At 68.1% G+C, this 57,671-nt stretch carries 53 protein-coding genes (3 of these 53 only partly in view); 27 read left to right on the top strand and 26 right to left on the bottom strand.

Going from position 1 to position 57,671, the window contains the following annotated elements; genetic code table 11:
• The 4 genes from EV645_RS34835 to EV645_RS34820 form a co-directional block, all read right to left on the bottom strand.
• Window positions 1-839, bottom strand: partial view of an ABC transporter permease gene (locus EV645_RS34835; RefSeq protein ID WP_130448318.1) — the 5' portion only. Its footprint begins 34 nt before the window's first position; only the first 839 of its 873 coding nucleotides appear in the window; the start codon lies at window positions 837-839; its stop codon lies beyond the left edge, outside the window.
• On the bottom strand, window positions 839-1,792 hold the full coding sequence (locus EV645_RS34830) for an ABC transporter permease (protein ID WP_130448317.1): 954 nt from the start codon (window positions 1,790-1,792) through the stop codon (window positions 839-841). Before EV645_RS34830 ends, EV645_RS34835 begins: the two co-directional genes overlap by 1 nt.
• Window positions 1,789-3,480, bottom strand: a complete 1,692-nt coding sequence (locus EV645_RS34825; RefSeq protein WP_242000847.1) for an ABC transporter substrate-binding protein — start codon at window positions 3,478-3,480, stop codon at window positions 1,789-1,791. Before EV645_RS34825 ends, EV645_RS34830 begins: the two co-directional genes overlap by 4 nt.
• 180 nt (window positions 3,481-3,660) lie before the next feature.
• Window positions 3,661-4,161: a GNAT family N-acetyltransferase gene (locus tag EV645_RS34820; RefSeq protein WP_242000846.1), complete on the bottom strand. Its 501-nt coding sequence runs from the start codon at window positions 4,159-4,161 to the stop codon at window positions 3,661-3,663.
• A 422-nt stretch (window positions 4,162-4,583) separates the two neighbouring features.
• Here EV645_RS34820 and EV645_RS34815 point away from each other — a divergent pair, with 422 nt between their 5' ends.
• Window positions 4,584-5,042: a DUF4232 domain-containing protein gene (locus EV645_RS34815; RefSeq protein ID WP_130448316.1), complete on the top strand. Its 459-nt coding sequence runs from the start codon at window positions 4,584-4,586 to the stop codon at window positions 5,040-5,042.
• A gap of 65 nt (window positions 5,043-5,107) precedes the next feature.
• Here the strand turns inward: EV645_RS34815 and EV645_RS34810 are convergent, their stop codons facing one another.
• The 3 genes from EV645_RS34810 to EV645_RS34800 all read right to left on the bottom strand — a co-directional run bounded on the left by EV645_RS34810 (window position 5,108) and on the right by EV645_RS34800 (window position 11,129).
• Window positions 5,108-6,283 (bottom strand): SWIM zinc finger family protein, encoded by a 1,176-nt coding sequence (locus EV645_RS34810; RefSeq protein WP_242000845.1) that lies wholly within the window; start codon window positions 6,281-6,283, stop codon window positions 5,108-5,110.
• Window positions 6,280-9,129, bottom strand: a complete 2,850-nt coding sequence (locus tag EV645_RS34805; protein WP_242000844.1) for a DEAD/DEAH box helicase — start codon at window positions 9,127-9,129, stop codon at window positions 6,280-6,282. The genes EV645_RS34810 and EV645_RS34805 overlap by 4 nt, the downstream gene beginning before the upstream one ends.
• Window positions 9,130-9,257: 128 nt before the next feature.
• Window positions 9,258-11,129, bottom strand: coding sequence for an ABC transporter ATP-binding protein (locus EV645_RS34800; RefSeq protein WP_198682085.1), 1,872 nt, complete (start codon window positions 11,127-11,129; stop codon window positions 9,258-9,260).
• Window positions 11,130-11,294: 165 nt separating this feature from the next.
• Here EV645_RS34800 and EV645_RS34795 point away from each other — a divergent pair, with 165 nt between their 5' ends.
• The 4 genes from EV645_RS34795 to EV645_RS34780 are packed head-to-tail and all read left to right on the top strand — an operon-like array spanning window position 11,295 to window position 16,658.
• A complete protein-coding gene (locus tag EV645_RS34795; RefSeq protein ID WP_130448313.1) occupies window positions 11,295-12,065 on the top strand; it encodes a TetR/AcrR family transcriptional regulator in 771 nt (256 codons plus the stop codon).
• Between the two features lie 41 nt (window positions 12,066-12,106).
• Window positions 12,107-12,778 (top strand): TetR/AcrR family transcriptional regulator, encoded by a 672-nt coding sequence (locus tag EV645_RS34790; RefSeq protein ID WP_242000843.1) that lies wholly within the window; start codon window positions 12,107-12,109, stop codon window positions 12,776-12,778.
• A complete protein-coding gene (locus EV645_RS34785; RefSeq protein ID WP_130448312.1) occupies window positions 12,778-14,511 on the top strand; it encodes an ABC transporter ATP-binding protein in 1,734 nt (577 codons plus the stop codon). The genes EV645_RS34790 and EV645_RS34785 overlap by 1 nt, the downstream gene beginning before the upstream one ends.
• Entirely contained in the window at window positions 14,508-16,658 is a 2,151-nt protein-coding gene (locus tag EV645_RS34780; RefSeq protein ID WP_422386662.1) for an ABC transporter ATP-binding protein, read from the top strand. The genes EV645_RS34785 and EV645_RS34780 overlap by 4 nt, the downstream gene beginning before the upstream one ends.
• A gap of 144 nt (window positions 16,659-16,802) precedes the next feature.
• Here EV645_RS34780 and EV645_RS34775 read toward each other — a convergent pair whose 3' ends face one another.
• A complete protein-coding gene (locus EV645_RS34775; protein ID WP_130448311.1) occupies window positions 16,803-17,045 on the bottom strand; it encodes a hypothetical protein in 243 nt (80 codons plus the stop codon).
• 251 nt (window positions 17,046-17,296) lie between these two features.
• Here EV645_RS34775 and EV645_RS34770 point away from each other — a divergent pair, with 251 nt between their 5' ends.
• Both EV645_RS34770 and EV645_RS34765 read left to right on the top strand, forming a co-directional pair.
• The gene (locus EV645_RS34770; RefSeq protein WP_130448310.1) at window positions 17,297-17,857 is read left to right on the top strand and encodes a hypothetical protein; all 561 of its coding nucleotides are present in this window, start codon (window positions 17,297-17,299) and stop codon (window positions 17,855-17,857) included.
• The gene (locus EV645_RS34765) at window positions 17,790-18,779 is read left to right on the top strand and encodes a nucleoside hydrolase (protein ID WP_198682058.1); all 990 of its coding nucleotides are present in this window, start codon (window positions 17,790-17,792) and stop codon (window positions 18,777-18,779) included. The genes EV645_RS34770 and EV645_RS34765 overlap by 68 nt, the downstream gene beginning before the upstream one ends.
• Here EV645_RS34765 and EV645_RS34760 read toward each other — a convergent pair.
• Genes EV645_RS34760 through EV645_RS34745 form a run of 4 tightly spaced genes read right to left on the bottom strand, consistent with a single transcriptional unit; the run spans window position 18,748 to window position 22,265 of the window.
• On the bottom strand, window positions 18,748-19,575 hold the full coding sequence (locus EV645_RS34760; RefSeq protein ID WP_130448308.1) for an alpha/beta fold hydrolase: 828 nt from the start codon (window positions 19,573-19,575) through the stop codon (window positions 18,748-18,750). The genes EV645_RS34765 and EV645_RS34760 overlap by 32 nt on opposite strands.
• A gap of 49 nt (window positions 19,576-19,624) precedes the next feature.
• On the bottom strand, window positions 19,625-20,152 hold the full coding sequence (locus EV645_RS34755) for a hypothetical protein (protein WP_130448307.1): 528 nt from the start codon (window positions 20,150-20,152) through the stop codon (window positions 19,625-19,627).
• Window positions 20,149-21,348 (bottom strand): M20 metallopeptidase family protein, encoded by a 1,200-nt coding sequence (locus EV645_RS34750; protein WP_130448306.1) that lies wholly within the window; start codon window positions 21,346-21,348, stop codon window positions 20,149-20,151. The genes EV645_RS34755 and EV645_RS34750 overlap by 4 nt, the downstream gene beginning before the upstream one ends.
• Window positions 21,345-22,265, bottom strand: coding sequence for a 5'-3' exonuclease (locus EV645_RS34745; RefSeq protein WP_198682084.1), 921 nt, complete (start codon window positions 22,263-22,265; stop codon window positions 21,345-21,347). The genes EV645_RS34750 and EV645_RS34745 overlap by 4 nt, the downstream gene beginning before the upstream one ends.
• Window positions 22,266-22,348: 83 nt before the next feature.
• On the opposite strand from EV645_RS34745, the gene EV645_RS34740 reads away from it, so the two are divergent.
• On the top strand, window positions 22,349-22,789 hold the full coding sequence (locus EV645_RS34740) for an Lrp/AsnC family transcriptional regulator (protein WP_130448304.1): 441 nt from the start codon (window positions 22,349-22,351) through the stop codon (window positions 22,787-22,789).
• On the top strand, window positions 22,786-23,451 hold the full coding sequence (locus EV645_RS34735; protein WP_130448303.1) for an HAD family hydrolase: 666 nt from the start codon (window positions 22,786-22,788) through the stop codon (window positions 23,449-23,451). Before EV645_RS34740 ends, EV645_RS34735 begins: the two co-directional genes overlap by 4 nt.
• 262 nt (window positions 23,452-23,713) lie before the next feature.
• Here EV645_RS34735 and EV645_RS34730 read toward each other — a convergent pair whose 3' ends face one another.
• Entirely contained in the window at window positions 23,714-25,177 is a 1,464-nt protein-coding gene (locus tag EV645_RS34730) for a KamA family radical SAM protein (RefSeq protein ID WP_130448302.1), read from the bottom strand.
• 145 nt (window positions 25,178-25,322) lie between these two features.
• Here EV645_RS34730 and kdd point away from each other — a divergent pair, with 145 nt between their 5' ends.
• From kdd to EV645_RS34695, 7 genes are all read left to right on the top strand, one after another.
• Window positions 25,323-26,366 (top strand): L-erythro-3,5-diaminohexanoate dehydrogenase, encoded by a 1,044-nt coding sequence (gene kdd, locus EV645_RS34725; protein WP_130448301.1) that lies wholly within the window; start codon window positions 25,323-25,325, stop codon window positions 26,364-26,366.
• Between the two features lie 3 nt (window positions 26,367-26,369).
• A complete protein-coding gene (locus EV645_RS34720; RefSeq protein WP_130448300.1) occupies window positions 26,370-27,953 on the top strand; it encodes an amidohydrolase in 1,584 nt (527 codons plus the stop codon).
• On the top strand, window positions 27,950-29,509 hold the full coding sequence (gene kamD / locus EV645_RS34715; RefSeq protein WP_130448299.1) for a lysine 5,6-aminomutase subunit alpha: 1,560 nt from the start codon (window positions 27,950-27,952) through the stop codon (window positions 29,507-29,509). Before EV645_RS34720 ends, kamD begins: the two co-directional genes overlap by 4 nt.
• Window positions 29,506-30,258 (top strand): lysine 5,6-aminomutase subunit beta, encoded by a 753-nt coding sequence (gene kamE, locus EV645_RS34710; protein WP_130448298.1) that lies wholly within the window; start codon window positions 29,506-29,508, stop codon window positions 30,256-30,258. The genes kamD and kamE overlap by 4 nt, the downstream gene beginning before the upstream one ends.
• Window positions 30,259-30,648, top strand: coding sequence for a 3-aminobutyryl-CoA ammonia lyase (kal, locus tag EV645_RS34705; protein ID WP_130448297.1), 390 nt, complete (start codon window positions 30,259-30,261; stop codon window positions 30,646-30,648).
• A 542-nt stretch (window positions 30,649-31,190) separates the two neighbouring features.
• A complete protein-coding gene (gene lnt, locus EV645_RS34700; RefSeq protein ID WP_130448296.1) occupies window positions 31,191-32,762 on the top strand; it encodes an apolipoprotein N-acyltransferase in 1,572 nt (523 codons plus the stop codon).
• Window positions 32,763-32,827: 65 nt separating this feature from the next.
• Window positions 32,828-33,316 (top strand): FxsA family protein, encoded by a 489-nt coding sequence (locus EV645_RS34695; protein WP_130448295.1) that lies wholly within the window; start codon window positions 32,828-32,830, stop codon window positions 33,314-33,316.
• 43 nt (window positions 33,317-33,359) lie between these two features.
• Here the strand turns inward: EV645_RS34695 and EV645_RS34690 are convergent, their stop codons facing one another.
• Window positions 33,360-33,926, bottom strand: a complete 567-nt coding sequence (locus tag EV645_RS34690; protein WP_130448294.1) for a Uma2 family endonuclease — start codon at window positions 33,924-33,926, stop codon at window positions 33,360-33,362.
• A 125-nt stretch (window positions 33,927-34,051) separates the two neighbouring features.
• Between EV645_RS34690 and EV645_RS34685 the strand changes: the two genes are divergently transcribed.
• A complete protein-coding gene (locus EV645_RS34685) occupies window positions 34,052-36,298 on the top strand; it encodes an FUSC family protein (RefSeq protein ID WP_130448498.1) in 2,247 nt (748 codons plus the stop codon).
• On the opposite strand, the gene EV645_RS34680 is transcribed toward EV645_RS34685, so the two are convergent.
• The gene (locus EV645_RS34680; RefSeq protein WP_198682056.1) at window positions 36,288-36,932 is read right to left on the bottom strand and encodes a TetR/AcrR family transcriptional regulator; all 645 of its coding nucleotides are present in this window, start codon (window positions 36,930-36,932) and stop codon (window positions 36,288-36,290) included. The two genes, EV645_RS34685 and EV645_RS34680, sit on opposite strands and share 11 nt — an antisense overlap.
• A gap of 79 nt (window positions 36,933-37,011) precedes the next feature.
• Here EV645_RS34680 and EV645_RS34675 point away from each other — a divergent pair, with 79 nt between their 5' ends.
• The gene (locus tag EV645_RS34675) at window positions 37,012-38,037 is read left to right on the top strand and encodes an alpha/beta fold hydrolase (protein WP_198682055.1); all 1,026 of its coding nucleotides are present in this window, start codon (window positions 37,012-37,014) and stop codon (window positions 38,035-38,037) included.
• Window positions 38,038-38,059: 22 nt separating this feature from the next.
• The gene (locus EV645_RS34670) at window positions 38,060-38,881 is read left to right on the top strand and encodes a class I SAM-dependent methyltransferase (protein WP_130448293.1); all 822 of its coding nucleotides are present in this window, start codon (window positions 38,060-38,062) and stop codon (window positions 38,879-38,881) included.
• Window positions 38,882-38,887: 6 nt separating this feature from the next.
• Here the strand turns inward: EV645_RS34670 and EV645_RS34665 are convergent, their stop codons facing one another.
• From EV645_RS34665 to EV645_RS34655, 3 genes are all read right to left on the bottom strand, one after another.
• Window positions 38,888-40,036 carry a GDSL-type esterase/lipase family protein gene (locus EV645_RS34665; protein WP_130448292.1) on the bottom strand — a complete coding sequence of 383 codons (1,149 nt, stop codon included), beginning with the start codon at window positions 40,034-40,036 and terminating at the stop codon, window positions 38,888-38,890.
• A gap of 2 nt (window positions 40,037-40,038) precedes the next feature.
• Window positions 40,039-40,605, bottom strand: a complete 567-nt coding sequence (locus tag EV645_RS34660) for a TetR/AcrR family transcriptional regulator (RefSeq protein ID WP_130448291.1) — start codon at window positions 40,603-40,605, stop codon at window positions 40,039-40,041.
• A 91-nt stretch (window positions 40,606-40,696) separates the two neighbouring features.
• A complete protein-coding gene (locus tag EV645_RS34655; protein ID WP_130448290.1) occupies window positions 40,697-41,068 on the bottom strand; it encodes an RNA polymerase-binding protein RbpA in 372 nt (123 codons plus the stop codon).
• 256 nt (window positions 41,069-41,324) lie between these two features.
• On the opposite strand from EV645_RS34655, the gene EV645_RS34650 reads away from it, so the two are divergent.
• Genes EV645_RS34650 through EV645_RS34635 form a run of 4 tightly spaced genes read left to right on the top strand, consistent with a single transcriptional unit; the run spans window position 41,325 to window position 45,203 of the window.
• Window positions 41,325-42,704 (top strand): efflux RND transporter periplasmic adaptor subunit, encoded by a 1,380-nt coding sequence (locus EV645_RS34650; RefSeq protein WP_130448289.1) that lies wholly within the window; start codon window positions 41,325-41,327, stop codon window positions 42,702-42,704.
• A complete protein-coding gene (locus tag EV645_RS34645) occupies window positions 42,694-43,386 on the top strand; it encodes an ABC transporter ATP-binding protein (protein WP_130448288.1) in 693 nt (230 codons plus the stop codon). The genes EV645_RS34650 and EV645_RS34645 overlap by 11 nt, the downstream gene beginning before the upstream one ends.
• Window positions 43,386-44,618, top strand: a complete 1,233-nt coding sequence (locus EV645_RS34640) for an ABC transporter permease (protein WP_130448287.1) — start codon at window positions 43,386-43,388, stop codon at window positions 44,616-44,618. The genes EV645_RS34645 and EV645_RS34640 overlap by 1 nt, the downstream gene beginning before the upstream one ends.
• Window positions 44,619-44,627: 9 nt before the next feature.
• Complete coding sequence (locus EV645_RS34635) at window positions 44,628-45,203, top strand: hypothetical protein (protein ID WP_130448286.1); 576 nt, start codon at window positions 44,628-44,630, stop codon at window positions 45,201-45,203.
• A 49-nt stretch (window positions 45,204-45,252) separates the two neighbouring features.
• Here EV645_RS34635 and EV645_RS34630 read toward each other — a convergent pair whose 3' ends face one another.
• On the bottom strand, window positions 45,253-46,074 hold the full coding sequence (locus tag EV645_RS34630; RefSeq protein ID WP_130448285.1) for a class I SAM-dependent methyltransferase: 822 nt from the start codon (window positions 46,072-46,074) through the stop codon (window positions 45,253-45,255).
• A gap of 47 nt (window positions 46,075-46,121) precedes the next feature.
• On the opposite strand from EV645_RS34630, the gene EV645_RS34625 reads away from it, so the two are divergent.
• Window positions 46,122-46,694, top strand: a complete 573-nt coding sequence (locus tag EV645_RS34625; RefSeq protein ID WP_130448284.1) for a TetR/AcrR family transcriptional regulator — start codon at window positions 46,122-46,124, stop codon at window positions 46,692-46,694.
• On the opposite strand, the gene EV645_RS34620 is transcribed toward EV645_RS34625, so the two are convergent.
• Together EV645_RS34620 and EV645_RS34615 are read right to left on the bottom strand one after the other, a co-directional pair.
• Entirely contained in the window at window positions 46,691-48,064 is a 1,374-nt protein-coding gene (locus EV645_RS34620; RefSeq protein WP_130448283.1) for an MFS transporter, read from the bottom strand. The genes EV645_RS34625 and EV645_RS34620 overlap by 4 nt on opposite strands.
• A gap of 64 nt (window positions 48,065-48,128) precedes the next feature.
• Window positions 48,129-48,881, bottom strand: coding sequence for a glycerophosphodiester phosphodiesterase family protein (locus tag EV645_RS34615; protein ID WP_198682054.1), 753 nt, complete (start codon window positions 48,879-48,881; stop codon window positions 48,129-48,131).
• 26 nt (window positions 48,882-48,907) lie between these two features.
• Here EV645_RS34615 and EV645_RS34610 point away from each other — a divergent pair, with 26 nt between their 5' ends.
• The gene (locus EV645_RS34610; protein WP_242000842.1) at window positions 48,908-50,041 is read left to right on the top strand and encodes an aminotransferase class V-fold PLP-dependent enzyme; all 1,134 of its coding nucleotides are present in this window, start codon (window positions 48,908-48,910) and stop codon (window positions 50,039-50,041) included.
• Complete coding sequence (locus EV645_RS34605) at window positions 50,038-50,667, top strand: class I SAM-dependent methyltransferase (protein ID WP_130448281.1); 630 nt, start codon at window positions 50,038-50,040, stop codon at window positions 50,665-50,667. Before EV645_RS34610 ends, EV645_RS34605 begins: the two co-directional genes overlap by 4 nt.
• Here EV645_RS34605 and EV645_RS34600 read toward each other — a convergent pair.
• The 4 genes from EV645_RS34600 to EV645_RS34585 are packed head-to-tail and all read right to left on the bottom strand — an operon-like array spanning window position 50,657 to window position 56,600.
• Window positions 50,657-51,508 carry a carbohydrate ABC transporter permease gene (locus tag EV645_RS34600; RefSeq protein WP_130448280.1) on the bottom strand — a complete coding sequence of 284 codons (852 nt, stop codon included), beginning with the start codon at window positions 51,506-51,508 and terminating at the stop codon, window positions 50,657-50,659. The genes EV645_RS34605 and EV645_RS34600 overlap by 11 nt on opposite strands.
• Entirely contained in the window at window positions 51,505-52,431 is a 927-nt protein-coding gene (locus tag EV645_RS34595) for a carbohydrate ABC transporter permease (protein WP_242000841.1), read from the bottom strand. Before EV645_RS34595 ends, EV645_RS34600 begins: the two co-directional genes overlap by 4 nt.
• Before the next feature lie 5 nt (window positions 52,432-52,436).
• The gene (locus tag EV645_RS34590) at window positions 52,437-53,768 is read right to left on the bottom strand and encodes an ABC transporter substrate-binding protein (RefSeq protein WP_130448278.1); all 1,332 of its coding nucleotides are present in this window, start codon (window positions 53,766-53,768) and stop codon (window positions 52,437-52,439) included.
• Window positions 53,769-53,825: 57 nt separating this feature from the next.
• Window positions 53,826-56,600: an alpha-L-rhamnosidase gene (locus EV645_RS34585; RefSeq protein WP_130448277.1), complete on the bottom strand. Its 2,775-nt coding sequence runs from the start codon at window positions 56,598-56,600 to the stop codon at window positions 53,826-53,828.
• A gap of 182 nt (window positions 56,601-56,782) precedes the next feature.
• On the opposite strand from EV645_RS34585, the gene EV645_RS34580 reads away from it, so the two are divergent.
• Window positions 56,783-57,671 carry the 5' portion of an AraC family transcriptional regulator gene (locus tag EV645_RS34580; RefSeq protein ID WP_130448276.1) on the top strand. 17 nt of this gene lie beyond the right edge of the window, so only the first 889 of its 906 coding nucleotides appear in the window; it begins with the start codon at window positions 56,783-56,785; its stop codon lies off the right edge, out of view.
• Window positions 57,663-57,671 carry the final stretch of a TetR/AcrR family transcriptional regulator gene (locus EV645_RS34575; RefSeq protein WP_130448275.1) on the bottom strand. It continues 687 nt past the right edge of the window, so 9 of the gene's 696 nt are visible here — the last part of the coding sequence; its start codon lies beyond the right edge, outside the window — the gene reads right to left on this strand; the stop codon is at window positions 57,663-57,665. The genes EV645_RS34580 and EV645_RS34575 overlap by 26 nt on opposite strands.

Genomic DNA, 57,671 nt, shown 5'->3' with positions numbered 1-57,671 from the left:
CGGAGGCTGTCGCCGACAATGTTGAACGCCAGCGTCAGCAGCATGATCGCGACGCCGGGCATCACGGCGGCCCAGGGTGCCTTGGAGGCGAACTGCTGGGCGTCGGCCAGCATCGTGCCGAGGCTCGGCGCCGGCGGCTGGATGCCGAGGCCGAGGAAGGACAGCACGGCCTCGCCCAGAATCGCGGCCGGGATGCCGACCGTGGCCTGGACGATCACCGCCGAGCCGGCGTTCGGCAGGATGTGGCGGCCGAGGACCCACGCATCACTGGCGCCCTCGACCACCGCGGCGGCGACGAAGTCGAGCGACTTCAGCCGCAGCGTCTCCGAGCGGACGATCCGGATCATGCCGGGGATCTGCGCGATCCCGATCGCGATCGCCGCGTTACCGAGGCTCGCGCCGCGGATCGCGGCCAGGCCGACCGCGAGGATCAGGAACGGGAACGCCAGGACCAGGTCGGTGAGCCGCGAGATCAGCGCGTCGACCGTCCGGAAGTACCCCGCGATCAGCCCGAGCGGTACGCCGATCACCAGCGAGAACGCGACCGCGAGGATACCGACATGCAGCGACGCACGCAGGCCGAACATGATGCGCGACAACACATCCCGGCCGAGGTCGTCGGTGCCCAGCAGATACCCCGCCGTGCCCGGCGGGGCGAATGCGTTGCCGAGGTTCGTCTGGGTCGGTTCGTGCGGTGCCAGCCAGTTCGCGAACACCGCGAGGATGACGGCGATCGCGAGTACTGCGAGTCCGGTCAGCGCGAGCGGGTTGCGGAACACCCGGCGTACCACTCGGCGGCTGTTGCTCCGCGGAGGGGCTATCGCCTCGGCGACTGCCATCACGCCTCACCTCGCACACGGATCCGCGGGTCGATGACGGAGTACAGGAGATCGACGAGCAGGTTGATCACGATGTACGCCGTCGCTGTGACGAGCACGACCGCCTGGATGACCGGGTAGTCACGCTGGAAGACGGCGTCGACGGTGAGCTTGCCGAATCCGGGGAGCGCGAAGATCCGTTCGGTGACGACGGCACCGGAGATCAGCGCTCCGAGTTGGAGTCCGACGATGGTGACGACGACGATCAGACTGTTGCGTAGGGCATGCTTTCCGATCACTGCCTTGGGCGGAAGGCCCTTGGCTTCCGCCGTCCGGATGTAGTCGGCGCTCAGCGCGTCGAGCATCGACGATCTGGTCTGGCGCATGATGACGGCGGCCAGGCCGGTGCCGAGGATCAGCGCGGGCAGGATCAGATGGTGGAGGTTGTCCACCGGGTTGGTGAAGAACGGGACGAAGCCGGAGGCAGGAAAGAGGCCGAGGGCAACGGACAGGTACAGGATCGCCATCAGCCCGAGCCAGAAATGCGGCACCGACAACCCCAGGAGTGCAAGGGCGTTCGCGGCCCACTCGGCCGGCCCACCACGTCGTACTGCGGCCACGACTCCCGCGCCGACGCCGATGACGCCGGCGATCAGGATCGCGAGCACCGACAATTCGATGGTCACCGGCAACGCGCTGAAGATCATCGACCGCACGGGAGTGCCCGTCCGGATCGACTCGCCGAGATCGCCGCGGGCAGCGTGACTGATGAACTGCCAGAACTGCACCAGCCACGACTGATCCAGCCCGTACTGCTGCCGGATCGCCCGCAGCGACTCGGGGTCGCGATCCTCCCCGGCCAGGGCCAGCGCCGGATCGCCCGGCAACGCTCGTACTCCGACGAACACCACGATCGTCGCGAGCACGAGCGTCACCACGCTCTGCCACAGCCGGTTGAGGAGGTACCGCCTCACTTCGCGAATCCCGCGAAGGCTGTGCGGATCACGCCGTCCGGATAGACCTGGATGCCTAGCAGCTTCTTGGAGACACCGGTCAGGTTGCGCTGGCGGTACATGTAGATGATCGGGTCGTCCTGCTGCAGCTTGGTGACCACGTCGCCGTACAGCTTGACGCGCTGCGCCTGGTCGGTGGACTGACGCGCGTCGGTGAGGAGCTTGTCGAGGTCCGGGCTGCTGTAGCCGGAGACGTTCTGGCTGCCGGTGGTGCCGACGAAGTTGAAGATGTTGGCGTCGGGGTCGACCCGGCCGGACCATCCGAGCTGCAACAGTTCGAAGTCACCACGGTCCTGCTGATCGAGCAGCGCGGCGTATTCGACCGGCTTGATCACCAGGTCGAATCCGCCCTCCTTCACCATCCCCTGCAACGCCTGGGCGAGCCGCAAGCTGTCCGGGTTGTTCGACGTCACCATCTCGACCTTGTACGGCGTGGTCACGCCCGCATCGGCGAGCAGCTGCTTGGCCTTCGCCGGATCGTGCGCCGGGCAGACCTGCGCGGCGTCCGAGGTGAACTCGCTCTTCGGGGAAACCGGGGAGCAGGCAACGGTGTTGAGTCCGCCGAAGAGCGACTTCACCAACGCGTCGCGGTCGATCGACAACGCCAGCGCCTGCCGCACCCGCGGGTCCTTGGCGATCGGCGTACCGAGCGACTTGAGCGGGTTCCCGATGCCGTTCGCGTTGCCGATGTTGATCGTCAGGCCCTGGTACCCGAGCGACTGCGACTGCAGCACGCTCACACTGTCGTCCTTCTGCAGGGCAGGGGTGTCCTGCGTCGACAACGAGTCGGCCACCTGCGCGTCGCCGGACTTCAGGTTCGCCGAGCGGATGCTCGAGTCGGTGATGATCCGGTACTCGATCGCGTCGAGGTGCACCTTCGCGGCGTCGTAGTACATCGGGTCCTTGACGACCTTGATCGAGTTCTGCGCGACGCGGCTGGCGAACTTGAAGGGGCCGACGCAGACCGGTGCGTTGGAGAAGTTCGCACCGAGCTTCGCGACCGCGGCCGGGCTGAGCACCATACCCGCCCGGTCGGCCAGCGCGGCGGTCAGCGGCGCGAACGGCTTCGACAGCTTGATGACGACCGTCTTCGCGTCCGGTGTCTCGATCGAGGTGATCGGGCCGAGCTCGCTCTTACGGGCGGAGCCGGCGAGCGTGAGGTCGCGGTTCAGCGAGATCTTCACTGCGTTCGAGTCGAACGTGCCGCCGTCGGCGAACTTCACGCCCTGCTTCAACGGGATCGTCAGGCTGAGGCCGTCGGCCGAGATCGTCGGGAGCGCGGTGGCGAGCTGCGGCACGACCTTCGCGTCGGAGCCGAGGTCGTAGAGCTTCTCGCACATCGTGTGGAAGACGTACCGCGAGTAAAGGCTGCGCGACAGCGCCGGGTCGAGCTTGTCCGGGTCGGCGGACAACGCAACGGTCAGCGTCCCGCCCTGCTTGACCTGCGCGGCGTCGGCCGGCTCTCCGAACACATCCTGTCCGGTCGGTGCCTGCGTGCCGCTGCTGCTGTCGTTTCCGGCAGGCTCGACGGGGGAGCAAGCTGTGCCGACCAGGGCCAGCGCGATGACGGCGGCGCCGATCCCGGCCATCTTCGGGCGGCGGTTACTCAAGGTGAAACGGTTCAGCGAGAGCGGAAGTCGACGAGTCATCGCGGGCTCCTGAGTAGGCGGTTCCGTCGACTGTTTCATGTATACAAGGTGGGTGCGCAAGTGATTCGGCGAGTTTGGCTGAACCTTTTACGACCGCTCGCCGTACTCGCAGTGGAACGTTCAGTGCCGACGACCGCACGGGTCGCCGGAGGCTGGAGCACGGCCTCCGGCGACCCGGTCTCAGACGGTGACGGGGTACGTGAGGTCCCCGGCCGGTACGGCGTACCCGTCGAACGCGAGCGCCATCAGATGCGGCCCGTCGTACTGCGGGTGATGGACACCGAACTCCGTCGCCTGCCGGAATCCGAATCGTGGGTAGTAGGTGTCGTGTCCGAGCACGACAACCGTCCCTTCGCTACGATCACGCGCCGTGGCCAGCGCGGCCCGCACGGCCGCACCGCCGGCACCCTGTTTCTGGTACTGCGGAAGCACGGCGACCGGCCCGAGTGAGAGGACCGGGCTGTCGCCGATGTGGCAGCGGGTGAGGAGGGCGTACGCGACCGGCTCGTCGGCCGGGGTGGTTGCGACGATCAGCAGGCCGGGGATCCAGGCGACCGGGTCGGCGCGGTGCGCGTCGAGGAAGTCGACCTCGAATTGCTTACCGAACGCCAGCCGGGTGATGTCACGGACGGTTTCGATATCGGACGGCGTCTCGACACGGGTGTTCCAGGTGATGGACAACGTGGTCCCTTCGAAGATCAGTTGATGAGTTGAGTGACCGTGTGGGCTGCCGGGCGTGCAACAGCCCGAGATGGCGCGGTCATCAACTCACCTCCTCCTTCGAAGTCGCGATCAACTTTAGCTGGGTGTGAGGCGTCAATCATCCTGAATTCGTCAGCTGAACAAGGGGAACTTCAGTGAACGTTGTCTGCGGGAACCGTAAGAGTCGGGGCAGCTGGAGAAGATATGCCCTCGGGGCCGGCGCGGTCGCCGCACTCCTGACAACCGCCGCGTGCGGGTCAGCGAATGCGTCGGACGGGAGCAAACCCACGGACCAGCAGAGTGCCACGACCTCGGCGAGCGCAACGACCTCACCGACGGCACCGACGGCTACGAGCCCGGCGTCGACGCGCCCGGCGAAATCGACTGTGAAGCCCTCGAAGATGCCCACCGACGACGCCGGCGTCGACCTGTGCACGATGGCGGACCTGACCTTCACCGTCACGAACTACGACGCGCCAGGCGACGACGTGCGCCACCTCATGCTGGTGGCCATGAACAAGGGGGCCAAGAAGTGTGATGTCCAGGGCTATCCCGAGATCACGCTGGGCGACGCCAAGAGTTACGCCCCGGTCAAGGAGGCGACCAACTCCGGCGAGGCAGTGACCCTCGCTCCCGGCGAGAAGGCCTACGCAGGTGTGCTCGCCACCGGCGGCCAGATGGACACCTATACGGTGAAGCTCATCACCGTCGGACTCGGCAGCCCCGGCGGCGAGGCGGAGCCGGAAAAGGCGGTCAAGGTGAAGATGCCTGTCACCTCCTTCGAGGCGGACGACGGCCAGCGCGTCACGTACTGGGCAGGCACCGAGGGCCTCGCCATGCGCCCGGTCACCCAGTCCTGACCGACGACTTGGGCCACACCGGCCGCACCACTGTCACCACCCGATGACCAGCGGCCGCGCCGGGCTCACCACTCGATGACCAGCGGATCCTTGGACGGCGTGCCGGCCGGGATCCAGGTCGCGTCGACGAGCCGGTACGGGTGCCAGCGGCCGTCGTGGTCGAGGCGGAGCTGGGTGTCTGCGCCGATCGTCAGCTGGTTGAGGGCTGTGGTGACGGCCAGGTCGTCGTCTGCTGCGAGCAGCTCGGTCCGGGCCCGGTTGAGCTCGGCCGGGTCGGGTGTCCAGGTGTGCTCGAGTACGTCGAGTCCGGGCCCGCCACCGTACCGCCAGGCTTGGATGCCGAGGGCAAGGTCTCGTCCCGTTCCCTCGGTCAGCGGTGCGGTGAGCTCGGGGAAGTCGGCGGCCAGGCGGACGGCGTCCTGCCATTCGTCGAGCAGTTGTGGTTCGCGCGTCCCGCGGAGGAGCGCGTTGAGGATGGCTCGTGCCCGGCGGGCGGCGTCGAGGACGAGAAGCTGGAGGACCGCCGGCCCGAAGCCCTCCGGCGGCTCGATGCCCGTGACCGCGAGCTCGTCGCCGCTGACCTTCGCGGGCAGCTCCGGCACGTCGGGCAGCTCGGCGGGTGTGCTGGCGAGAACGTCGGCCACCGAAACGCCGGCCTCGGTCGGACGGGTCGCCGACAGCTGAAGCTCGTCAAGGAGCGCGTCGCGAGTGCGACCGCGAAGCAGGAGCAGGACGAACGGGTCGGCGTCGAGAAGCCACGCGACCTGATAGCACAGGGCGGCCGCGTGCTGGCAGGGCAGCTCCCATGCGTCGCAGGTGCAGCTCGGGTCGAGGTCGCCGATGCCCGGCAGGAGCGTGACTCCTGCGTCGGCCGCGGCCTCGACCAGGTCGTGCGGCATCTCGCCGTCCAGCAATGCGGCGATGTGGCCGGCCCGCGCCGCGACCTGCCCACTGAACCGGTGCCAGTCGTCGGAACTCAACTCGTCGACACGGACGACGGACTCGTAGGTGTCCTCGGGGGAGTACACCGTGGCCGCGGTCCGGCCCGGGCTGATCGTGATGGTCCCGACCTGCCCCGAGTTCGCGTACCTGCGGCCCTTGCGCAGTTGGTCGGAGTCGAGCGACGTGTCCTCCATCGCCTGCACCCAAGCCCGCGCCCACCACGACCGCCCCCGCGTACTCCGCTGCTGCCGCGCGAACGCCGGGAATCCTTGGGCGTCGTTCATCTGCGCGTCGTTCATCGCAGACCTCCCCGCAGCTCGACGAGATCGGCGAGCTCCGTGTCGGACAGCTCGGTCAACGCAGCCTCGCCACCACTGAGCACGGCTTCGGCCAGCTCGCGTTTGGCGGCGAGCATCGCGGCGATCCGGTCCTCAATGGTGCCTTCGGCAATCAATCGGTGAACCTGCACCGGACGGGTCTGCCCGATCCGGTACGCACGGTCGGTCGCCTGATCCTCGACGGCCGGATTCCACCAGCGGTCGTAGTGCACAACGTGATCGGCGCGGGTCAGGTTGAGACCGGTGCCGGCGGCCTTGAGCGAGAGGAGGAAGACGGTGACCTCGCCCGCCTGGAACCGGTCGACCATCGCCTCGCGCTGCGCGACGGGCGTGCCGCCGTGGAGGAGTTGGGTCTGGATGCCGCGTTCGTCGAGGTGGCGCTCGAGCAGGCGCGCCATGGCGACGTACTGGGTGAAGACGAGGACGGCGCCGTCCTCGGCGACGATGGTCTCGAGGAGCTCGTCGAGGAGTTCGAGCTTGCCGGAGCGACCGCTGAGGCGGGCCTTGTCGCTCTCCTTCAGGTACTGCGCCGGGTGGTTGCAGATCTGCTTGAGGCCGGTGAGCAGCTTCACGATCAGGCCGCGTCGCGCCATCTGGTTGCTGGCGCGGACCTCAGCCATCAGCTCGCGGACAGTTGCCTCGTACAACACGACCTGCTCGCGCGTGAGCGAGACGGGCTGATCGGTCTCGGTCTTCGGCGGTAGCTCCGGCGCGATGCCCGGGTCGGACTTCTTGCGTCTGAGCAGGAACGGGCGGACCAGCTTCGCGAGCCGTGCGGCGACCTCCTCGTCCTTGTCTGCCTCGATCGGCGCGGCCCACTGGTTGCGGAACGTGCCGAGTCGTCCGAGCAGCCCGGGCGTCGTCCAGTCGAGGATCGCCCACAACTCGGACAGATTGTTCTCGACTGGTGTGCCGGTCAGGGCGACCCGCGCTTGTCCCGGCACGGTGCGCAGCGCCTTCGCCGTACCGGATGAGGGGTTCTTCACGTGTTGCGCCTCGTCGGCGACCACCAGGCCCCATCGGTGATCGGCCAGCCGTGCGGCGTCGCGGCGCAAGGTCCCGTACGTCGTCAGGACGAAACCGTCCTGGGCGTCGTCGAGTGAGCGTGCGGTGCCGTGGAATCGTCGTACCGGCGTGCCGGGGGCGAATCGTCGGACTTCGCGCTCCCAGTTGCCGAGGAGCGACGCGGGGCAGACGACGAGGGTCGGGCCGGCGGTGTCCGTGGACTCCTGGCGGTGGAGATGGAGTGAGATGAGCGTGATCGTCTTGCCGAGACCCATGTCGTCGGCGAGGCAGGCGCCGAGGCCGAGCGAGGTCATCCGTGCGAGCCAACGCAGGCCGCGCAGTTGGTAGTCACGCAGTGTCGCCTGGAGTCCGGCGGGTGCTTCGATGGGCTCATCGGCGCGGTCGGGGTCGGCGATGCGAGCGCGGAGATCGTCCAGCCACTTGGCCGGGGTGACGGCGATCTGGCGGCCGTCGATCTCGGTGGTGCCGGTGAGTGCGGCGCCGAGGGCGTCGATCGGGGTGACTGGTTTGAGGATGCGTTCGCGGGCTTTGCGGGCGAGCTCGGGATCGATCAGCATCCACTGGTCGCGCAAGCGAACCACCGGGCGGGTGGCTTCGGCGAGCTGGTCGAGCTCGGCCTCGGTCAGCGGGTCGTCGCCGACGGCGACCTGCCAGCTGAAGTCGAGCGTCTTGTCGCCGCCGAAGAATCCGGGGAGGCTGCTCGGCGGTCCGTCCGCGGAGGTGATCGCGGCGCGGGCGGTGAGCTGACGCCCGAGACTCCGCGGCCAATGCAGATCCACCCCGGCCGCCGTCAACCGCTGCGCCGATCCCGCGAGCAGGTCGGCGACCTCTTCGTCCGACAGTTCCATACGGTTTGGTATGGCGGAGTCCAGCAAGCGCTGGAGCGCAGGCCAGACCCGCGCGGCACGACGGATCGCGAGCGTCGCGTCAATCCGAGCTCGCGGCCCGAACCCGGCCACGTCCTCGGCCCACACGTCGTCTGCGTCCCGCACGAGCGTCGGGTCCTTCAGGCTGTGCAGTTGAACGACGGCGCTGAACGCCAGCGAGTCCGCCAACTCGATCCGCAACGAGATCCGCACCCCGCTGTCGAGCCCCGCAGAAACCTCATCCGCCCACCCCCGCAACCGCTCCACCCGCTGCGGCGCCCGCGTGGTGAACAGATTCGTCTGATGCGCCCTCCCCGCCGCCGGAGACCGAGGCATCCCATCCGCAACCGCGTCCAGAAACTCCCGCAACAAATCCTCCGCAACCGCCACCCGCACCTCCCCGGACGAGAGCGCGGACGCGGACCCGGCGCGGACCTCGGTCGAGCCGGGCGTGGCTCCGGCCTCGGGGGAGCTGGAGGTGGTTGGGAGGGGGAGGGCTCGGGCTGACGGTGGCATGCCCTCGGCGAGGGTGAGGATTCGGGTGATGTCGTCGGTGTCGAGGGGGCCGACCCGCCAGGCGTCGTACCCGTCGGGGGAGACGCCCGGAAGAAGCTTGCCCCGAGCAATCAGCTGGAGTGCCAACAGTGAAGCCCCACCCCAGAACGCCGCCGACGGATGAGCACCTGCCGCCCGCCGCATCCGTCCCAACACCGCAACCGCGTCGCCGACCGGCCACTCGATCGCCCGCACCGACTGCAGCCGGGAATCGACAACCAACTGCAGCTCGACCTGCTCGCCGACTCCTAGAGGCAGTTCACCGCCGGAAGGGTCCCAGAAGGCAACTCGCCCTGTGCGCGGTGGATCCGCCGGCCGGAAGACCACCGCGTATCCAGCCAGCTCCTGCCTCGTGCCCACCAACCCGACAACCTCCTGTCCAACCGTCAGTACCAATGACGCCATCCCGCTGGCGGGATATTTGACTGCTGACCTGCTATCTCCGGCTACCCGTCACACAACCCGCTACGGGTGCCCAAGGCAACCATCTACACCGGGACAGCATCGGCACCGGGCTGGTCGAACTGCGTGCGGTACAGCTCTTCGTACCGCCCGCCGGCCGCCAGCAACTCCGCATGCCGACCGCGCTCCACGATCCGCCCAGCCTCGATCACGAGGATCTGGTCCGCGGCACGGATCGTCGACAGCCGGTGCGCGATCACCACCGCCGTACGACCAGCAAGCGCCTCCGTCAACGCCGCCTGCACCGCAGCCTCATTCGTCGAGTCCAACGCGGCAGTCGCCTCGTCGAGGATCACGACCCGCGGCTGCGCGAGCAGCAACCGCGCGATCGTCAACCGCTGCCGCTCACCACCCGACAGCCGATACCCGCGCTCACCGACGACCGTGTCGAGCTGATCAGGCAACGACCGGATCAGCTCGCCCAACCGAGCCCGCTCCAACGAATCCCACAGGTCCTCCTCGGACGCCTCGGGACGCGCGAGCAGCAGGTTCTCCCGGATCGAATCGTGGAAGAGATGACCGTCCTGCGTCACCATCCCGAGCGTCGCCCGCAACGACTCCGCGGACACATCCCGCACGTCGGCGCCGGCCAGCTTCACCGACCCTGCGTCCACGTCGTACAACCGCGGAATCAGCTGAGCGATCGTCGACTTCCCCGCACCGGACGACCCGACGAGCGCCACCATCTGCCCCGGCTCAGCGCGGAACGAGACGTCATGCAACACCTCGACCCCGCCCCGAGTGTCCAGCTTCGCGACCTCCTCAAGCGAAGCCAGCGAGACCTTGTCCGCCGACGGATACGCGAAGCTCACATCCGCGAACTCCACCGCCACCGGCCCCTCAGGAACCCGCTGAGCGTCCGGCTTGTCCTTGATGAGCGGCTCCAGATCCAGTACTTCGAAGACCCGCTCGAAGCTCACCAGCGCCGTCATCACCTCGAGCCGCGCACTCGCCAGCGCGGTCAGCGGCGCGTACAACCGCGTCAGCAGCAGCGCCATCGACACGACCGCACCCGCATCGAGCTGATCCCGCAGCGCGTAGAACCCGCCGAGTCCGTAGACAACTGCGAGCGCCAGCGCCGACACCAGCGTCAACGCCGTCACGAAGATCCACTGCACCATCGCCGTCCGTACGCCGATGTCCCGCACGCGTCGCGCACGGATCGCGAACTCGAGCGACTCCCGCTTCGGCCGCCCGAACAGCTTCACCAACGTCGCCCCCGGCGCCGAGAACCGCTCGGTCATCTGCGTGCTCATTGTGGCGTTGTAGTTGGCCGCCTCCCGCTCGAGCGACGCCAACCGGCGCCCGACCCGCCGCGCCGGAATGACGAAGACCGGCAGGATCACCAGCGCGAGCAGAGTGATCTGCCACGACTCCCGCAGCATCACCACAAGCGTCAGCACGAGCATCACCAGGTTGCCGACCACACCGGACAACGTGTCGCTGAACGCGCGCTGCGCACCGATCACGTCGTTGTTCAGCCGGGAGACCAGCGCGCCGGTCCGCGTCCGGGTGAAGAACGCGATCGGCATCCGCTGGATGTGGTCGAACACCGCCGTCCGCAGATCCAGGATCAGTCCCTCACCGATCTGCGCCGACAACCACCGCGTCAGCATGCTCAGCCCGGCCTCCGCGATCGCGATGACCGCGATCAGCACCGCGAACCGCAGTACGACGCTGAACGCCTTCCCGCCGACGATCGCGTTGACCACCTCGCCGGCCAGCACCGGAGTCGCCACCGCGAGGACGGCGGCGCCGACGCTCATCACGAGGAACCAGATCAGCTGGGTGCGGTGCGGGCGCGCGAACGCGAGGATCCGCTGCAAGGTCGCCTTCGAGAAGGGACGTTTGTCGTCCTGCGCGTGCATCGCGTGGTACAGCGAGTTCCACGCGGTCATTTCCATACTCACAGCTGTGTCTCCAGGCTCCGCTGAACCGATCGATCGTGGACCGTCGATGATTCCGTGCCCCACCGACAAAACCCGACGCTAGAACCTCGACAATGATTGAGGTCAACTGCGTACACTGTACGAAGTATAACCGATCCGGGAAGAACGACGCCGATGAATCAGGAGTACAGCGGCAGCGGCGACCCCGCGAAGAGCCTCGAGCTGCTCTGGCGGCGCCGTCCGCAACCGACCCGCGGACCGAAGCCGGCGCTGACCGTCGACCAGATCGTCACGGCCGCGCTGAAGGTCGCGGACACCGATGGCCTCGCCGCGATGTCGATGCGCCGGCTCGCCGACGAGCTCGGCGTCGGCGCGATGACGCTGTACCGCTACTTCCCCGGCAAGGGTGAGCTGCTCGACGTCATGCTCGACACCGTGTACGGCGAGCTGCCGCGCCGCGACGTACCGGGGGAGTGGCGGGCGAAGCTCGACGAGGTCGCCCGCGAGAACCGTGAGCTGTATCTCCGGCACCCGTGGATGCTCCAGGTCGCGATCAGCCGCCCGCCGCTCGGTCCCAACGTGATGGCGAAGTACGAGTGGGAGCTGAGTGCGGTCGAGGGGATCGGGCTCAGCGATGTGGAGATGGACTCGACCGTCGCGCTCGTCAACGGTTACGTGCACGGCGCAGTACGAACGGCGGTCGAAGCGCGGCAGGTGATCCTCCGATCCGGTATGACGGACAAGGAGTGGTGGCTGGCGCATGTCCCGCACCTGGATCAGATCAGTGACCTGGCGAAGTTCCCGCTGTCGGCACGGGTCGGTACCGCGGTCGGGAGTGAGTTCGACGCGCCTTATGATGTCGATCATGCGTTCGAATATGGTCTGGAACGCCTCCTGGACGGCGTTTCCGCGCTGGTGGTGAACCGGTCTGCACCGGAGGGGTAAATGTAGTTGTGAGTGAGTACTCACTCAGTTACCTTTGATCCGTGACACCACGAGCGACCCCACTGCCTCCCGAGGAGCGACGCGCGGCCATTGTCCAGGCCGCGCTGCCGTTGCTGGAGGAGTTCGGGGCCGACGTCAGCACCAAGCAGATCGCCGAGGCGGCCGGGATCGCCGAGGGGACGATCTTCCGGGCGTTCGGCAGCAAGGACGCGCTGATCGAGGCCGCGATGGCGACCGTGTTCGACACCTCGGACCTGGTCCGGGCGATCGAGCGGGTCGACCCCTCACTGCCGCTGCGGGAGCGGACCATCGCCGCGGTCGAGATCGGCCAGAAGCGGCTGCGCGGCGTGTTCAAGCTGATGTTCGCGCTACGGATCCGCCGGCCACCGGAGTTCCGGCACGCGACCCCGATGGACGAGGCGCGCCGTCAGCGCCACTCGGACCTGGCGAACCTCGCGTTCGCGGACCTGCTCCGCCCGGACGCGGACCAGTTGCGGCTGCCGCCCGAGGACGTGGTCCGGCATCTCGGACTACTCACCTTCTCCGCCACCCACCCACTGATTTCCGGCGGCCATGTGCTGACCGCCGAGGAGATCGTCGACTTCGCGTTCGACGGCCTCCGCAAGCACCACACCGGTCAGCCACCGGCCACCGAGGACATCGTCGAGTTCGCGCTCGGCGGTGCCCGCCATCACGACCCTGGGGATGATTGATGTTGATTCGCGTCTTGCGTACGCATTTGCGTCCGTACGCGGGAAACCTGTCCTTGGTGGTGGTCCTGCAGCTGGTCGGGACGATCGCCTCCCTCTACCTGCCCACTCTCAACGCCGACATCATCGACAACGGCGTGGCGAAGGGCGACACCGGCTACATCGTGAGCACCGGGGGCTGGATGCTCGCGGTCAGCCTGGTGCAGATCATCTGCACGATCACCGCGGTGTACTTCGGCGCGAAAACGGCTGCCCTGTTCGGCCGCGATGTGCGCGCGGCCGTCTTCCACCGGGTCGGCGAGTTCTCCGCCCGCGAGGTGAACCAGTTCGGTGCGCCGACGCTCATCTCCCGCAGCACCAACGACGTACAGCAGATCCAGATGCTCGTCGTGATGACCACGACGATGCTGGTCGCGGCGCCGATCACGATGATCGGCGGCGTGATCATGGCAGTCCGCCTGGACGTCGGCCTGTCCTGGCTCGTGGCGGTCGCCGTACCGCTGCTGGCCGCCTGCGTCGGGTTCATCGCGAGCCGGATGGTCCCGCAGTTCCGGAAGATGCAGAAGAACATCGACGGGGTGAACCGGGTACTGCGCGAGCAGATCACCGGGATCCGGGTGGTCCGGGCGTTCGTCCGCGAACCGCACGAGGTCGAGCGCTTCGGTGAGGCCAACAAGAACCTGACCGACACCGCTATCAAGGCCGGCCGGTTGATGGCGCTGATCTTCCCGACCGTGATGCTGATCCTGAACCTGTCGAGCGTCGCGGTGCTGTGGTTCGGTGCCTCCCGGATCGAGGACGGGACGCTGGAGGTCGGGGCGCTGACCGCGTTCCTGAGCTACCTGATCCAGATCCTGTTCTCGGTGATGATGGGCGTGTTCGTGATGATCATGGTGCCGCGCGCTTCGGTCTGCGCGGACCGGATCTCCGAAGTACTCGACACGGATTCGTCGGTGCGGCCGCCGGTCACGCCGATCAAGACCTTCACCGGTCGCGGGCAGCTCGTGTTCGAGCACGCCGCCTTCAAGTACCCGGGAGCGGCCGAGCCGGTGCTGCACGACATCAACCTCGTCGCCTCGCCGGGGCAGACGACCGCGATCATCGGCAGTACGGGCGCCGGCAAGACGACGTTGCTCTCGCTGGTGCCGCGGTTGTTCGACGCGACCGAAGGCCGCGTGCTGGTCGACGGCATCGACGTACGCGAGATCGAGCCCGAGGCGCTCTGGGAGCGGATCGGCCTGGTGCCGCAGCGTCCGTACCTGTTCTCCGGGACGGTCGCCAGCAACCTGCGGTACGGCAACCCGGACGCGACCGACGAAGAGCTCTGGGAGGCCCTGGAGATTGCCCAGGGCAAGGACTTCGTCGAGGCGATGGCCGAAGGGCTGGAAGCGCCGATCGCGCAGGGCGGCACGAACGTGTCCGGCGGTCAGCGGCAGCGGCTCGCGATCGCGCGGGCGCTGGTCCGCAAGCCGGAGATCTACCTGTTCGACGACTCGTTCTCGGCGCTCGACCTGTCGACCGACGCCCGGTTGCGGGCAGCGTTGCGGCCGGTGACCCGGGAGGCCTGCATGGTGATCGTCGCGCAGCGCGTGTCGACGATCATCGACGCCGACCAGATCGTCGTGCTCGAGGACGGCGCGATCGTCGGCAAGGGCACACATGACGAGTTGCTCGAGACGTGTCCGACGTACGTCGAGATCGTCGAGTCCCAGCGTTCCGCGGAGGAGGCGGCATGAGCAAGGAACAGAAGCCGTCCCCGAACGGACAGGCACCGAACGGACAGGGACCGAACGCACAGGCACCGAACGGACAGGCACCTAACGGCCAGGCACCTAACGGTCAGGCTCCGGCCGGCCAGGTGCAGGACGCCGCCAAGACGGTGAAGGCGACCGAGCGGCCGACCACCGGTCGTGGGTTCGGCCCGCCCGGAGGCATTCCCGGCGACAAGTCGATGAACTTCCTGCCGTCGGCGAAGCGGCTGCTCGCGCGGTTACGCCCGCATCGGCTGCAGGTGTCCGGCGTCGTCCTGCTGGCAATCTGCAGCGTCGGCCTGTCCGTGCTCGGCCCGAAGATTCTCGGTCGCGCGACCGACATCATCTTCGCCGGTGCCATCGGCAAGCATCTTCCGAGCGGTCTGACCAAGGCACAGGTGATCGAGCAGACCCGGGCCTCCGGCAACGGCCGGCTCGCGGACCTGCTGCAAGGGATCGACCTGGTCCCGGGCGTAGGCATCGACTTCGATGCCCTACGCAACATTCTGCTGCTGGTCCTGGCGCTGTACGTCGGTGCCTTCTTCCTCTCCTGGGCGCAGGGCTACATCCTGAACGGCGTCGTGCAGCGGACGATCCTGTCACTGCGCGAGGACGTCGAGGCGAAGCTGAACCGGCTGCCGCTGAGCTACTTCGACGGTGCACCGCGCGGTGAGCTGCTCAGCCGGGTGACGAACGACATCGACAACATCTCGACCAGTCTGCAGCAGACGCTGAGCCAGCTGCTCACGTCACTGCTGACGGTGATCGGCGTGATCACGCTGATGTTCGTGATCTCTCCGGTGCTGGCGCTGATCGCGCTCGTCACGATCCCGATCACGATGATCCTGACCGCGACGATCGCCAAGCGGTCGCAGGTTCGGTTCATCGCCCAATGGCGTCACACCGGCGCGCTGAACGGGCAGATCGAGGAGGCGTTCACCGGGCACGAGCTGGTGAAGGTGTTCGGCCGGCAGAAGGAGATCGAGGCCGACTTCGCGAAGAAGAACGACGAGCTGTTCCAGGCGGCGTTCGGCGCGCAGTTCATCTCCGGGCTGATCATGCCGGTGATGATGTTCGTCGGGAACCTGAACTACGTCGTCATCGCGGTCCTCGGCGGTCTGCGGGTCGCGTCCGGCACGATGTCGCTGGGCGACGTGCAGGCGTTCATCCAGTACTCGCGGCAGTTCACCCAGCCGCTGACACAGGTCGCCTCGATGGCGAACCTGCTGCAGTCGGGTGTGGCGTCCGCGGAGCGCGTGTTCGAAGTACTGGACGCGGAGGAGCAGATCCCGGACGACGCGACACCGGAGAAGGTCACCGACTCGCGCGGACGGGTCGAGTTCGAGCACGTATCGTTCTCGTACGACCCGGACAAGCCGCTCATCACCGACCTGAGCCTGGTCGCCGAGCCGGGGCAGACGGTCGCGATCGTGGGCCCGACGGGTGCCGGCAAGACGACGCTGGTCAACCTGATCATGCGGTTCTACGAGCTGAACAGCGGCAAGATCACGCTCGACGGTGTCGACATCACCGAGCTGACGAGGCACGACCTGCGCTCGCGGATCGGCATGGTGCTGCAGGACACCTGGCTGTTCGGCGGCACGATCCGCGACAACCTCCTCTACGGCAACCTGAAGGCCACCGAGGAGGACATGCTCGCCGCCGCGAAGGCGACGTACGTCGACCGCTTCGTGCACAGCCTGCCGGACGGGTACGACACGGTGATCGACGAGGAAGGCAGCAACGTCAGCGCCGGTGAGAAGCAGCTGCTCACCATCGCGCGGGCGTTCCTGGCCGACCCGCAGTTGCTCATCCTCGACGAGGCCACCAGCTCGGTCGACACCCGCACGGAGGTCCTGGTCCAACGCGCCATGGCCGCCCTGCGCTCCGACCGCACCAGCTTCGTCATCGCCCACCGCCTCTCCACCATCCGCGACGCCGACCTCATCCTGGTCATGGAGAACGGCGCCATCGTCGAACAGGGCAACCACAACGAACTCCTGGCCCTCGACGCCGCCTACGCCCGCCTCTACAACGCCCAGTTCAGCGGCGCCGTAGTAGACATCGACGAAGAAGCCGCCGCCATGGCAGCACCGGTAGCAACCCCAGCCGGCCGGCCCATGGCCCGCTGACCAACCGGACGGGGACGCCGACCAGGCGTCCCCGTCCGTCATCATGCCTGTGGATAACTTCCGCGGCGCCACCGCGAACTATGCGGTACTTGAAGCATGCCCAACCACGCGGACTTCGTACGGGAACGCAGTACTCGAACTGCGCTACGAGTTGCAGCGAAGCTGAATGTCTCTGAGCCCGCGGACAAGATGACGCTGCGGGACGCGTATCTCGTCGCGTACGAGTTCCCTGCACCGCTGATGGTCAGGGTTGCCGACGACATGCTCGCCGATCTGCGTGCCGACGTGGCCGAGGGAAGAGCCGACCGGATCGTTGCGCTCGGCCGCGACGGACATCACCTGGCGCTGGCGATGACGCGGCTCGACGGACAGTTCTTCCGGCGGCACGGATCGAACCTGGTCCTGTCACGTGCGCTCGTCGAGAACGCGTTGCAGGATCTCGAGCCACCGGGCGCTATGCGTTTCTCGGTGAATCGCCGTACGACCCGCATCCCGGGAGCAAGAAGGGATACGAGGTCCACCTGTCTGCCTCGGAGTCTCGGGAGGGACGGCCGTTCTACGAGCTGCCTGCCGACGAGTCGAAGACGTTCGCGCATCAGCTTGCCCTCAACAGCATCGAGGAGTTGCTCGACGGTCCGATGTCGAGTCCGGTGCGGATCGGTGCTCGCGGTCCCGAGCAGTCCGGCCAACACCGCCATCCGATGCTCCTGGAAGGCCTGAGCAGGGGACGGGTCTCGCCGCGGTTACGGGACCTGCGGGTCCGCGAGGGCGTGAAGGTGGTGAACCTGATGGCGGTCGCGGACCTGGCCCGGGATGTCGCCGGACTGCGTGATGCCGGCGGCAACTATCGGTCCTGGCTGGACGACTGGTCCACCCGGTTCCGGAGCGAGATCCGCGCTTGGATCGGCGACCGTTCGCCGGACCCGCGGCTTGCGGAGTTCCTCGACTCGTTCGTGCACCGAGGCGACAAACAGCAGGCTGATGCGCTGCAGAAGACGCTGGATCGCGGCCAGGTACCGGAGCGGGACCGGGAGGCGATCTGGACCGCGTACGAGCGGTGCGGGAACGACGGCGACAAACGGGTGTTCGTAGACAATGTGTTCAATTCCATGCGAATCAGCGGAGGTGGCGATGGGCGGCGGGGAGGCGGATTCCGGGGGCGAGTGGGAGGCACTGGCCGGGACGAGCGCGAGCTTTGAGGAGTTCGAGGAGCTTGCCGATCCGCTCATTCGGGGTGGGCCGCCGCCGGGTGTCGGTGTGCCGGCGATTGCGCGGGCGCCGATGATCATTGACACGGATATCGGTGGGGATCCGGATGACACCGTGGCGCTGGTGGTCGCTGCTCGGTTGGTGCCTGAGTTGCGGTTGGTGGTTACCAGTGATGAGTACGGCGGGGAGCGGGCTCGGTTTGCGCGGTACTTGCTGGATCTGGTGGGGCGGACGGACGTTCGGGTGGTGGCGGGGTCCGACCTGGGGAACAGCCGGATGTGGGTGGTTGACGGGTTGTGTCCGGTGGACGTGCCACGGCAGGGGACCGATGTCGTTGGGGCCGTGAGTGAGGTTTGTGCGGCGACGGACGGGCGCGTGAGGTGGGTGGGGATGGGGCCGTTGTCCAGCCTCGCGATGCTGCAGACCGAGCAGCCTGCACTGGTGTCGCAATTGGTCGTGACGCAGATGGGTGGTGCGATCAACTACCGGGATCCGGCCCGGGCGGAGCACAACTTCCGGGTGGACCCGGAGGCGGCGATTCGAATGGTGCCGGCGCTGGAGCGGTGGCTGCCGACGTTCGTGGTGTCCGACGTGACGTTCAACCCGGCGATCGAGATCACCAAGGACTCGCCGCTCTACCAACGATGGGCTCAGCCGGACGTGCTCCCGTTCGAGCGCGTCCTCCGCGAACACTGCGATCGCTGGATGGCGAAGTACCCGGGCACCATGCAGCACGACGCACTGACGCTGGCGGCCGCGATGCTCTGGCCCGGCGTGCGGTTCGTCCGCGAGCGGGTCGTGCTCGACGAGATCGCGCGCATGAGCCAGAGCGACGGCGGCACCGAGATCGTCATGTCGGTGTCGGCGGACTATGGCGCGTTCATGTCTTGGCTGGAGCGGGCGCTGGGCTAGTGCTGGTGAGGGCGTTGAGGAGGAAGGTTCGGAAGGCGTCGGGTGCCGAGAGCATTGGCATGTGGTCGGCGTTGGGGAGGACGGTCAGCGTGGTGTCGGGGGCTTCGGATGCGAGGCGGTAGGCCCAGAGTTGGGTGCCTTGGAAGTCGTGCTCGCCGACGAGCACGGAGACCGGTACTGCGAGTTCGGCGAAGCGGTGCTTGATCGGGGGATCGAGCTCGCGGGCGTTGTCCTCGGGCATCAGCATGATGCGCGAATTGGCGATCGCGAGGCCGACCAGGAAACGATGAGCGTCGAGGTCGACCGCGGGGCACCAGGCGGTGATGTCGTTGGCCGCGGCGGTCGGGATGTCGCCCGTCTCGAGGATCTTGGCCTGCTGGGCGAAGTGCGCTCGCATCACCACCCGCGCCCCCGCCTCGGCCGGCGTCGGCGACGGGAACTCCCCGAACGAACCGGCGACCGCACAGACCCGAGCCACCCGCGACGGATACCGATGGGCGAACGCCAGTGCCTGCCGCGCTCCGTCGGACACCCCGAGCAGGATCGCCCGCGAGACCCCGGCGGCGTCGAGAACCGCAGCCAGGTCGCCGAGTTCGTCGTACTCCGACGACGACACCGAGGACAGACCGCGGTCCCGGCAGTCCCACACCGTCACGCGAGCTACGTCCGCCAGCCACGCGACCGTCGAGCTCCACATTCGCGTGTCGGTCAGACCGCCGTTCAGCAGGACGACATCCGGGCCGGTTCCGTGCTGTTCGTAGTACAGGTATCCGCCGGGCACATCGACAAAGGGCATGACTGCGATTCTGCTGGCCCGCGACCGGGCGCGACATCGGGAATTCTCCCTAGTCGAACGACTCCAGGATCAGGTCGGCGTCCTCCTGGCGGTCCGGGTCCGGGTCTGTCTGCGCGACGTCGACCAGGCGATCGTGATACTGCGGGTACGCCGAGTACGCCGTCGCGTACAGCGCCGCCTCGCGAACCGCCGTGTCCGGGTCCTTCATCGCGGCGCTGATGCAGGCGAAGAAGCGTTCGTCGTACTCGTCCGGTGCCCCCACGCCAGCTCGGGCGACCGCCACCGACCGCTCCGGGCTGTCCGACACGTCGGCGAGCAGCTCGTCCAGAGTCCAGACCGGCGCCTTGGCCGCGACGATCTGGGTCACCTCCTCGACGGCGGACTGCTCGCTGCCCGATACCACGGCGTACTCGACGAGCGTCAGCGGGTCGACGATGTAGTGCAGCGACACGCCAGGGCCGGCTGCCCAGGCAAGCTCGCCGGGACCGGAGGCCGTCCAGCCGCATTGATCGGCGAACGCCCGGACCGCTGTCTCGTTGCCCTTCACCACCATCCGGCGCGACCGGAAGTCCGTCATAGGCCGCGTGCCAACCGGCGTACCGCCAGTTCGGCCAGCAGGGCCGCTCCGTCGGGGAGGATCGAGTCGTCGAAGTCTGCCAAGGGGGAGTGGTTGTCGGGGGCGGCGTCCGGGTCGGTGGAGCGGCAGGCGCTGAGGTTGAGGTAGACGCCGGGGATCTCCTCGAGGACGTACGAGAAGTCCTCGGCGCCGCAGCGCGGGTTGGAGCGCTCGCGGAAGCGGTCGGCGCCGAACGCGTCGACGATCGTGTCACGGGCGAACTCGAACTCGGCGGTGTTGTTGACCGTCACCGGATAGCCGATCGTGTACTCGACCTCGGCCTTCAACCCGTGCGCCGCGGCCATCGACTCAACTAGTTGCGTTGACACTAGTTGCACTTTCGCGCGCGTCTCCGCGGAGAACGTTCGGACCGTCGCGTCGAACAGCGCGTCGTCCGGGATGATGTTCTCCTTGGTCCCGCCCGCGATCCGTCCGACCGTGAGCACGACCGGGTCGAACACGTCGAACTGCCGCGTGATCATCGTCTGCAACGCCCCGACGATCTCGCACAGCACCGGGATCGGGTCCTTCCCGCGGTACGGCGTCGAGCCGTGCGTCCCCGCGCCGATCACCCGCACATGCAGCTGATCCGCCGCGGCCATGAACGACCCCGGCTTACTGCTCCACATCCCCAACGGCTGCGACGCCGACCCGACATGCAGCCCGTACGCCGCATCCGCCCGCCGGCCCGCCGCGTCGAGGACCCCTTCGCGGATCATGATCGGCGCCCCGCCCGACGTCTCCTCACCGGGCTGGAACATGAACACGACATCACCCGGCAGCTCCGCCTGCAGAGCACAGAGCACCTTCGCCGCCCCGACCAGCCCCGCGACATGCAGGTCATGACCACACGCATGCATCATCCCGGGATGCTGGGAGACGTACGGCACGTCGGTCCGCTCGGTCACCGGCAGCGCATCCATGTCCCCGCGCAGGAGCACGACCGGCCCAGGCCCAGCACCACCCCGCAGTACGGCGGTCACCGAGGACAGCTCCTTGCCGAGCGTGATCTCCAACGGCAGCCCGGCCAACGCGTCAAGGATCAGCTGCTGCGACTTCGGCAGGTCGAGGTCGTACTCCGGGACCTGATGCAGCGCCCGCCGAAGCGCGACGATCTCGTCCCGGAACCCCTCGGCCAGCTCCCGCGTGCGGGTCATGCCTTCGGCCCAAGGTCAAGCGCCGACATGACGCGTTGCGCGCTGCCGCCGAGCTCGAGCAGCTCGACGAGATCGAGCCACCGCTCCGGATCCTTGATCTCGTGCGGGATCCGCGCGTCGTACGTCCCGACCGGCGCGTCCTTCGCGACCGCGACCACCTTGGGGGCGACGTCCAGATAGTCGCTGTCCGCCAGGATCTTCTTCTTCACCCCGGGAGACATCGGCGTACTCGGGTCGGCCGCGGCGGCCCGGATCGCATCCAGATCGCCGTACGCCGTGACCAGCGCGGCGGCCGTCTTCTCGCCGATACCCTTCACGCCGGGCAGCCCGTCGGAGGCGTCCCCGCGCAGCGTGGCGAAATCGGCGTACCGCTGAGCGGGGATCTCGTACTTCGCCAGCAGCGCCTTCTCGTCGTACACCTCCGCCCGCCCGACACCGCGCGCCGCCGTGTAGACGATCCGGATGCCGCGGCTGTCGTCGATGAGCTGGAACAGGTCGCGGTCGCCGGTCACCACGTCGACGGGCATCGTCGCCTGATGCGACAGCGTGCCGATCACGTCGTCCGCCTCGTGGTCGGCCGCGCCGACGACGGCGATGCCGATGGCCTCGAGGCAGGCGCGGATGTACGGCACCTGGACCTCGAGCCGATCCGGCACGTCCTCGACCTGCTCGCCCTTCGGCGAGACGAACTCGACCCGCTGCGCCTTGTACGACGGAATCAGCGCGACCCGCCAGGACGGCCGCCAGTTGTCGTCCCAGCAGGCGACCAGATGGGTGGGCCGATGGTTCTCGGCGAGGCGCGCGATGAAGTCGAGCAGCCCGCGGATCGCGTTGGTCGGCGTGCCGTCGGCGGCCTTCATGGTGTCCGGCACGCCGAAGAACGCACGGAAGTACAGCGACGCGGTGTCGAGCAGCATCAAGCGCTGGGGTGTCCCTGAATCTGGTCCTGGCATGGAGAGATGCTTTCATGCCCGGCGGTCCCGGCAGTAGGGTCTCCAGGATGGAGGACCTGGACCGCAAGATCGTCGGGCTGCTCGCGACCGACGGCAGGATGAGCTTCACCGACCTGGGCAAGGCGACCGGCCTGTCCACGTCGGCCGTGCACCAACGGGTGAAGCGCCTCGAGCAGCGCGGCATCATCCAGGGATACTCGGCAACCATCGACCACACGGCGCTCGATCTGCCGCTGACCGCGCTGATCTCGATCCGGCCGATCGACCCGTCCCAGCCGGACGACTCGCCCGAGCGGCTCCGCGACGTACCGGAGATCGAGTCCTGCTACTCCGTCGCGGGCGACTCCAGCTACATCCTCGTCGTACGGGTCGCCTCGCCGGCCGCGCTGGAGAACCTGCTGGCCGTGATCCGCGGGCGTGCCAACGTCTCCACCACGACCACGATCGTCCTGAGCACGCCGTACGAGCGCCGGCCGCCCGCCCTGTGAGGGCGCTGCTGTCGGACCTGTTCAGCACGCTGGTCCCGGGCGGGGACGCCGAGCGGGACCAGGTCAACGCACGGATGGGCGCGGCGCTGGGCGTCGACTCGGCGGCGTTCCAGCAGGCGTTCGACGCGGCGTCGTACGAGCGGTTCATCGGCGCGTACGGCGATCTGCCGAACACGCTGCGGGTGATCGCGGAACGCTGCGGCGGCACCCCGACCGACGAACAGGTGCAGGAGGCAACGAGTCTCCGCCGTACCCTCGCGCAACGCCTGCTCGGTGCGGCGCCCGCGACGACGCTGAGCACGTTGGCCGCGTTCAAGGCGGCGGGCTGGCGGATCGGTCTGGTCAGCAACATCACTGCCGAGACCCAACTCCAATGGCCGACCAGTCCACTCGCGCCGTACTTCGACACCACCGCCTTCTCCGCCGAGGTGGGCGCCGCCAAGCCCGAGCCGGCGATCTACCTGACGGCGTGCAGTGCCCTGGGCGTCGACCCCACCGAGTGCATCTTCGTGGGCGACGGCAACGACAACGAACTCCCAGGCGCCGCCGCCCTCGGCATGCGCGCCATCCGCACCCTCGAACATGCCAACACGGCTCCGCACTGGCCCGGCCCGACCATCAAATCCTTCGCCGAGCTGACCGGGTTGGCAGTCGCTCAGTAACCTCCGGCCTCGATGAGCCGGCTCTCGAAGGACGCGACCTGGACCTTGCCCTTCGGCGGGAGCGTACGGCGAGGTCGCGTCGGCCGGCGGTCGCTCCCAGACACCGATGCGATGGTTACCCGAGGCAACGAACCGCATCGGATACCCGCCGTACTCCCGCGCGCCGACCGAACCCAGCCGAGAGGCGCCGATCCGCCGACGCACTGACCTCTTGCAACGCCTCCGGTGCCACCCCCTGCATTGGTGGCACCGAAGGCGGGTTTTAGGTGAGGTCCAGGAACTTTTGGGCCTCGGCGGCGGCGCGGGAGGCGGCGGCTCGTTCTTCGGCTTCGGCGAGGGTGGTGCCGGCGTGTTGGGTCCACCACTGCTGGCCCTCAACCGGGAGGGTGTCGATCGGGTCGTAGTACTCGTAGGTGCGGTTCAGCGCTTCCGGGTCCTGCTGCTCGATGCCGGTGCGGTAGTTCTTCTTCCAGTACGAGATGCCGCGGACCTCGTCGTACTCCGAAAGCTGGTGCACCCACCGCTTGCCGACGTAGGGCACGTCGCACACGATCCGCGGCGTCGCAAAGCCGGGCAGGTAACCGAGGATGCCGTGCTGCAGATGCTGCGCCTCGCGCACCGACACCCGCCAGTGCTCGGAGAACGGGATCATGTCGCACATGTAGAAGTAGTACGGCGTGACGTTCGCGCCGTCGAGCAGCGCGAAGCACAGGTCGAGCAGCTGCGGGATCGTGTCGTTGACACCGCGCATCAGCACCCCCTGGTTACGCACGTCACGCAGCCCGGCCTCCAGCATCGCCTTCGACGCCTCGGCGACCAGCGGCGTCACGGACTGGGCCGCGTTCACGTGCGTGTGCATCGCGATCATCACGCCACGGTTGCGCGCCACCGACGCGACGCGTTCGACGCCGGCCAGGACGTCGGACGACAGCCAGTGCTGCGGCATGCCCATCAGTGCCTTGGTCGCGAGCCGGATGTCGCGGATGTTCTCGATCTCGAGCAGGCTCATCAGGAACGACTCGAGCCGCGGCCACGGCATGTTCGCCACATCGCCGCCGGACACGACGACGTCGCGGACGCCAGGCGTACGGCGCAGGTAGTCGAGCATGTTGTCGAGCCGGGTCTGCGGCTTCGCGACGAACTTCAGCTTGTCGATGACCGGCGTCGAGTTCCCGACCAGGTCCATGCGGGTGCAGTGACCGCAGTACTGCGGGCACGTGGGCAGGATCTCCGCAAGGACCTTGGTCGGGTATCGGTGGGTCAACCCCTCCGTGGCCCACATCTCGTGCTCGTGTAACGAGTCCCGGGTTGCGTGCGGGTGCGACGGCCAGTCGGCGCGACGGTCACTGAACACCGGCAGCATGTAGCGGCGGACCGGGTCCGCGTAGAACGCCTCCGTGTAATCGGCAGCACCGGAAGGCACGATCGTGTTGAGCATCTGCGGCGGCAGCAGCATCGACATCGTCGCGCGCTCGGCCTGGTCGCGGGTCAGGTCGTCGTAGAACCGGTCCTCGAGCAGGTCGCCCATCACGTCACGCAACTGCTTCACGTTCTTCACACAGTGCGACCGCTGCCACTGCACCGAGCGCCACTCCTCGGCCGTGACGTCCTTCCAGCCGGGCAGCCGGGTCCAGTCCGGCTCGACCAGCTCGGCCCGCCGGTACGCGTACGGCTGGCCATCGCCGGGCTCCGAACGAGCCAGCTCCGGGGTGATCAGGTCGGTCACGGGTCCCTCCGCAGGACTTCGGTGGTGTTGCGGTCTCATGTGAGGATAGCGATAGAACTTCCCTCAGATCCAACAGTAGGCCGCAAGAATTCTCGTCAAGGCGTGATCTGGGTAGTATTTTGCCTGACCGCAACGAGGAGGACATGTGTCGTCGAGCCCAGTAGGACTGCACCGCGTACTCGCGCCATCGGGCGTGTTGCCGCAAGCGGCGGACAGACTCGACGCACGTCCCGAGATCTGGCCCGACGAGGTGCGCATCGCGGTCGAGCGGCTCAACCTCGACGCAGCGTCGTACCGGCAGCTGGCCGAGACGCACGGCGGCGACGGTGCGGCGATCCGCCGGGCGGTCCTCGACATCGTCAAGGCTCGCGGCAAGATGCAGAACCCGGTCACCGGCTCAGGCGGGATGCTCGTCGGCGTGGTCGACGAGGCCGGCCCGGACTCGCCGCTCGGCGTACAGAAGGGCGACCGGGTCGCGACGCTGGTCTCGCTGACGCTGACCCCGCTGCAGCTCACCGACGAGCTGAAGGACTGGGACGGTAAGAGCGAGCAGGTCCCGGCGCAGGGTCATGCGATCCTGTTCGCCCGATCGATCGTCGCGAAGCTGCCCGACGACCTGAAACCCGAGCTCTCGCTGGCCGTGATGGACGTCTGCGGAGCACCCGCGCTGACCGCTCGCGTGGTCCGTTCGTATGTCGACAAAGGCATAAAGCCTGTCGTGTCAGTAATTGGCGGCGCAGGTAAATCCGGGTCGCTGTCGCTGGCCGCGGCGCGATCGGCCGGAGCTGCCCGGACGATCGGGATCGTGCCGTTCCAGGCCGAGCAGGACAAGCTGACCGAGGCCGGTATCGCCGATGTCGTCGCGCTGGCCGATGCCCGCGATCCGGTGGCGCTCGCGAACGCGGTCGCCGAGGCCGGGGGACCCGCGGACATCACCGTCGTCTGCGTCGACGTACCCGGCTGTGAGCATGGCGCCGTACTGTCGACCGCTGCCGGCGGCACGGTGATCTTCTTCTCGATGGCGACGTCGTTCTCGGCCGCGGCGCTCGGCGCAGAGGGGTTGGCGGCGGACGTGACGATGCTGGTCGGCAACGGGTACGTGCCCGGGCATGCGGACTTCGCGTTGGAGCTGTTGCGCACCGAGCCGGGTGTCCGTGGTCTGTTCGAGAGCAGGCTGGCGGAGGATTAGTTCGTGCGCACACTTCTGACGAACGGTTCCGTCTACTCGCCCGCCGACCCCCACGCCACCGCGATCGCTTTCGACGACGGGGTCGTGACGTGGCTGGGTGACGACACCGGCGCGAGTTCGTACGCCGACGGCGCGGACGAGGTGATCGACCTCGACGGCAAGCTGGTCACGCCTGCGTTCGTCGACGCCCACGTGCACACCGCGGGCACCGGAGCCGTGCTGACCGGCCTCGATCTGGCCGGTACGACGTCGCTGGGGAATGCCCTCGACAAGCTCGCAGCGTTCGCGGCGAAGCTGCCGGCGGACGCGGTCATCGACAGCGCCGGCTGGGACGAGACGGTGTGGCCGGAGGGCCGTCCGCCGACAGCCGCGGAGCTCGACCGTGCGGGCGGCGGCCGGCGCGTGTATCTGTCTCGCATCGACGGGCACTCCGGCGTGGTTTCGTCGGCTCTGTTCGACGTGGCACGAGGCGAGGGCTTCGACGAGAACGGACGCGTCGAGCGACACGCCAACCACGCGGTCCGGGACGCGCTGAGTGAGCTGGTCGGCCCGGAACAGCGCCGGCAGGAGATCCGCGCGGCTCTGAACGCCATGGCCGCAAAGGGCATCGGCGCCTTCCATGAGATGGCGGCGCCGCACATCGGGCCGTTGTGGGAGCTGCCGATCGTCCGCGAAGTGGCCGGGGAGCTCGGCTTGTCGGCAACGCTCTACTGGGGCGAGCCGGGCGTCTTCGAGCACGTCGGCACCTACGGCCTCGCCGGTCTGGCCGGTGACCTCAACGCCGACGGCGCCCTCGGTTCGCGCACCGCCGCACTCAAAGCTTCGTACGCCGATCGCGCCGATCACCGCGGTCACGCCTACCTGACGGCCGAGCAGATCGCCGAGCACGTGATCGCCTGCACCGAGCGCAACGTCCAGGCCGGTTTCCACTGCATCGGCGACCAGGCGCTCGACAACATCGCCCGCGGCTTCGAGCTCGCCGCCGAGAAGGTCGGCATCCAGGCTCTCGTCGCGGCCCGGCACCGCTTGGAGCACGTGGAAATGGTCGACGAGGCAACTATCGCTGTCCTCGCGCGCTGCGGCGTCGTGGCCAGCGTGCAGCCGATGTTCGACGGCCTGTGGGGCGGCCCGGACGGGATGTACGCCGAACGCGTGGGCGACCGCTGGCAGGGCATGAACCCGTTCGGCACGCTGGCCCGCGCAGGCGTCGTACTGGCGTTCGGATCGGATGCGCCCGTGACGGAGCTCGGCGGATGGGACGCGGTCCGCGCGGCCGCGTTCCACCACGAGAAGTCCGAGCGGATCACCGTGCGCGCCGCGTTCCAGGCACACACGCGGGGCGGCTGGCGGGCAGCGGGCATCGACGACGCCGGAGTACTCGCGCCGAGCACGGCAGCGACGTACGCGATCTGGGAGACCGACGCGGACCTCGTCGTACAGACCCCGGACGAGCGGGTCGCCGCCTGGTCGACGGACCCGCGCGCGGGTGTGCCGGTGCTGCCCGATCTGAGTGAGGGAACTCCTACCTGCGTGCGGACTGCCGTGGGCGGTCGCGTCATCTATGAAGTCGAGGGAAGGTCCCAGTGAAGAAGCTCGACCTTGATCCGGTTACCGTCCGGAAGGCGCGCAGTCTGGCCCGCAAGGCTGGGAAGCCGATCGTCAACCTGGCCCAGCAGCACACCACGGTGTCTGTTGAGCGAGCGGTACTGCGGCTTGCCGGGCTGACCGGTGCGGACACCGAGGGCATCCCGTGGGTGAACCGACTGGCCGACACCGTCCGCGCCGACGTCGGGCTCGAGCACGGGCTCGCGTTGCCGGTGTGGGACGCGCTGATCCGTGGTGAGGCCGAGGACCTGACCGTCCTGGCGCAGAAGGCGGCCTCCGGCTCGGTAACGTTCCGGATGCCCGAGGGACGCGACGCCGTACGCGCTCGGACCGCAGCCCGGAAGATGGCGGCCGCCGGGATGAAGCGGATCGACGGCCGGCGGCGGGAGCGGGACCGGCTGATCAAGCGTCACGGCGACCCGAAGCAGCGGCCGTGGATCTACCTGATCGTTGCCACCGGCGACATCTACGAGGACATCCCGCAGGCGCAGGCGGCCGCGCGGGAGGGCGCCGACATCATCGCGGTGATCCGGTCGACCGGGCAGTCGCTGCTCGACTATGTGCCGGAGGGCGCGACCCGGGAAGGCTTCGCCGGCACGTACGCGACGCAGGAGAACTTCCGCCTGATGCGCGCCGCCCTGGACGAGACATCGAAGGAGCTCGGGCGCTACGTCCGGCTGACCAACTACGCGTCCGGGCTGTGCATGCCGGAGATCGCGACGCTGGCCGGGCTCGAGCGGCTCGACATGATGCTGAACGATTCGATGTACGGGATCCTCTTCCGCGATATCAACCCGATCCGGACGTTCGTCGACCAGCGGTTCAGCCGGCAGATCCACGCCCGCGCCGGGATCATCATCAACACCGGCGAGGACAACTACCTGACCACGGCCGACGCCGTCGAGGCGGCGCACACGGTGACGGTCTCGCAGCTCCTGAACGAGTACTTCGCCAAGGAGGCCGGCCTCGAGGACTGGCAGCTCGGTCTCGGGCACGCGTTCGAGATCAACCCGGATCTGCCGGACTCGTTCCGGATGGAGCTGGCGCACGCGATGCTGGCCCGGCAGCTGTTCCCGAACGCGCCGCTGAAGTGGATGCCGCCGACCCGGCACATGACCGGCGACGTGTTCCGCGGGTACCTGCTGGACGGGTTCTTCAACCTGGTCGGCGCGATGACCGGGCAGGGCATTCTGCTGGTCGGGATGATGACCGAGGCCGTCGTGACGCCGTGGATCTCCGACCGCGACCTGGCGCTGCAGAACGTCCGCTACGTGTTGGGTGCCGCAGGCAACCTTCACGAGGACTTCCGGCCGGAGCCGAACGGGTTCATCGCCCAGCGAGCGCGGCAGGTGCTGGGAGAGTCGGTGGAGCTGCTGGAGGAGATCGTCGACGACGGTCTGCTCAACGCGATCGGCGACGGCACGTTCGGACTGATGAAGCGTCCGCAGGACGCCGGTCGTGGACTGGACGGGGTCGCGCGGAAGTCGCCGGAGTACTACAACCCGGCGATCGAGTTGCTCGAGGAGGGCACCCGATGAGCATCATCCAGCCGTACGGCGACACCACCGGTGACGGGATGGTGCAGCTGTCGTTCACGCTGCCGGTCCCGCACGACAAGCGGGCCGAGGGCGCCGCGGTGCAACTGGCCAACAAGATGGGCATGGATCCCGCGCTGGTCGTGCACTCGAAGCCGATCGGCGACGACTTCACGTTCTTCGTCGTCTACGGTCCGGTGAACCACCTGGTCGACACCTCCAAGGTCGAGGTGATCGAGCGCGACTACCCGCTGCTGTCGCCGAAGGAGGTCAACCTCGCGATCCGCAAGGGCCTGCGCCGCCGGCTGACGGTGGTCGGCGCCTGCATCGGTACCGACGCGCACACGGTCGGTATCGACGCGATCCTCAACATCAAGGGGTTCGCCGGCGAGAAGGGCCTGGAGTACTACCGCGAGCTGAAGGTCGTGAACCTCGGCGCGCAGGTCGCCGTACCCGAGCTGGTACGCCGCGCGAAGGCCGACAAGGCCGACGCGATCCTCGTCTCCCAGGTGGTGACGCAGCGCGAGGCGCACGTGCTCAACACCAAGGAGATGTCCGCCGCCTTCCGGGAGGCGTACGCCGAGGACGCCCGGCCCGTATTAGTTGCTGGCGGCCCCCGTTTCACCGAGCAGATGGCGGCCGAGCTCGGGGTGGACCGGGTGTTCGGCCGCGGTACGACGCCGGGCGAGGTGGCCAGCTACCTGGTCGATGCCCTGGTGACGAAGAAGGTCCCAGCGAAGAGGAGCGCATAGGTGTCGAAGGCAACCATCGGGCTGACCGCCACGCATCGGCGGTACGTCCCCTACAGCCACGCCCACTACGCCGGGAACCTGGTCGACGGCGCGTACGTGCTGGCACTGTTCGGTGACGTCGCGACCGAGGTGTGCATCCAGTCCGACGGCGACGAGGGCCTGTTCGCGTCGTACTCCGATGTGCAGTTCCTGCAGCCGCTGCGGGCCGGCGACGTTGTGGAGGTGAAGGCAACGATCACGCGGGTCGGCAACCGCAGCCGCGACCTCGAGTTCAGCGCGTACGTCGTCTGCCGCGGCCGCCCGGACAAGTCCGAGTCGGCCGCCGAAGTACTGGACGAACCGCTTGTGATCACGCGCGCAAAGGGAACGGTCGTCGTACCGGTTGGGTGACGATTGGTTGCCCTGGGTAACGAACACGTGGAGTGCCGAGACCGCTCTGTAACGTGACCCGGATGAGGGATCCTCGTTTTTCCTTGCGGGGCAGGCGATAGTGTTACAACGGGCTCAAGGAGCCGGGGGAGAGGTTGACACCGTCGCCGCCAGCGAGCATCGTTTTGGGAGTCGTCATATCCCGTTTGTTCAACGGTCACAAGAAGTTCGGCCACCGATGATCCCGCGACGCTGACCAGGTCAGAGCCAGGCTTGAGTCGACGGGGGCTGAGATTGCCGGTGGTTAGCCCCCCGCGGGGCAGAGGTGGAAGAGGCTCGGCGGCCAGTAGACAACAGCCGGACGGTTCGCAGCCAGCGCATCGGCGGTTGGTCCGAAGGCACGCTGAGCCTCTTTCCTCTATCCACCTTCCTGAACGTGACGACTTCTTCACTTTCCGCGATCGCCGCCCATTGGCTACTGACCGGATACATTTGCGTGTCCGGGACGTTGTACGGTCGTGCGACCGGCGCGCGGGTCGGTAAGTGAGGACAAGGGGTACGGCGTGGACCGATTGAAGGCTCTGGGGCGGGTCCTGCCGAGAGTGGTGGTGGCAGTCGCCGCCGGCGCACTGCTCGGCTTCGCGTTCGAACCGCATGACCACCCTTGGCTGACGATCGTCGCCGTACCGCTGCTGCTGGCCGCGCTGGACGGGATCTCGATGAAGGCCGGCTTCCTCGTCGGCGCCGGGTTCGGCATCGCGTACTACGCGGTCCTGGTGCCCTGGCTGAGTATCATCGGCGGCGACGCGGCGATCGCGCTCGCCGTGCTCGAGGGGCTGTTCTATGCGGTCTTCGGGCTGTTCGCGACCCAGGTGCTGAAGCTGAAGCTGTGGATGGTGTGGATCCCGGCGCTGTGGGTGGCGACCGAGTTCGCGACCGCGTCGGTGCCGTTCGGCGGGTTCCCGTGGGGGCGGCTCGCGTGGGCCTTCTCCGATGCGTCGCTGGGCAAGCTGGCGGCGTACGTCGGCATCCCCGGGCTGAGCTTCGTCGTCGCATTCGTCGGCGTCCTCGTGTACGCCGTACTCCGCCGGGCCGGCGGACTGCGCTTGCGGGCTGTGGCGCTTGTCGCCGGTCTGGCGATCGTGTTCGGCAGCTCGTTGATCCACCTGTCGATCCAGGGCGACGGCAAGACCGTGAAGGCCGCGATGGTGCAGGGCAACGTCCCCGGCAAGGGCTTGGAGTTCCTGGGGCGCGCTCGTACGGTCACCAAGAACCACATGAACGCGACGCTCGACCTGGAGAAGCGGGTCCAGGCCGGTACGGAGATGAAGCCGGACCTCGTGATCTGGCCGGAGAACTCGACCGACATCGACCCGTACAAGGACGACGAGACCCGGGCCGACATCGAGGAGGCGGTGCGCGCGGTCGGCGTACCGATCCTCGTCGGCGCCGTCACCGAAGGTCCCGGTCCGAACGAGCGGCAGACGACGGGCATCGTGTGGGATCCGGTCACCGGGCCGGGGCAGCGGTACGCGAAGCGGCACCCGGTGCCCTTCGGTGAGTACATCCCGTTCCGCAACCAGCTGCTGCCGTACATCAAGCGGCTGGAGATGATCGGCGCGCAGACCGTGCCGGGCGTCGGTCCCGGCGTGATGCCGATCAACGGGGTCACGTATGGCGATGTGATCTGCTTCGAGCTTGCGTACGACAACGTCATCCAGGATGTGGTGAAGGGCGGCGCGCAGGTCCTGATCGTGCAGACCAACAACGCGACGTACGGCGGGACCGGTCAGCCCGAGCAGCAGTTCGCGATCACACGGATGCGCGCGATCGAGACCGGGCGGACCGTGCTGATCGCCTCCACGAGCGGCATCTCCGGGGTGATCCGTCCGGACGGGACCGTGGAGCACAAGTCGGGACAGTTTGTGTCGGACGTGTACGTCGCGACTGTGCCGGTACGCGACGGGCACACGTTGGCGACGACTTTGGGCAGCTGGCCCGAGTGGATCCTCACCGGGCTCGGTTTGGTCGGTCTGGTCCTCGGCCTGATCGCTCGGCGTCGTCGGCGTGGTGACGACCCGGAACCCCCACCGGCCCCTGATTCCACCCGGACTCGCGAGAAGGTCCCGGCCTGACCTGTAACACTGGGGTGACTGTGCTCTTGGCCGTGCTCTTGGCGAGTCGCTCGAAGGGGTAGAACATGCCGTGGTTCATCGCGCTGGCGCTGTTGGTGGTGCCGATCCTGGAGATCTACGTGATCATCCAGATCGGCCAGGTCATCGGCGGCTGGCCGACGGTCGCCCTGCTGCTCGTCGAGAGCGCACTCGGAGCCTGGATCATCAAACGTGAGGGCAAGCGCGCCTGGAACGCCCTCCAGTCCGCCTTCCAGACCGGCAAGATGCCCGGCCGCGAACTCTCCGACGCCGCGTTGGTCCTCGTCGGCGGCACCCTGTTGCTGACTCCCGGTTTCGTCACCGACATCTTCGGCTTCTTCTTCGTCCTACCGTTCACCCGACCACTCGCTCGCCGGGCCATGTCGTCGTTCTTCACCCGTCGTCTGAACACACAACTAGGTACTGCGGGCCTGGGCGGCTTCATCCCCGGCGCCGGCGGCGGTCCCACCTCACCCCGCCCGTCCTCCTCCGATGACGTAATCCAGGGCGAAGTCATCGACCCGGACAACAAGTAACCCCGCGCGCTAGGCAGGCGGCTGCGGCCGGACGGCTGCCCGGTCAGAGCGTGCCGAGATCCACCGTGACCGGGAAGGGTGCGATGGCCTTGATCCCTCCGGTGAAGACCTCCGCGTCCCGGTAGGCGCGGGTGGCCGGGTCCAGCACGTAGGTGTACACCAGCGGGATCCCGGTGGCTGCTTGCTCGACTCGCCAGTAGAACGCGATCCCGGCCTTCGCGTACTGGTCCACCTTCACGACCCGGTCAGTCGTCTCCGATCCCGGAGACACGACCTCGACGATGAGGAGCACGTGCTCGGGCCGAGTGGGGGAGACATCAATCGTGTCTGCCCGATAGACCACCACGTCCGGGCGGCGATTCGTCAGTGGCAGGTCCTGCAATCGGACATCGAAATCCGTGTCGGCATTCCACTCCGGACCCGCCGCGAGGTCCAGCGCGTTCGCGAGGATGCGCGCGAGTCGATTGTGGCGCTTGGAGGCGCTCGGGGTCACGACGACCATCCCGTCCACGATCTCGATCCCAGCACACTGCTCGGCGGACCACGAGTCGTACTGCTCGGCAGTGATCTGCACGTGCATCCACGCCGGAGCAACCATGTCAGCGGTCACGGCGTGTCTCCTTCGGATCTGCTACGGCGCAGCGCTACGGGTGTGAGCATACCCGGGGCCGGCATCGGCCGGATGTGGATCGCGGCGTGACCCTCGGCGGATGCGTGGAGCACACTGGCGGGGTGATGAGCGTCGGGCGGGTGGTGGGCTGGTTGCGGCGCCGGGACAGTGGGCTGGCTGCTACTCGGCGGGCGGGGCGGACGGCGTTGGTTATGCCTGCGTTGTTCGCGTTTTGTGCGGAGGTACTTCGGGAGCCCGTCGTCGCGACGTTTGCTGCGTTCGGGGCGTTTGCGATGTTGTTGCTCGTCGACTTCTCGGGGAGCACCATTCAGCGCCTGCGGGCGCAGGTTCAGCTCGCGATCGCGTGGCTCGTGCTGGTCTCGCTCGGTACGGTGGCCGGCCAGTCCGTCTGGTCCGCGATCGTCGGCACGGTCGTCGTGGCCTTCGCCGTACTGTTCGCCGGTGTCGTCAGCTCGGTGCTGGCCGGCGCGAGTACTTCGTTGCTGCTGGCGTTCATTCTGTCGGTGGCAACACCGACGCCGGTCTCGATGCTGCCGGACCGACTCGCCGGTGTCGCGATCGCAGGTCTGGCGGCCGTCTTTGCCGTGCTGCTTCTCTGGCCCCGGCCCGCAGTCGACCCGCTCGGCCTGCCGGCGGCGCGAGTATGCCGAGCCGCCGCGATGCAGCTGCGAGCCGAAGCCAGCGACACCGTCGAGGTCTGCACAATGCGGACCGAACAGACCAACACCCTCATCCACGAGCTCCGTCGTACGTTCACCGCGACGCCCTACCGACCCACCGGCCTCTCGACCGGCTCCCGAGCCCTCGTCCGCCTCGTCGACGAGCTCACCTGGCTGACGACGATCCTCAACGAACCCGGCCCGGCCGCCGCCCGCAGTACCGCCGACGACCCGGACTCGTCAGCAGTCCACTTCGCCGCGGCGACCGTCCTCGAGCTCAGCGCCGAGATACTCGAAGACCCAACCCTCGCACCGGACAAACTGACCGCCGCGACAGCGGTGCTCCGCGATGCCGTCACCGCCCTCGAGAAGGGCGCGGTCGCCCGCCTGCCGGCAGCACAAAACACCGGGATGGCCAGCTTCTTCGGCGCCCTGAACGTGTCCTTCCGGGCGCAGGAGCTCGCGTTCGGCGTACTGCTGATCGGACAGAACGTCGAGACCGCTCGCGTCGCGGACCAGCGCGGCTGGACGGACCGTCTGCTCGGCCGCGAGCCGAAGTCGCTGACAGCGCCCTTCGCCAGCGCCGCCGAACGCGCCGCCGCACACCTCGAGCTGCACTCGGTCTGGCTGCACAACAGCATCCGCGGCGCCGTCGGCCTCGCGATCGCCGTCGGCGTCGCCAACTTCACCGGCGTCGCGCACGGCTTCTGGGTCATCCTCGGAGCGCTGTCCGTACTGCGCTCGAACGCGCTCAACACCGGCCAGAACGCCTACCGCGCAATCGGCGGCACAGTCGTCGGCTCCGTCCTAGGAGCTGGCCTCCTGGCTCTCATCGGCGAGAACAGAATCGCGTTGTGGATCCTGCTACCGATCGCGGTCCTGTTCGCCGGCATCGTCCCGGCGGCGGTCTCGTTCGCGGCCGGCCAGGCGGCGTTCACCGTCACGCTGGTGATCCTGTTCAACATCGCCGCGCCGGAAGGCTGGTCGCTGATCCTGTTCCGCATCGAGGACATCGCACTCGGCTGCGCGGTCAGCGTCCTCGTCGGACTGTTGTTCTGGCCACGAGGCGCGTCCGCGGCAGTCGGCAAAGCACTGTCGGAGGCGTACGTCGACAGCGTGAACTACCTCGTCGGCGCCGTCGGGTACGCCGTCTCCTGCTGCGTACCAGGCTCCCGTCCCACCACGCCACAAGACAGCCGCCGGGCCGCAGCAGCAGCACGCCGACTCGACGACGCCTGGCGCACCTACCTCGCCGAACGCGGCCCGAAGCCGATCCCGCTCAGCGAGATGACAGCGCTCGTCACCGGCGTCGTAGCGGTCCGCCTGGCCGCCGACGCCGTACTGGAGTTGTGGGGGCGGTACGCCGACGGCCAGCCGCCGTCCGACGATCGAGCCGCCGCGCAGTCGGCCCTGCTCGCGTTGGCCGACCGCCTGCTCGATTGGTACACGACCCTCGCCGCCGCCCTCGAGGTACAAGGCCGGATCCCCGAACCGCTCGCATACGACCACGAGACGAAGCACCGCCTACTCGAGGCGGTTCGCCGCGATCTGTACGACGCGGATGGCCGGGCAACGCCGACCGCGATCCGCATGCTCTGGACCGCCGACCACCTGGAAGTCGTACGACGCCTCCAGCCAGGCCTCACGACCGCAGCCGACCAGACAGCGGTCAACCAGCCGGCTACTGCGTGAGGCTGTTGCCGATGAAGGCCAGGGTCTGCGCCTCAATCTGACGCAGCTGCGACTCGCTCAGGCTGCGGAGCGGCCCGTGGGTCGTGAGAGTCGCCGTGCCGTGCACCGTGGCCCAGACCGGATACTCGATCCCCTCACGGCGCTCAGGCGACAGGACCCCGGCTTCAACCAGCTCGTCCAGGGCGGCGCGCAGGAGGCTCAACGGGGTGCGGCCGGACTCGTCCGCGGTGCCGTACGCATGCTGCTCAGGAAGGGCGTACGCCGCCGCGAACAGACCAGGCTCCTCGTGCGCAAAACGCATGTAGGCCGTCCCGATCGCGCCCAGGCGACGCTGAGCGGCCGCCGGGTTGCCGCGCTTCCCCCGAACGCGGGCGGTCTCAGCAGTCATCCGGTCAGCGAGCTCAAGCATGGCAGCGGCACACACCTCGGCGAGCAGTTCGTCGCGGTCGGCGAAATGCCGGTAGGCAGCGTTCGGTACGACGCCGACCGCGCGCGTCGCCTCTCGCAGTACGACGGCGTCGGGACCGCCGGCGCGAGCCAGCTCGACCCCGGCCGCGACCAGGCCGGCGCGCACGTCGCCTCGAGGGCGCCGTCGTCGGGGCGGAGCTTGCGGTGCTGGGTCGGCCATGGTCACGCCCTCAGCATAACAATGTGGACACTGTCCACCTAGAGAGCTAATGTGGACAGTGTCCACATAGATAGGGAGGCGTCCGATGGACGGGAACACAGTCGCAGAACCAGAGCGGCAACAGGACAAGGACCAGATGGCATTCGTGACGGCCGAGGAGTGGTTCGGCGGTGGTGAGCGCCGTTGGTACGACGCTGCGTCGGCTCGCCTTCTGCCGCATGCAGAGGGGGAGGCGAGGACCGGGCTGGTCAGGGTCTTCGGCCGGATGACCGGTCCCGCGAGCCCGGACGCGGTGTGGCTGACGATGCTGCCCGGATTCCCCGAGGGCTCGTACGGCTGGGCGCAGGTCGATCGGCGCTTGCCGGCCGAGCTCGGTCCACGGCTGTACGTCGAACCGGTCGGCCAAGGCGACTCCGACAAGCCGAGGGGCTATGCGTACTCGACCGTGGAGCGTGCCGATCTGATCGGAGCATGGTGGCGGCACCACGGCGTACGTCGTACCGTCGTGGTCACGTTCGACTACACCTCGCTGGCGCTGCTCGAGTTGTTGCGTCGGCAGCTGGAACGGCCAGGTGGGCCTGTGATCACTGCGGTGTTCATGATCAACGGCGGTCTGTACGCCGACGCTCACTCGCATCCGTGGCGGGGTACGCCGCTGCTGAGGTCGCCGCTCGGGGCATTTGTGGCCAAAGGCTCGCAGAAGTCACCGATCGTGCTCGCACAGGGCTTCAAGCAGGCCCGGCTGTACTCCCTGGGCAACGAGCCGAGTGAGGCTGAAATGACCGAGGTCTGGTCGGCGCTGGTACGGCGCGACGGTGCGAGGTTCCTGCACGAGGGCGCGGGCTTCGTCAAGGAACACCGTCGCAATGCCGGTCGCTGGGACCTCGCCGCGATTGCCCGCGAGTTGAAGGGCTCTGTTGCCATCGCCGTCGGGGGGAGCGTTGGAGACCCGTACGAGCACCGCCAGGTCGACGCCACGCGCGAACGGGTGCCCGAGGCCGAGATCGTCACGTTCCCCGGCGGCCATCTGACCACCAGCGAACAGCCGGCGCTCCTCGCTCGTGCGATAGCCCGCTTCGCCGGCCGGCACGGCGTCGAGGAGACACCCTGACATGCGACAGAGAGGCATTGGAATGAACGACTCAACTGTTCCGGCACAGTATGTGACCGGCAAGGTGCGGGACGGCATCGAGCAGGCTCTCGTTGCTGCTGGCAAAGATTTGAACGGCTTGAAGCCTGCAGACCTGGCGCTGGTCGAGGACTACCACACCGGCGGGCGGCTTGCCACGGTCCAACTCGTGGATCTGCTCGAGTTGACGCCGCAGAGCGAGGTGCTCGACGACGGCTCGGGCATCGGCGGTACGGCGCGATACCTGGCGGACCGCTTCGGCTGCGCGGTGACCGCCGTGGATCTCTCCGACGAGTACTGCGAGACCGCGCACTGGCTCAACCGGCTGGTCGGCCTCGACGACAAGATCGTCGTACAGCAGGGAGACGTGACCTCGCTGCCGCTGGACGACGCCTCCGTCGACGTTGTGTTCAGCCAGCATGTGCAGATGAACGTGGCGCGGAAGAACCGTCTCTACCAAGAGGCCAGGCGGGTACTGCGGGACGGCGGGCGGCTCGCGCTCTGGGACATCATGGCTGGCGACGGCCGAGAGCTCGGCTATCCGCTGCCTTGGGCGGACGGCCCCGAGCACAGCTTCCTCGTCCCGCCGAGCGTCGTCCGCAATGAGATCGAGGCTGCAGGCTTCACGGTCACGCACTGGGCGGATCTCACCGACCAGGTCGGCGCCATGATGCGGATGATCCAGTCTCAACCACCGAGCCCGCTCGGACTGCACGCTTTCGTCCCGACGTTCCGCGAGCGCGTGACGCACCTGACCGAGGCCCTGAGCGACGGCCGGGTCCGCGCCGTCCAGGCGATCGCCCGGGCGGGTACGACGGCGGCATGAGCGGATTCACGCGCTGAAGGCGCCCTTGAAGGCCTGTTCGGTGAAGCGCGCAGCCATCGACTCGTGGGTCTCGGCGCCTGGATGTAGACCATCGGCCAGCGGGTGGGCGGCGTTGTCGGCCTCGCCGTACAGAGTGAGGCCGTCGAGGTAGTGGAGGTTGGGGTCGGAGGCGGCGCGCTGGGCGGTGATGCGGGCGAGCTCGGCGCGGATGATCGACAGGGTCAGCTTGCCGGCGGGGATCTCGTCGGGGTTGCCGGTGGCAACGAAGCGGAGCTCGCCGGCAGCCAGCGCGGACAGATCCCAACCGGTCGGGCCGGGCGTGTCCTCGTGGATCGGGCAGAGGATGGGGGAGACGACCAGGAGCGGTGTGTCGGGGTGGCCGTCGCGGATCGTGTCGAGGAAGCCGTGGACGGCGGGGGTGAACGAGCGGAGGCGGAGGCCGTCCGTGTTCACGATGTTGATGCCGAGCTTGACGCTGATCAGGTCGGCGGGCGTGTCGCGGATCGTCCGGGCGATGAACGGCTGGAGGAACGCGCTGCCGCCGAAGCCCAGGTTGACCAGCTCCACCCCGGCCTGGGCCGCGGCGAGGGCCGGCCAGGTGCCGGTCGGATGGGTCGCGTTCGAGCCGTGGCTGATCGAGCTGCCGTGGTGCAGCCAGACGCGGCGCGAGGTCGGGACCGGTTCGATCGGGGCATCGGTGCGCAGGGCAACGAGTTCGGTGGTCTCGTCGTGCGGCAGCCAGATCTCGACGGTCTTCGCCGCTGCGGACAGTCCCGCGACGTGCAGGGTTTGCGGCTCGCCTTGGCGGGTCTCGGTGGCGCCGGTCGTCAGGTCAATCGTGATGACGTCGCCGCCGGCCGCGGTCAGCTGGGTGAAGAGCTGGCCGTCGACGAGTACGTCGTACACGCCGTCCGGGCGCGGGGGAGCGCCGGTGTAAGCGCGCTTCGTCGGGAGCGTGTCGAGCTCGACGACGGACGCTCGGGTCGAGAAGACGAGGCGGACCCCGGAGGGCTGGGACTCGACCATCGTCATCTGGCCGTCGTCGTACTGTGTGCGCGCCCAGGCGGGCAGCCGGTGGGGCAGGACGCCGCGGCCGGTGGGCTCGAGCTCGAGCGCCCCGCGGAGCAGGTCGATGGTTATCGGAGTGGTGATCAAGGTCAGCTCCAGCTGCGAAGGAGGGTGTCGAGGGCGTCGATGATGCGTGGCCAGCTGTCGTCGGAGCTCGGCTCGCTGAAGGCGAACGTGCCGGCCGACTCGAGCTGGATGTAGCCGTGGATGGTGCTGCCCAGGAGGCGTACTGCGTCTGTCTGGGCCGGCTCGTCGAGGTCATAGCCGCGGAGGACGGCCCGGACGAGCTCCGAATGCCTCCGCCCACTGTCGACATGTTCAGGAGCCGGGCTATCAGGCACGAAGCGGGTCGCGGCGTAGCGGCCAGGATGTTTGCGGGCGTAGTCGCGATAGACGTCGGCCAGGGCCGATAGGGCGGCGCGACTGGCCCGGCCGGCGACGGCAGTGGAGGCTCGGTCGGCCAGCTCAGTCAGGGCGACCGTGGCGATGCGTGCCTTGAGGTCGGCGGAGCTGCGGACGTGCGAGTAGAGGCTGGCGACCTGTACGCCGAACTGCCGCGCGAGAGCGGACACGGTGACCTGGTCGAAGCCGACCTCGTCGGCCAGCTCGGCGCCTGCCTGTGCCAGCCGCTCGCCGGTCAACCCCGCTCTTGCCATAACTCATTATGGAATTACCTAAAGGCTTTAGGCAAATCGAGGCAGAAAGAAACCCTCACCGCGCCGTTGCGGTGAGGGTTCTCACATGGGGTCAGGCCGTGCGCTTGGTCCGGTGCAGGTGCGCCGGGCCGATCTCGCCCTTGCGGAGCAACTCGACCCGCTCGGCCAGCAGCTCCTCGAGTTCCGAGATGCTCCGGCGCTCGCGCAGCATGTCCCAGTGCGTACGGGCCGGCTTCTCCTGCTTCGGCTCCGGCTTCTCGCCGGTGGACCGGGCGGCCTCGCTGCCGCAGTGGGGGCACTCCCAGACCGCGGGCACCTCGGCGTCGTGCGCCATGGTGACCTCGACCACGTGGCCGCGGGGGCAGTCGTACGTGATCATCTGGCGGGGAGCGAACTCAACACCACGGTCATCCTCGAAGCTGACCCCACCCAGCCCCGAACCACGCAGTACGCGATTAGACATGTCAAACCTCCGAGATCGTCATCCGTGCCAACGGTCGGCCGGCCCGGATCATTCCCATTTTGGCATGTCCGAGCCATATGTACGCACCTGACGGCCCGTGATCCTGGCGTCGTGACCGGCTGTCGCCGAGTGTTCACGGATCACGGTGTGTCGCGAACCGCCCGACGTACGACGCACCAAATCGATATCCGGTTCACAGCCTGTTGCCAGGAATCGAGGATCTCCTCCTCAGCATCTGTCCTTAACGTCTGCATCCATGGTGCTACCCCGCCACAAGATCCGTGGCCTCAGTTTCGTGAACGTGGCGCTGGTCGCCATCGTGCTCGTCATCGCCGTCACCGCCTACTTCCTGTTCTTCAAGAAGGATCCGCCGGCCGCCAGCGCGACCCGGCCGACGGTGGCGGTCCAGCGCGGTGAGGTGACCGCGAGCGTCAGCTCCAGTGGCACCCTGCAGAGCTCCCAGACGGCATCCCCTCAGTTCGAGACCTCGGGCACCGTGACGCAGGTCCTGGTGAAGGTCGGTCAGGTGGTGGCCAAGGGCGCCCCGATCGCGAAGATCGACCCGTCGGCCGCCAACCGCCAGCTCGTGATCGCCCAGCAGAACCAGATCGCCGCCGAGAACTCGGTGAGCGCGGCCGACGAGACACTGAGCGACGCGGAGGACGCGCTCGAAGCTGCCGAGGAGGCCTCAGCCTCCCCGTCGCCGACGCCGACCGCGACGAACGGTCAACAACAACAGCAGCAGACCCAGTCTCAAGGTCAGGGTCAGGGTCAGAGTCCGCAAGTTGCCGTCAGCAACGCCGAGGCGAGCCTGGCGAAGGCCAAGGCGGACAAGGAACAGGCCGACCAGAACGTCGAGGGCGCCCAGGCCGCGGTCGACGCGACCACGCTGAAGGCGCCGATCGCCGGCACCATCACCGCCATCAACGGCTCGGTCGGCTCGTCCAGCGGCGGGTCGAGCTCGGGTTCAGGCAGCACGTCGGGAAGCGGTAGCACCGGCGGACAAGGCTCAACCTCAGGTACAGGGTCAAGCTCGGCTGCGTCGTCCACATCCGGCACCGGCTTCGTCGACATGGCTGACCTCAAGGCCCTTCAGGTCATCGCCGCGTTCGCCGAGGCGGACGCGATCAAGATCAAGGCCGGCCAGTCCGCGACCGTGACCCTGAACGCCGAGCCGGGTACGACGCTCACCGCGTCGCTGGCGTCCGTTTCGCCGACCCCGACCACGACCAACGGCGTCGTCTCGTACTCGGCCACCTTCAGCCTCGCCAAGCTCCCCGCGAACGCCCGGATCGGGCAGACCGCGAACGTCACGGTCCAGACCGCGAAGGCCGCCAACGCTCTCTACGTCCCAAGTACGGCGATCGCGACCAGCGGTACGACGTACACCGTGACGATGGCTGACGGCAGCGGGACGCGGGACGTCCAGGTCGGCGTACGCGGTGACAGCTTCACGCAGATCACGTCCGGCCTGAACGAGGGCGACCAGATCGAGCTGCTGCAAGGCGCGATCGGCAGCAGCACAACCCAGAACGGCAGGCAGGGGCAAGGCGCCGGAACGGGACAGTTCCCGGCCGGCTTCGGCGGCGGTGGCGGTGCCGGCGGTGCTGGTGGTGGTGGCTTCCGTGGCCGCTGACGCCCTGATCGACATCCGGGACGTCACCAAGACGTACGGCCACGGCGAGACCGCAGTACACGCTCTTCAGGGTGTGTCGCTGCGCGTCGACGCGGGGGAGTACGTCGCGGTGATGGGCTCTTCCGGATCCGGCAAGTCCACGCTGATGAACATCCTCGGCTGCCTCGACGTACCGTCGCGCGGCGAGTACTGGCTGGACGGCAGCAACGTCGCCCGGCTGAGCGAGGACCAGCAGGCGCTCGTCCGCGGCCGCAAGATCGGGTTCATCTTCCAGTCGTTCAACCTGATCCCGCGGACCACCGCGCTGGCGAACGTCGAGTTGCCGCTGACCTACGCACACCTGCGCAGGGCCGAGCGCCGCCGGCGAGCCAACCGCGCGCTGGAGCTGGTCGGTCTCGCGGACCGCACCGGGCACCGGCCGAACCAACTGTCCGGCGGTCAGCAGCAGCGCGTCGCGATCGCCCGGGCGCTCGCGACGGGTCCGCGGATCCTGCTCGCCGACGAGCCGACCGGAAACCTCGATGCGCACTCGACCGATGAGGTGCTGGGCATGTTCGATGGCTTGCACGACGACGGCCGGACGATCATCGTGATCACTCACGAGCACGACGTCGCCGCTCGCGCCCGGCGGTTGGTGCAGGTCGCCGACGGCCGGATCGTCTCCGACGAGGTGACCCGCTGATGTCACCCCGCGACCTGATGGGGGCCGCGCTCCGCGGTCTCACGGCGAACAAACTCAGATCCCTCTTGACCGTCCTCGGCGTGTCGATCGGGGTCGGCGCGGTCATCGTCCTGGTTGCTGTCGGCAACGGCTCCGGCAAGGCGGTCCAGGCCCGGCTGGAGGCGATGGGCACCAACCTGCTGACCGTCTCCACGACAGGCGGCGGTGGCGGCTTCCAGCGCGGTCAGGCCGGACCGGCGTCGCAGCAGTACAGCCTGACCCTCGACGATGCGGCCGCGCTGGCTGACACTCGGCTCGCGCCTGACGTCTCCTCAGTGGCCCCCGTGATGACGAGCAGCGGGAGTACGGCGACCAACGGCGACACCAGCTACACGGTCAGCCAGGTGATCGGTACGACGCCGGCGTACATGCCGGCCACGAACACGCCGGTCGGGATCGGGTCGTCGTTCACCCAGGAGGACGTCGACACCTCGCAGCGGGTCATCCTGCTCGGGCAGACGACCGCGACCGAGTTGTTCACCCGGCCGGCGAGCGCCGTCGGCCAGACGATCAAGCTCGGCGCCGTGGACTTCGTCGTCCGCGGGGTGCTGGCCAGCAAGGACAGCACCGGGTTCAACGACCCGAACGCGACCGCGATCGTGCCGATCAGCACACTCCGCGCGACCCAGGCGGGGTACGGCGCACTCAGCCAGATCGTCGTCCAGGCGAAGGACACCGATCGGGTCGACACCGCACAGGCCGAGGTCACTCAGTTGCTGACCGCTCGTCACCAGGTGCCGGCAAATCAGACCTCGCCGTTCCGGATCACGAACTCGGCGCAGATCCTGCAGACGAGCCAGGACACCGCCGCGACGTTCACCGCGCTGCTGGCGACGGTGGCCGCGATCAGCCTGGTCGTCGGCGGGATCGGCGTCACGAACATCATGCTGGTCACGGTCACCGAGCGGACCCGTGAGATCGGGATCCGGAAGGCGCTCGGCGCCCGGCGGCGGACGATCCTCGGACAGTTCCTGATCGAGGCGACACTGCTCAGCCTCATCGGCGGCGCGGTCGGCGTCGGGGTCGCGCTGATCGTCACCCGCTTCCAGTTGGCCGGTGTGCAGCCGGCGCTGGTGCCGTCGTCGATCGGACTCGCGCTCGGCGTGTCCGCGGCGGTCGGCCTGTTCTTCGGCAGCATGCCGGCGCACCGAGCCGCCGGACTCCGTCCCATCGACGCACTACGACATGAATGAGGAACTTCCATGAGTAACCAGACGCCCGACGAGTTCGCCCAGATCGGGTCCGACGAGGAGGTCGACTCGGCGCTCAAGCCGAAGAAGACTCTCGCCCTGCCGCTCGCGACCGCGATCCTGGCCGGGGTCGTCGTGCTCGCGGTCGGGCTCGCCGGTGGGGCCGGGCTGCATGCGGCGTTCGCGTCGGACAGCTCGTCGAACCAGCCGCAGGCCGGGCGGGGCGCCGGTGGGTACGGCGGCTTCCGCGGGCAGAACGGCGGGGGAGGGACCGGCCAGAACGGGGCGGGCCAGGGCCAGCGGCAGTTCCCCGGTGGCGGCGGCACGGTCGGCACGGTCGTCTCGGCGAACAGCTCCGAGCTGGTCGTGAAGACGCAGACCGGCAACGTCACGGTGAAGCTCAACGGCGACACGACGTACGAGATCACCTCCAAGGGGACCGCTGCCGACCTCAAGTCCGGCGAGCAGGTCGTCGTCACCGGTCAGTCCGCCAATGGAACCATCACCGCGAACTCGGTCCGCCAAGGCTCGCTCGGCGGCTTCGGCGGCGGCTTCCGCAACCCGAGCGCGACCCCGTCCTCGCGCTGAGGATCCGCCACAGACCGTGCGCCCGGCCAGCACCCCGGCCGGGCGCACGTTAGTTTCGGGTCGCGGTGAGGGCTACGGCGGTGGAGTCGAGGGTGAAGCTGCCGCCGGCGGCGTCGATGGCGGCGCCGGTCCGGTCGAGCATCTCGTCGAGTTTGCCGGCCTCCGCGAGCGGTTTGGCCAGGCCGCTGGAGCGGAGTTGGTCGAGCCATTCGTCGCGGGTGTAGTGGCGGCTCCAGGGGTAGGTCGGCCGCTCGAGATGGGTGAACGCTCCAGTCGCGGTGAGGCTGTCGGCGGCTCGGTCGAGGAAGTGCTCGTAGGCCCTGAGTGGTGCGGCGGCGACCTGGGAGTTGACCGGGCTGTCGGGAAGGACCTCGCGGTGGACCGCCGCGAAGGCGGCGCCGAGGTCGGGCGGCGGCTGGAGCACGTACCAGAAGACAGCGAACCGGCCGCCCGGCTTGAGCACCTCGGATGCTTTAGCGGCACCAACGCTCGGGTCGATCCAGTGCCAGGTCATACCGGCAACAACCGCGTCGAAGGTCCGGCCAGCCGGCTCCCAGGTCTCGAAGGACGACACCTCGACGTCGACGCCAGTACCACGCGCGAACGCGGCCATCCGCTCGTCCACCTCGACGCCGAGCACCTGGCAACCGGCAGCCTGGAACTGACGCGCGGCGATCCCCGTCCCGCACCCCACGTCGAGGACCGCCGGGCCGGGCGCGGACGCGGCGACCGCCTCGATCAAAGCGGACGGGTAGCGAGGGCGAGCCCGGTCGTAGAGCCCGGCGTCAGCTCCGAACGACTCAGCCATCTCGCGCCGGCGGTGCGGCTCATTCGAAGGTGGTGGAGGGGACTGCGGCGGTAGAGTGGGCATGTGCCCACGGTAGTGGGCGGATGCCCACTTATGTCAAGGGAGGCTCTGTGCCGACGGGTGTGGCGATGCGGGATGCGCGGGAGTTGTTGTTCGACGCGGCCGAGCGGGTGTTGCTGCGGGACGGCCCCGAGGCGCTGACCAGTCGTGCGGTGACGACCGAGGCTGGGTGTGCGAAGGGCGTGCTGCACAAGCACTTCACCGACTTCGACGGCTTCCTCGCCGAGCTCGTCCTTGACCGGATCCGCCGCCTCGACGACCAGGCGCAGGTACTGCGGAACGCGGTCGGGCAGGGGACTGTCGTCGACAACCTGACGACGATGCTGACCGACCTGTTCGGCTCGGTTGCGGTGGCGATCGTGAGTCTGACGATCTCGCGCGACGGCCTGCGGGCACGGCTACGCGAGGCCGTGCCGACCGGCGTACCGATCCTGACCGACGCCGGCCGGATCATCCTCGACTACCTGACCGCAGAGCAGAAACGAGGCCGCATCCGCGCCGACGCCGACCTGAACTCGCTCGGCCTCACGCTGATCGGGTCCGCCCACCTGCTGTTCGCCGACCGCACCGGCGTTCGCCCGACAACCGACGACGTACGAGCGTTCGTCGCCTCCGTGGTCTAGACGATGTTCGGCTGAGCGTTGCCGGCCTCGGTGATGCCGCGACGCATGTCGACGCGGACCAGCAGCGCCAGCCCGACCACGAAGAACAACCCGAGCGCCACGATCGCCGGCCGATACGACCCGGTGATCTGGTGGACCAGGCCGAAGACCAGCGTGCCCAACCACGACGTACCGCGCTCGCCGGCCTGATAGAGCGAGAAGTACTCCGCCTCGCGCCCCTTCGGGATCAGCTGGCTGAACGCGGACCGCGACAGCGCCTGCGTCCCGCCCAGCACGATCCCGATCGCCGTGCCCATCGCGAGGAACGGCACGATCTGGTGCGCCGGCAACAAGAACCCGGCGATCACGATCAGGATCCAGATCACCAGGCCGCCGGCGATCGTGCGATGAGCGCCGTACCGAGCCGCCACCCGCCCGAACACGATCGCGCCGAAGAACGCCACGAACTGCACCAGCAGGATCGTCGCGATCAGCACCTGCGTCTCGAACCCGAGCTGCTTCTCGCCGTACGTCGAGGAGACCGAGATGACCGTCTGGATGCCGTCGTTGAAGAACAGGTACGCGATCAGGAACAGCATCGTCATCTTGTAGGTACGCAGGTGCTTGAGCGTCGCGGCCAGCTGACCGAAGCTCTGCCGCACCAGGCTGCCGCTGCGGACCTGTACGACGCTGGTCGGTGGACGATCCCGTAGCCGCAGGTACGGGAAGAACGTGAACAACCCCCACCACAGCCCGGCGCTGAGCAGACTGAGTCGTACGGCGGTGCCCTGACTCATCCCGAGTGCGTCATGGGCCGTGACGACGGCGAGGTTGACCAGCAGCAGGATGAACCCGCCGGCGTACCCGAAGGCCCACGCGCGGGACGAGACCGCGTCGCGCTGATCCGGTGGTGCGATGTCGATCAGGATCGAGTCGTAGACGACCAGCGACGAGCCCAGGCACAGATTTCCGATGAAGAGCAGCAGCGCACCGAGCGCCCAGCGGCCGCCGCCGACGAACACCATGCAGCAGGCCGCCAGCGCGCCGGCCCAAGCGAACGCGCACATCAGGAGCTTCTTGCGGGCCATCCGGTCCGCGATCGCGCCGACCACCGGCAGGAACAGCGCCGACACCAGCGTCGCCACGGTCACGACGTAGAACGCCAGCGATCCGGGGGAGATGCCGAGGCCGAGTACGTCGAGGTTCGTGCGGCACGGGTGGTCCGTCGTCCCGGAGTACCCGCAGGCCGCCTGCTCGGCGACAGAGGTCAGGTACGGCGCGAACAGGACGGTGCCGACCGTGGTGACATAGCCGGAGTTCGCCCAGTCGTAGAGGCTGAACCCCCAGTACTCACGCTTGTCCACCGCGGCCGGGGCGGAGAGAAGTCCCATGCGCGGAAGTGTGTCAGGTTCGCGGGACGATCCGGGGTACCCGCGGATAACACTTCAGTGCCCGTTACGGCCACTGGCCCCGTTCGACCATGACGTCCTTCAGCAGATCGGTCCGGTCGGTGATCAGGCCGTCGACTCCGGCATCGAGCAGTCGCCGCATCTCCGCGGGATCGTCGACCGTCCAGACGTGCACTTGCTTGCCCCTGGCATGCGCTCGTTTGATCAGACCGGGTGTGAGCACGCGCAGCGGGCCGTAGGCCTGCGGGATCTGCAGGCAGGCGCCGGCCGACGGCAGCGCGAACGGCAGGAACCGGATCAGCACGATCTCGAACTCGCCGTACCCGGTGCACAGCCGCGGCCCGAGCAGCTTGCGGATCCGGCGTACGCGGGACTGGGAGAACGACGACACGCAGACGCGCTCGACCGCGTTCGCGGCGCGCAACACCGCCGCAGCCGGCTCCAGGCCACCCTCCGCCTTGATGTCGAGGTTGAACCGGATCTCCGGGAAGTGCTCGAGCAGCTCGTCCAGGCGGGGGATCGGCTCGTGGCCGTTGATCTTGGCCTTGCTGACCTCGGACCAGGGCAGCTCGGCGATCACGCCGGTCCGGTCGGTGACCCGGTCGAGCTTGTCGTCGTGGAACGCGATCACGACGCCGTCACTGGTCGCGTGCAGGTCGGTCTCGAGGTAGGTGTAGCCGAGGTCGACCGCGTTCTGGAACGCGTGCAGCGAGTTCTCGTAGCCGATGTTCTCGGGGTGTTTCGCGCCGCCTCGATGAGCCATCGCGATCGGGCCGTCGTGGTCGAGGTAGGGGTACACGACAGGAAGTATGTACCGTTTGGGTGGTGACGGTACTCAGCCCCCGCCCCGACCTGTGGACCCTCGACCCAGGCGTCCTCCACCTCAACCACGGCTCGTACGGCGCTGTGCCGCGCCGGACCCAGGAGGTGATGGCCGAGCTGCGCACCGAGATGGACGCCAACCCGATGGTCTGGTTCCGTACGGTCGCCGACCGGCTGACCACGAGCCGCCTGGCACTGGCAGCGTTCCTGGAAACAGACCCGGCCGGCTTCGCCCTGGTCCCGAACGCGAGCGCCGGCGTCACCGTCGCACTCGCCACGCTGCCGATCCCGGCAGGCAGCCGGATCGTGCTGACCGACCACACGTACGGCGCGGTCCGGTACGCCGCCGAGCGGTTCGCCAAGGCACACCAGGCCGAGATCGTCATCGTCCACATCCCCCTCGAGGCCGACGACGAGACTGTGGTCTCGCTGATCGCGGACCGCCTCGACAACGCCTCCGTGCTGATCGTCGACCAGATCACCTCCGGTACGGCGAAGGTCCTGCCGGTCGACGCACTGGTCGAGGCGGCGCACGCGCACGGCGTACCGATCGTGGTCGACGGCGCGCATGCCCCGGCGCTGATCGATGCGCCGGCCGCTGCGGGCGCCGACTTCTGGACCGGCAACTTCCACAAGTGGCCGGCCGCGCCGCGGGCGACCGCCGGTCTGGTGGTCGCGGAACGGTGGCGCACGGCAACGATGCCGCTGATCGTCTCGTGGTCGGAGTACGACGAGCGGATGCCGGAGCGCTTCGACATGCAGGGCACGTACGACTACGTGCCCTGGATCGCCGCGCCGGAGTCGCTGCGTGTCCTGGCCGAGCTGGACTGGCCGACCCGGCGTCCTCAGCTGACCGCGCTGGTCGAGGAAGGCGCGCGGATCCTGGCGAAGTCGCTGGGCACCGGTATCGCCGAGGTCGTCCACCCGCCGACGACGATGCGCTTGGTCGAGCTGCCGTCCTCGGTGGACCTGTCCGGCGGCGATGCGCTGAAGATGCGGATCTCGCGCGAACTGAAGGCCGAGATCACGTTCACCGGGTTCGAGGACCGCAAGTTCATCCGGTTGTCGGCGCACGCCTACAACTCGCTGGCGGACTACCAGAAACTGTCGGAAGGGCTCTCTAGAGTCCTCGCGTGAACGACATCCAAGGGTCATACAACACTGCTGCCGCCGACTACCACGCGATCCTGCGGGACTACCACCACGACGATCCGTTCGAGAAGGGCGCGCTCGACTACTTCGCCCAGTTGGTCGAGGGCGGGCCGGTCGGCGACCTGGGCTGCGGGACCGGGCGGATCACGACGTACCTCGCCGGGCGCGGTCTGGATGTGTTCGGGGTCGACCTGACGCCGGGGATGATCGAGGTGGCGCGGCGGGAGTATCCCGAGCTGCGGTTCGAGGTCGGGTCGCTGTTCGATCTGGATCTGAAGGACGGCGAGCTCGCCGGAGCCCTCGCGTGGTACTCGCTCGTTCACACTCCACGAGAGGACCTGCCGACGGTGTTCGCGGAGCTGTACCGCGTGCTGCGGCCCGGCGGCTACCTCGTGCACGGCTTCAAGGTCGGCGGCGGTAGCCGTCACCTGAGCAACGCCTACGGACACGACCTCGACCTCGAGGTCTACAGCTATGACCCCGCGGACGTCGCCGGGCTGCTCGCCGGCGCCGGGTTCGCCGAAGTGGCGACCCTGACGCGCGCGGCGATGCCCGGCGAGAAGGACAAGGCGCAGGCGGCGCACCTGGTCCGCAAACCGCCTACCCCTTGATCGCTCCGGACGTCAGACCGGCCACGATCTGCCGGTTGAAGAACAGGAACATGATCAGCGGCGGGATCGTGATCAGCAGGATGTCCATGAACAGCAGGTTGTACTGCGTCGTGAACTGACTGGAGAAGTTGTACAAGGTCAGCTGCACCGTCGCGTTCTGGTCGCCGGGCAGGAAGTACAACGGGTTCACGAAGTCGTTGAACACATTGACCGACTGCACCACGACGACGGTCACGATCACGGATCTCAGCAGCGGGAACACGACCTGGAAGAACAGCCGCAACGGCCCGGCGCCGTCGATGATCGCCGCCTCGTCCAGCTCCCGGGGGATCGTCGCGACGAACGCCCGGAAGAGCAGGATGCAGAACGACAACCCGTAGGCGATCTCGATCAGGATCAGCCCCGGCATCGTCTTGAACAGCCCGATCTTCTGCAGCACCCAGATCGTCGGCACGACGGCAGGCGGGATGATCAGGCCGGCCAGCACCAGGAAGTTGATGAACCCGTTCCACCGGCTCTTGCGGCGTTGCAGCACGAACCCGGCCATGGCCGCGAGCACCACCATCCCGGTGACGCTGACCACGGTCAGGATCGTGCTGTTGATGAACGCGATCACCAGCATGTAGTCGCGGGCCTCGACCACTTCGATGAAGTTCTGCACGAAGCGGAACTGGTGCGGCCAGGAGAAGCTCAGGTCGGCCGACTGGGTCCGGTCCTTGACCGCGGTCAGCACGATGAACGCGAACGGGATGACGAACACCACGAGCGACACGACGATCGCGACCGTGCTGAGGATCCACTTCCGGGCCGGCCGGTGGTTGACGAGTTCCGCGGTGCTCACAGGTCCACCTCCTTGCGGTTCAGGAACCACGACAACGGCAGGATGATCGCGGTGACGGTGATGAACAGGACCACGTTGCCCGCCGTCGACAGGCCGTAGAACCCGGCCTGGTACTGCTTGTAGATCACCGACGCGATCACGTCCGAGGTGAACCCGGGCCCGCCGCGGGTCATCGCCCAGATCAGGTCGAAGGACCGCAGCCCGCCGATCAGCGACAAGATGATGACGGTCACGGTGGCCGGCCGGGACAGCGGCAGCACGATCCTCCAGAACTGCTGCCACGAGGTCGCGCCGTCGACCCGGGCGGCCTCGATGTACTCACGGGGGATCGAGACGATACCCGCGATGTAGATCAGCGTCGCGAGACCGACGCCCTTCCAGACGTCGACGGCGGCCACCGAGAGCAGCGCCCATTTCGGATCGGTCAGCCAGCCGGGACCGCTGATCCCGAGCAGCCCGAGCGACTCGTTGATCAGGCCCTTCTCCGGGTTCATCAGCACGGTGAAGGTCAGGCCTACGCCGATCGTCGAGACCAGCACCGGGAAGAACACCACCGACCGGAGGTAGCCGCGGGCAACGATCTGCGACGTCAGCAGGACCGCGAGCAGCAGCCCGAGCACCACCTTCGACCCGGACGTGATGACGGCGTAGATCAGCGTGTTGGTGAAGCCTTTGACCAGCGCCGGCTCCTGGAAGAACAACTTGAAGTTGTCCAGCCCGATGAACTTCGACTCGAACAGGCTCCACCGGGTCAGGCTGAAGTAGAGCGAGGCGAACGTCGGGACCAGGAACAGCACGCCGTAGATGATGGCGGTCGGCAGGTAGAACCAGTTCGAGTACGGACGGTAGACCTTGCTCCCGGCCGCCGAAGCGGCCGGTCGCGCCTTACTACGCTCACGTGGTTTCACCGAGGTGATCGCCACGGACCTCACCAACCTGCCAGGCCGAGCTGCTGGGCCTGCTTCTTGACGTCCTCGTCGTACCGCGCGGCGCCGTCCTTGGCCTTGCGGATGCCGGAGCCGACCTCGACGGTGATCTGCTCGAGCGACGGGCCCTTGACCGGCGAGAGGAACTCCAGCGCCAGGCTCGACGACCCCGGCTTGTCCAGGTACGGCTGCATGTCCTTGATCGCCTGCGGCACGTCGTCGCCGAGCGTGCAGCCCTTGACGGCGTACGGACCGGTCGGCGCGCCGGCGGCGGTCTGCGAGGCGCAGCCGTCCGGGCTGGCGACGAAGGCCAGGAACTTCTTCGCCGCGTCCAGCTTGTCGCCGGTGGTGGTCTTCGGGATGTACAGCCCGCCCGGCGTCCACAGCGTCAGGCCGTTCTTGCTCGCATCGTCACCAGGCAACGCGAACAGCCCGACGGTCTTGGCCGCGTCCGGGTAGGTGGCGACCATGTTCGCGACCACCCCGGACAGGTTCGGGTAGTGCGCACCCTTGCCGGTGGCAAGCATCTTCAGCCCGTCCGGCAGCTTGGCCGAGGCGAAGTCCTTGTTCTCGTAGCCAGCGTCGTGGACGGCCTCGGTGTGCTCGAAGCCCTTCAGCGCGGCCGGGTTGGTCGCGTACTTCGCCTTGTTCGCGGTGTAGTCGTCGGCGAACGACGGGTCGACCGCGGAGACGTTGTGGAAGTCGCCGAGGACGAACAGCTGCGAGGTCCAGGTCTCGCCGTACGTCTGGATCACCGGGGCGACCCCAGGGTCCTGGGCCTTGATCTTGGCGTTGTTGGCCATGAACTCGGCCCAGGTCTTCGGCACCTTCAAGCCGAGCTTCTGGTAGACCGGGATGCTGTAGAGCACCGCGCCGCCCATGAATCCGCCGACGGGTACGCCGTACACCTGACCGTCGGCGGTCACGGTCTTCTTGAAGTTGTCGTCCAGGTTGCCGATGTACGGCTGGTCGTTGATCGACACGAGATTCTTCTGCGGCGCGATCGCCTGGAACAAGGACCCGGTGTTGTAGCCGAAGACATCGGGCATGTCGCCGGTGGACAGCCGGGTCTTGACGATGTTGTCGCCCTCCGTGCCGGCCGGGCGCGTCTCGGTCTTGATCGTGATACCAGGGTTCTTCGCGGTGAAGTCCTTGATCAGCTGGTTGGCCTCTGCGATGTCCTGATCCTGGTTGCCGATCAGGTACGTGATCTCGACCGAGCCCTTGCTGCCCGAGTCGCTACTGGATCCGAGACTGCCCGCGCTGCACGCGGTGAGCACCAGCGAGCTCGCCGCGAGAAGCGCGAGTCCGCTAGTTCCTGGGCGGAACCTCATCTTGACCTCCAAGGGATGTTGTTCAAAAGCAGCGGGGCGGTCGTCGGGTGGGTGGGATCAGTGGTTGAGCAGGGCTTCGAGCTTGGCCTTGAGGGCCTCTGCGCTCGGGGTGAATCCACGCGGGCTGATCGCCTCGACCAGTCCGCCGGCCGGCTGGTCGAGGTACCGCTCGAGGCGGGCGGCCAGTTCGGCGTCGTCGGTGACGACCCCGGTCTCGGCGGCCGCCGTCGCGAGTGCGGTCCAGGTCGGCTCGTGGTCCATCAGTTGCCGGATCGTGGCGTCCGCGGCGAGCTCGGGCAGCTCGGCGAACGGGTCGTCAGCGGTCCATTCGTGCGTACCGTGCTCGACCTCGACGAGACCCTGCCCAGGTACCTCGACCTTGGCGCGGGACCCGACCGGCACGGTCACCGACAGCGTGACCTGCCCGTCAGCGCGGGTCCACGCGACCGACGCCTCGCCGTACGGCGTGAGGTGCTTGGCGGATGCCTTCGTGAGCTGCTCGGTGAACAGCGGCCGTACGTCGATCGTGCGGTAACCGGGCTCGGCCGCCGCGAGGCCGGCGACCCGGCGGTGCATCCAGTCGGCGACCGCACCGAGCGCGTAGTGGTTGAACGACGTCATCTGGCCGGGGTTGATGCTGCCGTCGGGCAGCATGCTGTCCCAGCGCTCCCAGACCGTCGTGGCTCCCATCGTCACTGCGTACAGCCAAGAGGGGCAACCTGTCTGTAGCAGAAGGCGGTAGGCCAGGTCAGGATGTCCGGAATCGGCCAGTGCGTCGGCCATCAGCGGAGTACCGACGAATCCGGTACTGATCCGGAAACCCGCCGTGCGGACCAGGTCGGCGAGACGTTCGCCGGCCCGCTGCCGCTGGGTATCGGTCGGGAGCAAGGCCCACTGCAGCGCCAGCGCGTAAGTAGTTGCCGCGTCGCTCAATACGCGCCCGCCGTCGGTCGCGTACTCGGTCGCGAACGCCTGCCGAACCCGGGCGGCCAGGTCGGTGTACTCGCGGGCCAGATCGTCATGGCCGAGGAGTTCCGCCGCCTTGCCGACCACCTCCGCCGAGCGGGCCAGGTGCGCGGTCGCGACCACGTCCGGGTCTGCCTTGGCGGCGAAGGCGTTCTCCGGGGGAGCGGTCGGGTCGAGCCAGTCGCCGAACTGGAAGCCGCCGGACCAGAGCAGATCGCTGCCGGCCAGGTCGGCCATCTTGTCGACCCAGGCGCGCATGCTCGGCAGCTGCCGAGCCAGCAGTCCGGCGTCGCCGCTGCGCTCGTAGATCACCCAGGGCACGATCGTTGCCGCGTCACCCCAAGCCGCTGTGGCCGGGCCCTCGTGCCGCAGTACGTCCGGCACGACGTACGGCACCGAGCCGTCCTTCTGCTGCTCGGCCGCCAGGTCGGCAAGCCAGTTCGTCAGGAAGCCGGCCGTGTCGAACAGGAAGCTCGCGCTGGGGGAGAAGACCTGGATGTCGCCGGTCCACCCGAGGCGCTCGTCGCGCTGCGGGCAGTCGGTCGGTACGTCGACGAAGTTGCCGCGCATGCCCCACACGACGTTCTGGTGGAACTGGTTGAGCAGCTCGTTGGACGAGTCGAACCAGCCGGTCCGCTGCAGATCGGTCCCGACGACGATCGCCTCGAGGTCCTCCTTGGCGAGAGCGTTCACCCCGGTGACTTCGGCGTACCGGAAACCGTGGAAGGTGAGCGGCGAGTCGAGCACGACCTCGTCCGGCCCGGCCAGGAAGTAGATGTCGGTGGCCTTGGCGGTGCGAAGCGGACGGACGCCGAGCTCGCCGTTCTCGAGGACTTCTGCGTGGCGTACGACGATCTCGTCGCCCTCGGCGCCGCCGCGGACCTTGAGCCGGATGCGGCCGACCAGGTTCTGCCCGAAGTCGACCAGCGTCTTGCCGGACGGCGAGGTGCTGATCTCGATCGCGGGCAGGACGTCGGTGATCCGGACCGGCGGCCCGTCTGGAGCGACGAGCAGGTTCAGGTCTGCGTCGAGTACGTCGACCGGCGTCGGCTCGCCGGGCTGCTTGCGGAGGTCGGTGGTCTGGCCGTCGTACAGGTCGTCGGCGATGACGTTGCTCTCGCGGGACGTCCAGGAGCCGTCGCTGCCGAACGTGTGGACCTGGCCGTCGTCGGTGGTGACCTCGAGCTGGGCGAGTACGGCGAGGCGCTCGCCGTACAGCTGCTTCTGGTGCATGAAGCCGATCCGCCCGCGGTACCAGGCGTTGCCGACGAGGAACTCGAGCTTGTTCTCACCAGGTTGGACAAGCTCGGTCACGTCGTACGTCTGATAGCGCAGCCGGTACTGGTACGCCGTCCAGCCGGGGGCGAGCTCCTCGGTGCCGACGCGCTGCCCGTTCAGCTCGGGGATGTAGATCCCGTACGCCGTCGCGTACAGGCGAGCGTTGACGATGCCTTCCGGAAGGTTCGTGACGCCCGCGATCAAGGGAGCGGGGGAGCCGTGCGGGTTCTCACGCGGGCTGACGAACCGTGCGGTCCAGTCGTCGGCGGAGAGCAGACCTGCCTCGACGGTCGCGGGCTCACTCCACTCACTCCAGTCGTCGTTGCCGCGCACCCGGACGCGGACCTGCGCCCGCTGACGCGAGCCGAGTGGTTCGGCCGGCCAGGGGACCAGGACCTGGTCGGGGGACTGGACCGTGAACGCCTGGGTCGTGCCGGTGCTGATCTCGAGCTCGTACGCCGTCTGGGCGTAGCCGGCGTCCGCGGCCGGGACCTGCCAGGAGATCCGGGGCGTCGCGGTACCGATCCCGACAGCGGGGGCGGGTCGATGCTCGAAGCGGAGGGCGGTGGGTGCGGCGAGGTTCGACATGAGGCTCCAAGTCGCGAGTGAAACGATTCATTGGGTGCGCTGTCACAGCGGGGTGATTCTTCGGTTGATTGTCGGCGGGACGTTTCGCCTGTTCCCCGATCCTGTGCCCGCCAGTCGCCCGCGAGTAGCCCGAAGTGCACTCGGTCTAGCACGATCTGCACCTTGGCTCGTATCGTGAACCCATGTCGGAAGCAGCCGACGAGCCGGTGAGGACCCGTGGAACGGTGCTGCACTTCGTCGAAGGGACGGTCGTGCACGCCGGTCCACACGTGCACGAAAAGTCCCACCCGCTGCACACCCACAGCTTCTTCGAACTGGTGCTCGTCACCGGCGGTGAGGGCGTCCACCACAGCCTCGCGGGACGGCAGAAACTCCAAGCCGGCGATGCGATCCTGCTGCGTCCGGGCGTCTGGCACGAGTACGTCGACTGCGACGCGCTCGAGATCTACAACTGCTGCTTCTCGGCCGATCTGGTCCGCCGCGAACTGGCCTGGGCACGCGAGGATCCCTTACTGGGTTACCTGTTGTGGACCGGGCCGTTCTCCGCGCAGCGCCGCGGCATGCTCGCCACGCACCTCGAGCCGGACACGGTGAAGGAGGCCGTCGGGCACCTCGACGGATTGCGCCAGCTGCGCGACCAGCCGCTCAGCCGGAACCGTGCCGAGATCATCGGCTGGCTGTCGTTGTACCTGAGTTGCGTCGCCCGGACCGTGACCGACCGCGACGAGCGACGCGGGCACACGCACCCCGCCGTACTCGATGCGATGCGGTTGATGGAGGCCGATCCGGCGAAGCACTGGACGTTGACCGATCTGGCCGGCGAGCTGCACCTCGCGCCGGGGTATCTGGTCCGATTGTTCAAGTCGGTGACGGGGCTGCCGCCGATGGCGTACCTGTCGCGTCATCGCGTCGAGCTCGCGGCCGACCGGCTGCTGCACACCGACCTGCCGATCAGCCGGATCGGGGAGTCGGTCGGCTGGCCGGACCAGAACTACTTCGCCCGCCGATTCAAGTCGCACTACGGCCTGTCCGCATCGGTCTATCGGCAACGTTTCAATGCGGTCAAGTCGA

This window comes from Kribbella rubisoli (genome assembly GCF_004217145.1).
Lineage (GTDB): Bacteria > Actinomycetota > Actinomycetes > Propionibacteriales > Kribbellaceae > Kribbella > Kribbella rubisoli.
Note: the sequence above shows the minus strand (reverse complement) of the source record. Positions and strands in the feature narration are given on the sequence as shown.

Excerpts from the sequence above, each read along its gene's own strand:
- EV645_RS34825 (WP_242000847.1), bottom strand. The coding sequence starts at position 3,480 with ATGACTCGTCGACTTCCGCTCTCGCTGAACCGTTTCACCTTGAGTAAC.
- EV645_RS34815 (WP_130448316.1), top strand. The coding sequence starts at position 4,584 with ATGCCCACCGACGACGCCGGCGTCGACCTGTGCACGATGGCGGACCTG.
- EV645_RS34810 (WP_242000845.1), bottom strand. The coding sequence starts at position 6,283 with ATGAACGACGCGCAGATGAACGACGCCCAAGGATTCCCGGCGTTCGCG.
- EV645_RS34800 (WP_198682085.1), bottom strand. The coding sequence starts at position 11,129 with ATGACCGCGTGGAACTCGCTGTACCACGCGATGCACGCGCAGGACGAC.
- EV645_RS34795 (WP_130448313.1), top strand. The coding sequence starts at position 11,295 with ATGAATCAGGAGTACAGCGGCAGCGGCGACCCCGCGAAGAGCCTCGAG.
- EV645_RS34785 (WP_130448312.1), top strand. The coding sequence starts at position 12,778 with ATGTTGATTCGCGTCTTGCGTACGCATTTGCGTCCGTACGCGGGAAAC.
- EV645_RS34780 (WP_422386662.1), top strand. The coding sequence starts at position 14,508 with ATGAGCAAGGAACAGAAGCCGTCCCCGAACGGACAGGCACCGAACGGA.
- EV645_RS34770 (WP_130448310.1), top strand. The coding sequence starts at position 17,297 with ATGTCGAGTCCGGTGCGGATCGGTGCTCGCGGTCCCGAGCAGTCCGGC.
- EV645_RS34765 (WP_198682058.1), top strand. The coding sequence starts at position 17,790 with ATGGGCGGCGGGGAGGCGGATTCCGGGGGCGAGTGGGAGGCACTGGCC.
- EV645_RS34760 (WP_130448308.1), bottom strand. The coding sequence starts at position 19,575 with ATGCCCTTTGTCGATGTGCCCGGCGGATACCTGTACTACGAACAGCAC.
- EV645_RS34755 (WP_130448307.1), bottom strand. The coding sequence starts at position 20,152 with ATGACGGACTTCCGGTCGCGCCGGATGGTGGTGAAGGGCAACGAGACA.
- EV645_RS34750 (WP_130448306.1), bottom strand. The coding sequence starts at position 21,348 with ATGACCCGCACGCGGGAGCTGGCCGAGGGGTTCCGGGACGAGATCGTC.
- EV645_RS34745 (WP_198682084.1), bottom strand. The coding sequence starts at position 22,265 with ATGCTGCTCGACACCGCGTCGCTGTACTTCCGTGCGTTCTTCGGCGTG.
- EV645_RS34740 (WP_130448304.1), top strand. The coding sequence starts at position 22,349 with ATGGAGGACCTGGACCGCAAGATCGTCGGGCTGCTCGCGACCGACGGC.
- kamE (WP_130448298.1), top strand. The coding sequence starts at position 29,506 with ATGAGCATCATCCAGCCGTACGGCGACACCACCGGTGACGGGATGGTG.
- EV645_RS34695 (WP_130448295.1), top strand. The coding sequence starts at position 32,828 with ATGCCGTGGTTCATCGCGCTGGCGCTGTTGGTGGTGCCGATCCTGGAG.
- EV645_RS34685 (WP_130448498.1), top strand. The coding sequence starts at position 34,052 with ATGAGCGTCGGGCGGGTGGTGGGCTGGTTGCGGCGCCGGGACAGTGGG.
- EV645_RS34675 (WP_198682055.1), top strand. The coding sequence starts at position 37,012 with ATGGACGGGAACACAGTCGCAGAACCAGAGCGGCAACAGGACAAGGAC.
- EV645_RS34670 (WP_130448293.1), top strand. The coding sequence starts at position 38,060 with ATGAACGACTCAACTGTTCCGGCACAGTATGTGACCGGCAAGGTGCGG.
- EV645_RS34660 (WP_130448291.1), bottom strand. The coding sequence starts at position 40,605 with ATGGCAAGAGCGGGGTTGACCGGCGAGCGGCTGGCACAGGCAGGCGCC.
- EV645_RS34655 (WP_130448290.1), bottom strand. The coding sequence starts at position 41,068 with ATGTCTAATCGCGTACTGCGTGGTTCGGGGCTGGGTGGGGTCAGCTTC.
- EV645_RS34650 (WP_130448289.1), top strand. The coding sequence starts at position 41,325 with ATGGTGCTACCCCGCCACAAGATCCGTGGCCTCAGTTTCGTGAACGTG.
- EV645_RS34640 (WP_130448287.1), top strand. The coding sequence starts at position 43,386 with ATGTCACCCCGCGACCTGATGGGGGCCGCGCTCCGCGGTCTCACGGCG.
- EV645_RS34635 (WP_130448286.1), top strand. The coding sequence starts at position 44,628 with ATGAGTAACCAGACGCCCGACGAGTTCGCCCAGATCGGGTCCGACGAG.
- EV645_RS34630 (WP_130448285.1), bottom strand. The coding sequence starts at position 46,074 with ATGCCCACTCTACCGCCGCAGTCCCCTCCACCACCTTCGAATGAGCCG.
- EV645_RS34620 (WP_130448283.1), bottom strand. The coding sequence starts at position 48,064 with ATGGGACTTCTCTCCGCCCCGGCCGCGGTGGACAAGCGTGAGTACTGG.
- EV645_RS34590 (WP_130448278.1), bottom strand. The coding sequence starts at position 53,768 with ATGAGGTTCCGCCCAGGAACTAGCGGACTCGCGCTTCTCGCGGCGAGC.
- EV645_RS34585 (WP_130448277.1), bottom strand. The coding sequence starts at position 56,600 with ATGTCGAACCTCGCCGCACCCACCGCCCTCCGCTTCGAGCATCGACCC.